This window comes from Gorillibacterium terrae (assembly GCF_051594785.1).
In the GTDB taxonomy this organism is placed as follows: domain Bacteria; phylum Bacillota; class Bacilli; order Paenibacillales; family NBRC-103111; genus Gorillibacterium.
On record NZ_JBPPGI010000001.1, the window covers coordinates 2233207 to 2290246 of the forward strand.

At 60.6% G+C, this 57040-nt stretch carries 52 protein-coding genes (2 of these 52 running past the window's edge); 13 read left to right on the forward strand and 39 right to left on the reverse strand.

All coding sequences use genetic code 11. The annotated features are described in order from the left end of the window. From kdpA to ACSEXS_RS09895, 3 genes are all read right to left on the reverse strand, one after another. Window positions 1–884, reverse strand: partial view of a potassium-transporting ATPase subunit KdpA gene (kdpA, locus tag ACSEXS_RS09885; RefSeq protein ID WP_438432985.1) — the 5' portion only. 793 nt of this gene lie to the left of the window's left edge; only the first 884 of its 1677 coding nucleotides appear in the window; the start codon lies at window positions 882–884; the stop codon falls past the left edge of the window. 67 nt (window positions 885–951) lie between these two features. After that, on the reverse strand, window positions 952–1029 hold the full coding sequence (gene kdpF, locus ACSEXS_RS09890; protein ID WP_076418478.1) for a K(+)-transporting ATPase subunit F: 78 nt from the start codon (window positions 1027–1029) through the stop codon (window positions 952–954). Window positions 1030–1192: 163 nt separating this feature from the next. Beyond that, a complete protein-coding gene (locus ACSEXS_RS09895; protein WP_438432986.1) occupies window positions 1193–1516 on the reverse strand; it encodes a hypothetical protein in 324 nt (107 codons plus the stop codon). A gap of 612 nt (window positions 1517–2128) precedes the next feature. Between ACSEXS_RS09895 and ACSEXS_RS09900 the strand changes: the two genes are divergently transcribed. Then, window positions 2129–2857, forward strand: a complete 729-nt coding sequence (locus ACSEXS_RS09900) for a hypothetical protein (protein WP_438432987.1) — start codon at window positions 2129–2131, stop codon at window positions 2855–2857. Between the two features lie 29 nt (window positions 2858–2886). Here the strand turns inward: ACSEXS_RS09900 and ACSEXS_RS09905 are convergent, their stop codons facing one another. From ACSEXS_RS09905 to ACSEXS_RS09965, 13 genes are all read right to left on the reverse strand, one after another. Further along, window positions 2887–4035, reverse strand: coding sequence for an ABC transporter permease (locus ACSEXS_RS09905; protein WP_438432988.1), 1149 nt, complete (start codon window positions 4033–4035; stop codon window positions 2887–2889). A gap of 2 nt (window positions 4036–4037) precedes the next feature. Further along, a complete protein-coding gene (locus ACSEXS_RS09910; RefSeq protein WP_438432989.1) occupies window positions 4038–5168 on the reverse strand; it encodes an ABC transporter permease in 1131 nt (376 codons plus the stop codon). Between the two features lie 12 nt (window positions 5169–5180). Then, entirely contained in the window at window positions 5181–6116 is a 936-nt protein-coding gene (locus tag ACSEXS_RS09915) for an ABC transporter ATP-binding protein (protein ID WP_438432990.1), read from the reverse strand. Between the two features lie 114 nt (window positions 6117–6230). Continuing rightward, on the reverse strand, window positions 6231–7373 hold the full coding sequence (locus ACSEXS_RS09920) for a sensor histidine kinase (RefSeq protein WP_438432991.1): 1143 nt from the start codon (window positions 7371–7373) through the stop codon (window positions 6231–6233). Window positions 7374–7375: 2 nt separating this feature from the next. Next, complete coding sequence (locus ACSEXS_RS09925; protein WP_438432992.1) at window positions 7376–8116, reverse strand: response regulator transcription factor; 741 nt, start codon at window positions 8114–8116, stop codon at window positions 7376–7378. Window positions 8117–8309: 193 nt separating this feature from the next. Next, the gene (locus ACSEXS_RS09930; protein WP_438432993.1) at window positions 8310–9677 is read right to left on the reverse strand and encodes an ABC transporter permease; all 1368 of its coding nucleotides are present in this window, start codon (window positions 9675–9677) and stop codon (window positions 8310–8312) included. Next, window positions 9670–12090, reverse strand: coding sequence for a COG1361 S-layer family protein (locus ACSEXS_RS09935; RefSeq protein ID WP_438432994.1), 2421 nt, complete (start codon window positions 12088–12090; stop codon window positions 9670–9672). The genes ACSEXS_RS09930 and ACSEXS_RS09935 overlap by 8 nt, the downstream gene beginning before the upstream one ends. 14 nt (window positions 12091–12104) lie before the next feature. Next, window positions 12105–12830 (reverse strand): ABC transporter ATP-binding protein, encoded by a 726-nt coding sequence (locus ACSEXS_RS09940; protein ID WP_438432995.1) that lies wholly within the window; start codon window positions 12828–12830, stop codon window positions 12105–12107. A 125-nt stretch (window positions 12831–12955) separates the two neighbouring features. Continuing rightward, a complete protein-coding gene (locus tag ACSEXS_RS09945; RefSeq protein ID WP_438432996.1) occupies window positions 12956–13822 on the reverse strand; it encodes a VanW family protein in 867 nt (288 codons plus the stop codon). A 162-nt stretch (window positions 13823–13984) separates the two neighbouring features. Continuing rightward, on the reverse strand, window positions 13985–14662 hold the full coding sequence (locus ACSEXS_RS09950; RefSeq protein WP_438432997.1) for an ABC transporter ATP-binding protein: 678 nt from the start codon (window positions 14660–14662) through the stop codon (window positions 13985–13987). After that, the gene (locus ACSEXS_RS09955) at window positions 14659–15783 is read right to left on the reverse strand and encodes an ABC transporter permease (protein ID WP_438432998.1); all 1125 of its coding nucleotides are present in this window, start codon (window positions 15781–15783) and stop codon (window positions 14659–14661) included. The genes ACSEXS_RS09950 and ACSEXS_RS09955 overlap by 4 nt, the downstream gene beginning before the upstream one ends. A 107-nt stretch (window positions 15784–15890) precedes the next feature. Beyond that, the gene (locus ACSEXS_RS09960; protein WP_438432999.1) at window positions 15891–17282 is read right to left on the reverse strand and encodes a sensor histidine kinase; all 1392 of its coding nucleotides are present in this window, start codon (window positions 17280–17282) and stop codon (window positions 15891–15893) included. Next, window positions 17279–17956: a response regulator transcription factor gene (locus ACSEXS_RS09965; protein WP_438433000.1), complete on the reverse strand. Its 678-nt coding sequence runs from the start codon at window positions 17954–17956 to the stop codon at window positions 17279–17281. Before ACSEXS_RS09965 ends, ACSEXS_RS09960 begins: the two co-directional genes overlap by 4 nt. A 168-nt stretch (window positions 17957–18124) precedes the next feature. Here ACSEXS_RS09965 and ACSEXS_RS09970 point away from each other — a divergent pair, with 168 nt between their 5' ends. Next, window positions 18125–18292, forward strand: coding sequence for a hypothetical protein (locus ACSEXS_RS09970; RefSeq protein ID WP_438433001.1), 168 nt, complete (start codon window positions 18125–18127; stop codon window positions 18290–18292). Window positions 18293–18376: 84 nt separating this feature from the next. On the opposite strand, the gene ACSEXS_RS09975 is transcribed toward ACSEXS_RS09970, so the two are convergent. Both ACSEXS_RS09975 and ACSEXS_RS09980 read right to left on the reverse strand, forming a co-directional pair. Then, entirely contained in the window at window positions 18377–18652 is a 276-nt protein-coding gene (locus ACSEXS_RS09975; protein WP_438433002.1) for a DUF6809 family protein, read from the reverse strand. 89 nt (window positions 18653–18741) lie between these two features. Then, window positions 18742–19302 carry a hypothetical protein gene (locus ACSEXS_RS09980; RefSeq protein ID WP_438433003.1) on the reverse strand — a complete coding sequence of 187 codons (561 nt, stop codon included), beginning with the start codon at window positions 19300–19302 and terminating at the stop codon, window positions 18742–18744. Between the two features lie 122 nt (window positions 19303–19424). Here ACSEXS_RS09980 and ACSEXS_RS09985 point away from each other — a divergent pair, with 122 nt between their 5' ends. After that, window positions 19425–20015 carry a TetR/AcrR family transcriptional regulator gene (locus ACSEXS_RS09985; RefSeq protein WP_438433004.1) on the forward strand — a complete coding sequence of 197 codons (591 nt, stop codon included), beginning with the start codon at window positions 19425–19427 and terminating at the stop codon, window positions 20013–20015. A gap of 143 nt (window positions 20016–20158) precedes the next feature. Here the strand turns inward: ACSEXS_RS09985 and ACSEXS_RS09990 are convergent, their stop codons facing one another. Together ACSEXS_RS09990 and ACSEXS_RS09995 are read right to left on the reverse strand one after the other, a co-directional pair. Further along, window positions 20159–21553, reverse strand: a complete 1395-nt coding sequence (locus tag ACSEXS_RS09990; RefSeq protein WP_438433005.1) for a DUF5808 domain-containing protein — start codon at window positions 21551–21553, stop codon at window positions 20159–20161. Between the two features lie 2 nt (window positions 21554–21555). Beyond that, window positions 21556–21966, reverse strand: coding sequence for a GntR family transcriptional regulator (locus ACSEXS_RS09995; RefSeq protein WP_438433006.1), 411 nt, complete (start codon window positions 21964–21966; stop codon window positions 21556–21558). Between the two features lie 149 nt (window positions 21967–22115). Here ACSEXS_RS09995 and ACSEXS_RS10000 point away from each other — a divergent pair, with 149 nt between their 5' ends. Then, the gene (locus ACSEXS_RS10000; RefSeq protein WP_438433007.1) at window positions 22116–23363 is read left to right on the forward strand and encodes an MFS transporter; all 1248 of its coding nucleotides are present in this window, start codon (window positions 22116–22118) and stop codon (window positions 23361–23363) included. 25 nt (window positions 23364–23388) lie between these two features. On the opposite strand, the gene ACSEXS_RS10005 is transcribed toward ACSEXS_RS10000, so the two are convergent. Beyond that, window positions 23389–24378 carry a YeiH family protein gene (locus ACSEXS_RS10005; RefSeq protein ID WP_438433008.1) on the reverse strand — a complete coding sequence of 330 codons (990 nt, stop codon included), beginning with the start codon at window positions 24376–24378 and terminating at the stop codon, window positions 23389–23391. A 107-nt stretch (window positions 24379–24485) separates the two neighbouring features. On the opposite strand from ACSEXS_RS10005, the gene ACSEXS_RS10010 reads away from it, so the two are divergent. Continuing rightward, the gene (locus ACSEXS_RS10010) at window positions 24486–25364 is read left to right on the forward strand and encodes a LysR substrate-binding domain-containing protein (RefSeq protein WP_438433009.1); all 879 of its coding nucleotides are present in this window, start codon (window positions 24486–24488) and stop codon (window positions 25362–25364) included. Window positions 25365–25483: 119 nt separating this feature from the next. Here ACSEXS_RS10010 and ACSEXS_RS10015 read toward each other — a convergent pair whose 3' ends face one another. Together ACSEXS_RS10015 and ACSEXS_RS10020 are read right to left on the reverse strand one after the other, a co-directional pair. After that, window positions 25484–25831 (reverse strand): hypothetical protein, encoded by a 348-nt coding sequence (locus ACSEXS_RS10015; RefSeq protein ID WP_438433010.1) that lies wholly within the window; start codon window positions 25829–25831, stop codon window positions 25484–25486. A gap of 140 nt (window positions 25832–25971) precedes the next feature. Further along, entirely contained in the window at window positions 25972–27438 is a 1467-nt protein-coding gene (locus ACSEXS_RS10020) for an MFS transporter (RefSeq protein ID WP_438433011.1), read from the reverse strand. A gap of 248 nt (window positions 27439–27686) precedes the next feature. Here ACSEXS_RS10020 and ACSEXS_RS10025 point away from each other — a divergent pair, with 248 nt between their 5' ends. Together ACSEXS_RS10025 and ACSEXS_RS10030 are read left to right on the forward strand one after the other, a co-directional pair. After that, a complete protein-coding gene (locus ACSEXS_RS10025) occupies window positions 27687–28121 on the forward strand; it encodes a MarR family winged helix-turn-helix transcriptional regulator (RefSeq protein WP_438433012.1) in 435 nt (144 codons plus the stop codon). A gap of 242 nt (window positions 28122–28363) precedes the next feature. Further along, entirely contained in the window at window positions 28364–29095 is a 732-nt protein-coding gene (locus ACSEXS_RS10030) for a C40 family peptidase (RefSeq protein WP_438433013.1), read from the forward strand. Window positions 29096–29187: 92 nt separating this feature from the next. On the opposite strand, the gene ACSEXS_RS10035 is transcribed toward ACSEXS_RS10030, so the two are convergent. Beyond that, the gene (locus ACSEXS_RS10035; protein WP_438433014.1) at window positions 29188–29799 is read right to left on the reverse strand and encodes a DedA family protein; all 612 of its coding nucleotides are present in this window, start codon (window positions 29797–29799) and stop codon (window positions 29188–29190) included. An 819-nt stretch (window positions 29800–30618) separates the two neighbouring features. Then, window positions 30619–32100, reverse strand: coding sequence for an L-arabinose isomerase (gene araA, locus ACSEXS_RS10040; protein WP_438433015.1), 1482 nt, complete (start codon window positions 32098–32100; stop codon window positions 30619–30621). 255 nt (window positions 32101–32355) lie between these two features. Here araA and ACSEXS_RS10045 point away from each other — a divergent pair, with 255 nt between their 5' ends. After that, window positions 32356–33078 carry a TraR/DksA C4-type zinc finger protein gene (locus ACSEXS_RS10045; protein WP_438433016.1) on the forward strand — a complete coding sequence of 241 codons (723 nt, stop codon included), beginning with the start codon at window positions 32356–32358 and terminating at the stop codon, window positions 33076–33078. A 181-nt stretch (window positions 33079–33259) separates the two neighbouring features. Here the strand turns inward: ACSEXS_RS10045 and glgA are convergent, their stop codons facing one another. From glgA to glgB, 4 genes are all read right to left on the reverse strand, one after another. Continuing rightward, entirely contained in the window at window positions 33260–34696 is a 1437-nt protein-coding gene (gene glgA, locus ACSEXS_RS10050; RefSeq protein WP_438433017.1) for a glycogen synthase GlgA, read from the reverse strand. Between the two features lie 48 nt (window positions 34697–34744). Next, the gene (gene glgD / locus ACSEXS_RS10055; RefSeq protein WP_438433018.1) at window positions 34745–35854 is read right to left on the reverse strand and encodes a glucose-1-phosphate adenylyltransferase subunit GlgD; all 1110 of its coding nucleotides are present in this window, start codon (window positions 35852–35854) and stop codon (window positions 34745–34747) included. A gap of 71 nt (window positions 35855–35925) precedes the next feature. Continuing rightward, window positions 35926–37059 carry a glucose-1-phosphate adenylyltransferase gene (locus ACSEXS_RS10060; RefSeq protein WP_438433019.1) on the reverse strand — a complete coding sequence of 378 codons (1134 nt, stop codon included), beginning with the start codon at window positions 37057–37059 and terminating at the stop codon, window positions 35926–35928. Window positions 37060–37077: 18 nt separating this feature from the next. Then, window positions 37078–39117: a 1,4-alpha-glucan branching protein GlgB gene (gene glgB, locus ACSEXS_RS10065; RefSeq protein ID WP_438433020.1), complete on the reverse strand. Its 2040-nt coding sequence runs from the start codon at window positions 39115–39117 to the stop codon at window positions 37078–37080. A 146-nt stretch (window positions 39118–39263) separates the two neighbouring features. On the opposite strand from glgB, the gene ACSEXS_RS10070 reads away from it, so the two are divergent. Continuing rightward, window positions 39264–40127 carry a class I SAM-dependent methyltransferase gene (locus tag ACSEXS_RS10070; protein WP_438433021.1) on the forward strand — a complete coding sequence of 288 codons (864 nt, stop codon included), beginning with the start codon at window positions 39264–39266 and terminating at the stop codon, window positions 40125–40127. Window positions 40128–40132: 5 nt separating this feature from the next. Next, the gene (locus tag ACSEXS_RS10075) at window positions 40133–40855 is read left to right on the forward strand and encodes an RluA family pseudouridine synthase (protein ID WP_438433022.1); all 723 of its coding nucleotides are present in this window, start codon (window positions 40133–40135) and stop codon (window positions 40853–40855) included. 166 nt (window positions 40856–41021) lie between these two features. Here the strand turns inward: ACSEXS_RS10075 and ACSEXS_RS10080 are convergent, their stop codons facing one another. Beyond that, the gene (locus tag ACSEXS_RS10080; RefSeq protein WP_438433023.1) at window positions 41022–41426 is read right to left on the reverse strand and encodes a MarR family winged helix-turn-helix transcriptional regulator; all 405 of its coding nucleotides are present in this window, start codon (window positions 41424–41426) and stop codon (window positions 41022–41024) included. Between the two features lie 207 nt (window positions 41427–41633). Between ACSEXS_RS10080 and ACSEXS_RS10085 the strand changes: the two genes are divergently transcribed. Further along, window positions 41634–41861 (forward strand): hypothetical protein, encoded by a 228-nt coding sequence (locus ACSEXS_RS10085; RefSeq protein WP_438433024.1) that lies wholly within the window; start codon window positions 41634–41636, stop codon window positions 41859–41861. Here ACSEXS_RS10085 and gyrA read toward each other — a convergent pair. From gyrA to ACSEXS_RS10115, 6 genes are all read right to left on the reverse strand, one after another. Then, window positions 41852–44308 (reverse strand): DNA gyrase subunit A, encoded by a 2457-nt coding sequence (gene gyrA / locus ACSEXS_RS10090; protein WP_438433025.1) that lies wholly within the window; start codon window positions 44306–44308, stop codon window positions 41852–41854. The genes ACSEXS_RS10085 and gyrA overlap by 10 nt on opposite strands. A gap of 15 nt (window positions 44309–44323) precedes the next feature. After that, entirely contained in the window at window positions 44324–46300 is a 1977-nt protein-coding gene (gene parE, locus ACSEXS_RS10095; RefSeq protein ID WP_438433026.1) for a DNA topoisomerase IV subunit B, read from the reverse strand. Between the two features lie 84 nt (window positions 46301–46384). After that, window positions 46385–47374: an ABC transporter permease gene (locus ACSEXS_RS10100; RefSeq protein ID WP_438433027.1), complete on the reverse strand. Its 990-nt coding sequence runs from the start codon at window positions 47372–47374 to the stop codon at window positions 46385–46387. After that, window positions 47367–48308: an ABC transporter ATP-binding protein gene (locus ACSEXS_RS10105; RefSeq protein ID WP_438433028.1), complete on the reverse strand. Its 942-nt coding sequence runs from the start codon at window positions 48306–48308 to the stop codon at window positions 47367–47369. The genes ACSEXS_RS10100 and ACSEXS_RS10105 overlap by 8 nt, the downstream gene beginning before the upstream one ends. Before the next feature lie 118 nt (window positions 48309–48426). Then, window positions 48427–49272 carry a GDSL-type esterase/lipase family protein gene (locus ACSEXS_RS10110; RefSeq protein ID WP_438433029.1) on the reverse strand — a complete coding sequence of 282 codons (846 nt, stop codon included), beginning with the start codon at window positions 49270–49272 and terminating at the stop codon, window positions 48427–48429. Between the two features lie 247 nt (window positions 49273–49519). Further along, window positions 49520–53239 carry a dynamin family protein gene (locus tag ACSEXS_RS10115; RefSeq protein ID WP_438433030.1) on the reverse strand — a complete coding sequence of 1240 codons (3720 nt, stop codon included), beginning with the start codon at window positions 53237–53239 and terminating at the stop codon, window positions 49520–49522. Between the two features lie 231 nt (window positions 53240–53470). Between ACSEXS_RS10115 and ACSEXS_RS10120 the strand changes: the two genes are divergently transcribed. Both ACSEXS_RS10120 and ACSEXS_RS10125 read left to right on the forward strand, forming a co-directional pair. Continuing rightward, window positions 53471–53899, forward strand: a complete 429-nt coding sequence (locus ACSEXS_RS10120; protein ID WP_438433031.1) for a MarR family winged helix-turn-helix transcriptional regulator — start codon at window positions 53471–53473, stop codon at window positions 53897–53899. 26 nt (window positions 53900–53925) lie between these two features. Next, the gene (locus ACSEXS_RS10125) at window positions 53926–55545 is read left to right on the forward strand and encodes an MDR family MFS transporter (RefSeq protein ID WP_438433032.1); all 1620 of its coding nucleotides are present in this window, start codon (window positions 53926–53928) and stop codon (window positions 55543–55545) included. A 156-nt stretch (window positions 55546–55701) separates the two neighbouring features. On the opposite strand, the gene ACSEXS_RS10130 is transcribed toward ACSEXS_RS10125, so the two are convergent. From ACSEXS_RS10130 to ACSEXS_RS10140, 3 genes are all read right to left on the reverse strand, one after another. Next, a complete protein-coding gene (locus ACSEXS_RS10130) occupies window positions 55702–55983 on the reverse strand; it encodes an NAD/NADP transhydrogenase alpha subunit (protein ID WP_438433033.1) in 282 nt (93 codons plus the stop codon). Window positions 55984–56024: 41 nt separating this feature from the next. Further along, a complete protein-coding gene (gene nth, locus ACSEXS_RS10135) occupies window positions 56025–56708 on the reverse strand; it encodes an endonuclease III (RefSeq protein ID WP_438433034.1) in 684 nt (227 codons plus the stop codon). A gap of 196 nt (window positions 56709–56904) precedes the next feature. After that, window positions 56905–57040: the 3' portion of an S-layer homology domain-containing protein gene (locus ACSEXS_RS10140; RefSeq protein WP_438433035.1), read on the reverse strand. Its footprint extends 1688 nt past the window's final position; only the last 136 of its 1824 coding nucleotides appear in the window; its start codon lies beyond the right edge, outside the window — the gene reads right to left on this strand; its stop codon occupies window positions 56905–56907.

A 57040-nucleotide genomic window follows, 5' to 3' on the forward strand; every position in this document is an offset into this window, starting at 1 on the left:
GAGAGCAACAGGAGGAACAGCGTCATCATCGCGCTGAAGATCACCCAGCCCTGCCGCTTGTTCTTGGCGAATAAGCCATACGTATAGGGAAGCGACGCCGGCAATGTCCACATCAGCAGAATTTCAAACACGTTGGACAGCGGGCTCGGATTCTCGAAGGGATGGGCGGAATTGGCGCCCATGAAGCCGCCCCCGTTCGTACCGAGGTGCTTGATGACCTCAAGCGACGCAACCGGACCGATCGCGACCTGCTGCGTCTGTCCCTCCAACGTCGTCATTTCCAGCGTCGGCTTCAGCGTCTGGGGAACATGCAGGGCAACCAGCACCAGCATGCCGACTAAGGCGACCGGAATGAAGATGCGCGTATGCGCCTTGACGAAGTCCTGGAAGAAGTTGCCGACCGACTTCCGGCCGGTAATCCCCCTGACAAAAGCGATGGCCACGGCAAAGCCGCTCGCGGCGGAAGTGAACATCATCATCGTAATGACGGCCATCTGGGAGAAATACGACAAGCCCGTCTCTCCGCTGTAGTGCTGCAGGTTGGTGTTGGTGATGAAGCTGATGACCGTATTGAACGAGAGCGTCGCTTCCATCTGGCCCGTGCCGTTCGGGTTCGCCGGCAACCCGCCCTGCAAGCGGAGCACCAGGTATCCGAAGGCCACCAGCACGATATTCGTGGCCAGGAGACTGACGGCGTATTTTTTCCAGGACATGCCAGTCTTCTCATTCACCCCGCCCAGCTTAAAAATACCGCGTTCGATGCCGCCGAAGACTCGGTCGGTCCGGTTGGGCTCATTGGAAAAGACACAGTACAGGTAAGTGCCCACCGGCTTGACGAGCAAACCCAGAATGAGTATGACGACTACAATTTGTACAATCCCCACAAAGGACCCTCCTTGAGTTAAGCAAATGCCTATCGGTTCGTCTCAATGGACGACTGGCAGATCCGCTCTAGAATTTCTCCGGATGAATCAAGGCGTACACCAAATACAGAAACAGCAGCACGGTTGCCGCGATCACCACCGTCATGACTCTTCCTTCCCCCCCTCGTCGATCACCCGGTCGCACCACTGGGCAAATGCATAGAACAGCCCGAAGATGACAGCTAGCAGCAGTACCATAAGTCCATCCATCGGTTCTCTCTCCTCTCCGCTTCGTGTCTTCCGGCCGGTCCGTCCTCTCTTAAAGCGGATCAGCCGTAGACTTCCTCTCCAATGACTTGATTTACGGCCTTCAAAAAGGCTTGATAGCCTCCGTCGCGATCCGACCGATGGGGCAGCGCCAAAGCCAGCGTCTCCTGAATTCGCATCGGATCGAACTCATAGCTCTTGGCCAGCCTGTCTTCGATGGAACGGACAGGCTCTCCCCGGGCAAACAGCCGGGCCGCTTTGTAAATATGGCAGTCTTCGCAATACCCGACCGTTTCCGTGCGCCGCAGATCCCGATAATCGCTGACTTTTTTGGTCCCGTATAAGACGGTTACGACAATGGAAAACATTCCTAAACCGGCGAGCATGGCTTCCCCCTCCTCTCCATTACGATCCCCCTCGCTGTCGACAACCAGATTACCATTTCCCCCGTTAAGGTAGGGTTAGGGTTTGGCGGCGGGAGGTTAAGATCGTCTAAAGATTGGGGAACGGCAAAAAGACCACGCCCGGATAAGAGGAGGCCACTGAAAAAATCATCGCTTCATTACGGACCGTCCTTCCAATCGCTGTTGCCCCCGGATTTCTTTGTTTAGAACCGCTTTCTGCGGTTGATTCCGTGGGCAAAGGCGACCGCTGCCGCTTCTCCAGGACGATTCCGTACATTACGCTTCCTTTATCAGTTGCCTCGGCCAGAGCAAGGTCTTTTCTATTAAGAATGCATATGAATCCCCGCCGGCCCGGTTAAGATCCCGTTAAGAGCCTTCAAAACGAGAGCGGGAACGAGAAAACCGAAGCAAATGGCCTGCTTCGGCGATGGTTTAAGCTATTTTTCTCCGGAAGGATCGAATATCGGCTTCGGAGAAGCCCCGGTCCTTTTACAAGCGCGAATTCCCTGGGTACTATGCTTCTAATGCTTCCGCGCCCTCTGTCCATCGGAGGGATCGCGGGCCACCATCGAGCCACAGGGAGGATGTTAAGAAATGGACGAACGTAAGCTGTCTCGGGTTGAACTCTTTGCCTTTCCGGCGAAAACGGGCTGTTCGGTGATCTTGAAGCTGAGCTGCGGGCAGGAAGCCGGCTGGGGAGAATGCGTCCTCCCCGGCCGCTTGGGAGGAGTGGACCTGTTCAAGTGGTCCTGCTTTCTCCGGGATATCCCCCGCTGCACCGTGGGGGAAGCCTTCCTGCGAATCGGCTGTCCGGATCAACGCCGGAGCGGCCCGCCCGAGCAGCTGGAGATGACGCGGCTGGCGCTCCTGGATCTCGAAGCCCGGCAGCAGGGCCGGTGCCTGCTGGATCTGGTGGAGAGCCCGCCTCCGCTGAGGTTGGCCGCCGGTGCCGAATCGGCGGACTTCTCCGCTTACCCGGGGACCATCACGGTCGCCTCGTCCGTTAGAACCGGGCGGGCGTCCGCACCTCTCCGCCATCTTCATCCCGGTGCGGACGGCTCTTTGTTTGAATTGATCCATCGTGCCCGCAAGCTGAGGAGCCAGGGCTTCGCGCTCGGGATTCACCGGGACGGCTGGATCGGCCCCGCTTGCTCCACGCTGCGGCTGCTGGCGAACCGCCTGCAGGCCCGGTGGTATGAGAAGGAGGAGGACGCACAGCCCGACGCCCTTTGCCCGTCGGCGACCCTCCGCCGGGGGACAGGGTTCGATCCCGAGACGGCGCTCCTGATCGACAAGTCCGTTGCTTACTGCTCCCTGCTCTAACCCGCGGTTCTTCAGGCCGGAGACGCGGCTTAGAGGAAGCTCCGCGTATCGTTGTTGCGGCTGAACCGGTAGACGGCGATCAACCCGAGTACCAGAGCGAAGGCGGCCAGCACCAGCACGTTCATGCCCAGGCTGGCAACGCCTTTCCCGCTTTGCAGCTTGTCGATGGCATCGAGCGCCCAATGCTGGGGCATGAAGGTGGCGACCCGCTTCACCGCTTCCGGCATGACGCTGATCGGGAAGAAGCAGCCGGCGAGCAGACAGGTCGGCACGATGATCAAGTTCTGCATAGCCCCGAGGCTGCCGCTCGTCTTCGCGAAGGAGACGAGCATCTGCGACAGGGCGATGGCGACGAGACCGAACAGTAGCATCATGCCGATCAGCAGCGGGTACGGCACGCCCGAATTGATGCCGAGCAGCGTCTTCATGATGAACAGCGACAACAGAATCTGCAGGAGCAAGATTGCCAGGCTTACTACCACATTGGACAGGACGAAGGCCCGGGCCGTGAGCGGCGAGGACATGAGCCGCAGGTAAGTGCGCTTCTCCTTCTCTTCCAGGATGAGCTGGGCCAGGTTGCTGGACGAGAACAGCATGAACATGATGAGAAAGCCGACGCCTTGATATGTGATCGCGCTCGCGCTCGCCGTATCCTTCACCGAATCGACCGACAGGGCAAAGCTCTGGGTGCGGAACCCCTGGTATAGCTTGTCGAAGGCGGTTCGGTCGCCTCCGGCGGTCTGGCCGATGGCGGCCAGATTGCCGGTATACTGGGCGAGCATCGCCTTGATGAAGGCGGTGGATTGCGCGCCCTTCATCGAACGAAGCTCCAGCCCCTCCGGATTGCCCCGGTACAGGCTGTCGGAATAACCCGCCTTGAGAATCAGCCCCGCATCGAGATCGCCGGCGGCGATCTGTTTGTTCAGCTCGGCTTCGGTCAACTCCTTGACCTTGATTTGCCTCAGCTGCTTGACGAATTGCACGGTATCCGCCGTCAAGGGCCGGCCGCCGTCCTCATCGACGATCCCAATCCGCAACGGAGAACCGGTTCCTCCCGCATACAGGATCATGGACAGCAGCACTCCGGCGATCGGCAGGAGGAAAAAGCTGATCCAGTTGCCTTTTTGACGGAAGGTATTGCGGAATGTCTTGGCGATTACCCAGCCGATATTCTTCATCGTCAGAGCCCCTCCTTGCGGTTCATGAACCAGGCCGACGCCGCGAGCAGCAGAACGGCAAACCCGAGGTTGAGCGCAATCGGCAGCAGAACCGCGCCGGTGTGCCCGTTGTAAATGACGTCGATCAGCGCCCGGTTCGCCCATTTCAGCGGCGAAATCCAAGTGAGCATCCCCATGGCATCGCTCATGTCGGATATGGGAAAGTACGCGCCTCCGAGAAAGGAAGCGATCTGGGTGAAGATGAACATGGCCGCCTGCCCGCCTTGATTCTTGAAGAGGTAGCTTGCGGCAATGCCCGCGCTGACGGCAAAGAGGACTTCGGTGAGCAGCACGGCCAGGACGGCAAAGGGATGGCTGCCCCACTCGGCGCCGAACGCAAACCGGCTGAACAGGAGGACGAGAAGCACCATGAAGAAATTCACGGCGGTCGACCCCAACACCTTGCCGGCGAATAGCTCGCCCTTGCGAAGCGGCGAGGACATAAGCCGGATATCGGTGTGCCGGCGGCGCTCATTCCGAATGACCTCGCTTCCTGGCAGGCAGGCATAGAACGCGATCATGGTCGACATCACCAGCGCGTAATAATCCATCGACCCGGGCGTTTTATCCGGGGCGAGCGAAGTCTCCTCGATCTTCGCCTCCTGCGTGCCCGCTAGCGCGGCGGCCAGCTTCGCTCCGGCCTCCGGCGACTGCCGGTAGGCAGCGGCCGCCAAGTTGTAGCGGTCGACAAAGGCGGTCAGCATGCCTTGGACGAGGTTGGCTTCGATACTCCCCCCATCCCGGGTCAGCACCCGGACCCCCGAATCTCCCACTTCCAGGTAAGCGGTATAGCGGTCCTTCGAGATTTCTTCGGACGCTTCCGTCCCCGGTTCAAGCTTCGTCCAGACGACGTCCCGCTCCGCCAAACCCTTCTGAAAGCCGTCCCAGCCCGCCTTCAGCTCCGCCGATTGGATCGTGTCGGAGTACAGCAGACGAATCGCCCCGAGCGACGGCTCGTTGGAGAAGGTGTTCGAGAGCGCTAACCCGAGGATCGTCATCAAGGCGATAGGAAACAGCACCATGAACACAAAACTTTGCTTTTGGCGGAGGTAAATTTTGATTTCCTTCACCGCGATCTGCCATATCGATCTCATGATTGCCTCCTCCTAATCCCGCAGATTCCGTCCGGTCAGGGTCAGGAACACCGCTTCCAGGTTGGGCGCTTTTTCGTCCACCGACCGGATTTCCGCTCCCATATGGATCAACTCTTGTATGATCCGGTTGAGGTTGTTGATCTCGGCTTTTGAGATGATCTTCAGCGTCTGGTCCTCCAGTTGGACGGCGGTTACTCCGGGAATACGTCCAAGCGCGGCTAGGTCGATTTTGTCTTCCAGCTTGAGGCCGATCCAGATTTCCTTGGAATCGGTGATCGTCGCCTTCAACTGCTCGGAGGTTCCTTCGGCGATGATCTTGCCATGGTCGACGATGGCGATCCGGGTGCAGAGCTCTTCGGCCTCCTCCATATAATGGGTCGTGTAAATGATCGTACAGCCCATCTCGTTGAGCTTGCGGACCGAGCCGAGGATGTAATTGCGGGATTGAGGGTCGATGCCCACCGTCGGTTCGTCCATAATGATCAGTTGGGGCCGATGGGCGATGGCGCAGGCGATGTTGAGCCGGCGCTTCATCCCGCCGGAGAAGTTCTTCGGCATGCTCTTCATCCGGTCGCCGAGGCCGACGAATTCGAGCGCCTCTTCGGTCCGCTCCTTCAGCAGGCTGCCCCGCAGTCCGTAGAGACCGGCGAAAAAGCTCACGTTCTCGTAAGCGGTCATGTCCTCGTAGATCGCCAAATCCTGCGGTACGATACCGGTGTTCATTTTGGCGTAATGCCGGTCCTTGTCGATGCTCTTGCCGTTCAGCAGGATCTCGCCTCGCGTGGCGCGGAGCAGGGAAGCCACCATGTTGATCGTGGTGCTCTTGCCCGCTCCGTTCGAGCCGAGGAAGCCGAAGATTTCTCCCTGCTTCACGTTCAGGTTCATATTGTCCACCGCGACGAAATCGCCGAATTTCTTGGTCAAGCCGCGCAGCTCCAGGATGTTCATCCGTTGTTCCTCTCCTTGGTCTTCGTCTTGGTCCCATTGTAAAAAAAGGGGATGACCCCCGCCAGTGCAGAAGTTCATCCCTTTATTCCCATGCCGAGCCCGGCACCCATGAAATTATTCATGCCCCGGCGCAGGACGTTGTCCGTCGCGCGGCAGCAGGGTCGTCACCGTAAAGCCGTTCGCGCCGTCGACGGTCACGGTCCCGCCGAGAGCGGCCGCCCGCTCCTCCATGCCGAGGATGCCCATTCCCTTGACGACTTTCTCCGCGCCTCTGCCGTTGTCGCTGACGGCAGCCTTGACGAAGCGGTTCAGCACCCGCACCTCCAGGTGAACCGCGGTGCCGCCGCTGTAGCGCACGGCATTGGTCATCGCCTCCACGGCGTTCTGTTGGATCACCTTCCACTGCAAAGACGTCACTTCGCCCATGTCTCCGGAGAAGGAGAGCGTCGCTTGGATCAAATGTTCGGAAGCGATGCGCTCCACCACCATCCGCAGCCGCTGTACCCCGAGCTCCTCCGATCGGGGCTTCACGTCCTTCAAGGTCAGCCGGATGCGGTCGAGCCCCTCGCGGGAGATGGTGATCGCGTTCGCGAGCAGCTCGTCCGCCCGTTCCCGGTCCTGGCCCATCAGCCGCCGGGACGCCTCCATCTGAATCAACGCGCCGGCCATGGAATGGCCGAGGTCGTCATGAATCTGCTGGGACAGCCGATTGCGTTCCTCCAGCTTGACGGTGTGCGAGGACTGGCGCAGCAGCTCGTGGTTCTCCCGGAGGGAGCGGTTCAGGAAGGACAGCTTATCCTTCATCTGATCCAGATCGGTCTCCTGCTTCATCATCCGGGCGGCGAACCGTTCCACTCCCCCTTGCAGCAGGGCGGTGAGCCCCGCTGCAAGGAGATAAGCGGGCAAGATCGGCTTCGGCACCAGAAACCCGAGGAGAACCGAAGCGATTCCGGCGGTCTTCCACCGATCCCGGCCAGCCGGAACCAGCTCCCAGATGGCCACCGGCAGCAAAAGCACAAAAGCCGGATCGAGGGTTCCCATCGAAATTAGCAGAAACAGGGCCGAGGCGCCCGCTGCCGCGCGGCGGGGCTGCTCCCGGCGGTGAAAGATGGCTGCCGTTACCGCAAGCGCCGCATAGAGCAGCGCCATCAAGATGAAAAAAGCCGGATTCCCGGCATGCGCTTCGTACTGGGCGAGCAAGAGGTAGGCCACGATCGCCGCCTTGTTTCCGAGCGTCCAAAGCTCCGAGTCCGGCATGGTTATTCCTCCGCCAGACCGGTCTCTCCGGTCAGGTAATAGATTGCAATCTGGGTTCGGTGCGACAGTCCGGTCTTGCCGAGAATGGAGGTGATGTGATTGGCGACGGTTCCCTCCGACAGGAACAGCTTGCGGGCGATGCCCTTGTTGGACAGGCCCTTCGCGATCTGTTCCATGATATCCAGCTCCCGCTCGGTGAAGCGCGACCGGTCGATGGCGCTGCCCGCCGCATGCGCGGATGCGGGTGCCGCAGCCGGCTCCGGCTTGGCGGACAGGCCGCCCTGCCCCGGCTCGGCCGATGCGGCGGGAACCGCCGAAGACGCTGCCGCTGCCAAGCTCGCGCGAATCTTCTCCACGACCACGTCCTGAAGGACGCTGTGATCGTGATGAACGGCCTTGATCGCGTCGCGGATGCGCTCGGGATCGTTATTCTTCAGCAGGTAGCCCTTCGCTCCCGCCTGAATGGCTTCCAGGATATAGTCATCGTCGTCGAAGGTGGTCAGCATCAGCGGCTTCGTCCCGGTTTCCGCCGCAATGAAGCGCGCCGCTTCCACTCCGTTCAGATTCGGCATGCGGATATCGAGCAGCGCCACGTCCGCCGGGTGCGCCCGGCAATAGTCCACGGCCGCTTGCCCGTCCTCCACCGCGGCGACCACCTCAAATTCCTCGAAGCTGGTCAGGATGATGCGCATGCCCTCGCGGATAAACGAGTTGTCGTCCGCGATCAGCACCTTGATCTTCATGAGCCGTTCCCCCTTGTGGTCAACGGCTTAATTACACACGAATTTCCCCGCCAGCGCAAGCAAAATATGGGATTCGCGAACCGGTTGGTTAAACGTTCCCGCTTGAACGCCAAAATCCCCGCAGACGCGCTTGCGCGGGTCGGCGGGGATTCGCTGGGAGTACATCTAAGATTGGCTTCGGATTCGCTTGCCTCTATTCCGTCTTGATCGCTTCCAGAGCGGGCAGCTTCATCGCCCGCCGGGCGGGATAGAACCCGGAAATGAGCCCGACCAGCGTGGCGAAGACGATGGAGGCCCCCATCAGCCAGGTGGGGATCACCGAGCTCTTCAGCGGCACGCCGTTCGGATCGGTCATGCCGCCGCCCATGCCCATGGACGAGCCGAACAGGCTGCCGCCGAATTTGTTCAGCAGGTATGAAGCGCCGATGCTGAACAACACGCCCAGCACGCCGCCGAGGAAGCCGATGAATCCGGCTTCCAGCAGGAAGAGCCGGCGGATGTCCTTCAGCTCGCAGCCGAGCACCTTCATGATGCCGATCTCGCGGGTCCGCTCGTAGATCGACATGATCATCGTGTTGGCGATCCCGATGGCCGCCACCAGGAGCGAGATCGCCCCGATGCTGCCGAGCAGCGTCCGCATCATCTTGGACTGCTCCTGCATGCCCTTCAGCACATCGGTCAGCGCGCTGGTGCTGAAGCCCAGCTTCTTGATCTCGTCGCGCACCGGCTCCACGTATTTCATATCCGACACCTGGACGATGGCCCGCTGGTAGCCCTGCTGCGTATTCGCCATGCCCTGGCTCTTCTGCAGCTTGGCGTTCTCGCGGATCAGCTTGTTCAGGTGATCGAGGTTCATGTAGACCATCCAGTCCCGCTCGTTCTGGGATTCGACCAGGATGCCGGCCGTCTTGACCTTGTACAGCTTAGCCGGCTGCTTCTCTCCCTGGCCGGGGTTCTCCGAGTTCCCCTGATTCTCCCCGTAGGCGGTATCGAAGGTCATCTGCAGCTTCTCTGTCATCAGGTCGATCTTCGGAGGCTGCTGATAACTCCGCGACTTCGGGTTGTAAAAGTTGTTCACGATGCCGGAGCCGAACAGCAGGACATCGGTGTCCGCCTCGGTCAGAAGTCGTCCCGCCGAGGTCTGGAAGTTCATCTTCTCCAAGGCCTCCGGCCGAATGCCGACCAGGTTCAGGTAGGAAATGTACTTCCCGGCGATCAGCTTGGCGCCGGTCTGCAGGAGCGGAGTCGCAACCTCGACCCCCTTCAGGGAGCTTATCGTCTGGATGGCTTTGTCATCCAGCTTGGCGGTTCCCGAGCTGCCTCCACCGACTGAGCTTACCATGCCTCCGCCGCCGTTCCCACCGGGGTAGACGTCGATGGAGGTCAGACTGCCCATTCGGCTTACGAGCTGCCTATTGGCTTCGTTCATGCCGATGCCGATCGACAGCATGACCACGATCGAGGCCGTCCCGATCACGACCCCCAGGATAGTCAGGAACGAGCGGATCTTGCTGCGCATGAAATTGGAGAAGGCCAGACGGATCAAGTCAAGACTATTCATCCAGCTCCAGTTCCTTTCTCCGGCGCCGCTTCTTTCGGATAAGGAGACCGGCGGTCAGCGCGCCCAGCACGACAGCGGCGGGAATCCCGATCCACATCGCTTTTTTCCATTTGCTCTTGCCCGCCGCAGGCGGCGGCTCCAGGGGTTGGGCGTTCGGGTCGGGCTGCATCACCGGCTGCTCCATGACCGTGAGGGCGAATTCCTTGCGCACCTCCGTCTGCTTGCCCGCCGCATCCTCGAAGGTGAAGACGATGTTCCCCTTCACTTCGCCGGCTGCGTTCGGCGTGATCGACACGTCGTACGTATCCGTTCGGCCGGAAGCGAAGTTGCCGACGTAATAGCCGCCGCCCGTCAGGGTGAAGTCGCCCTCCGCCTTAATCATCAGGTTATAGAGCGTGGATTTGCCCATGTTGTAGAAGTCCAGCGAGATCGGGACGGGCTGGCTCGGAAACGCCTCGCCGAGCACGTTCACTTCGCCGGCCACCAGCCGGTTGTTCTGCTGAACGGGAACGCTGACGGTTTCCTTGGAGGTGAAGGGATTGCCCAACTCGTCCTCGTACTCGAAATTCAGCGTAATCGGATAGATCTTCGGATCGGCATCCGGTTTGGCGCGGAGCTTCACCTGCCGGTCCACCGAGTTCGTCTGCCCGATGGCTTCGAGGAAAAAGCTGTTGCTGCCGTCCACCGTGAAGGTGCCGTCCTCGGAGGCAATCGTCAGCTTGATGTTGCGCACGCCGGTCACCCGGCTAGTGTTGAGGATCGACATCGTCAGCACCGTATCCTGCCCGGCGAGCACGCTCTGCGGCTCGAAGCCGTAATGGCTGACGATGATGCGGGGCACGGATTTGCCTTCCCCTTCGCCGCCTGCCGCCCCTTTGCCCTCCACGTACACCCCGACGTATTGCGTCAGCGTGCCGCGGGCCGATTCCCCGGTGGCCTTGGGATCGTCGTATTCCACGCCGATGCCGATGGGGTAGCTCTTGGTCGCGGCGTCCGCCGCGACCTCCAGCGCAAAGCTCAGCTTCTTCGATTCGCCCGGAGCGAGCGCCGGAATGGCGATCGTGCTGAGCGACTTCGGAATCAGCTCCTTGTCCGTGGTCAAGGTCGTCTTGATGTTCTGCGTCTTGGCGGAACCGGTGTTCTTCACCGTGAAGGAGACGGTGAACGTCTCTTTGGGCACGAGCGTCCCCTGGGGAGCCTGAATGCCGTCGAGGGTGAGCAGCGCTTGTCCGGAGTTCTTGGACGCCACGGGGATAAAGATCTGGTTCTCCTCCGTCACCAGCGTGCCGGTCTCGTCCTTGTACTGCCACTTGACGCCGAGCGGCTGACTGCCGCCCGCAATCGCGGATGAGACGCTCAGCGCAAAGCTGACCGTCTGCAGGTCGAAGCCCTTAATCTGGCCGAGCTTGCGGATGTCCGTCGAGCTGTCGAGGGCAAAGCCGTCCGGCTTGAGCCCCGTCAGCGATACCCGAACATCGTTCGCCGGCAGGCTGCCCGAGTTGGAGATGGTCAGCTTGAGCGTCAGCTTGCCGCCCGGAACCGCCTGCGACGGGCTCTTGGCTGCCGTCTCCAGCGTCAGCGACGGGCTGGTCGAGTCGTTGACCACCTTGATGTATACCGTCTCGGACGAGGTGAACGGGTCGCCCAATCCGTTGGTGTACTGCAGGTTAGCCTTGAACGCATACACCCCGGCCGCGGCATCCGACTTGACCGGAAGCGTGAAATCGGCGTTCTTGCTCTGATTGCTGCCCACGAAGTCGAGGTAAGCGGTCAGATTGGTCATGCCGATCTGGAACGGAATCTTGGTCTTGTCCTCCGGCTCCAGGGAGACGGACACGTTCTGCGCCGCATAGGAAGCCGTGTTCTTGATCGGCAGGCTGAGCGTCAGCTTCTCGCCCGCCTTGACGGTGGGCACGCCGGTCGAACCGGCGACGGTGAGCTTCGGCACGATCTTGCTCGTGTCGATCTGCGGAATCGTCGGCGCGGGCGTCGGGGTTACCTCCACGGTGGGCTGCGCTTCCTTGATGTTCAGCGTCTGGCTGAACGTGCCCTTGGCTCCGCCGTCCTTCAGCGTGTAATGGAAGACCACCGTCAGCTTGTTGCCCGTGCCCGTATAAATCAACGGCAGCGTGACGCTGCCGGAGGCGTCGCCGAATTTCTCGACGGGAAAACTGTTGGTGCCCGATCCGTAGAACGAGCTTGCATCGTCGACCTCTACATACAGGTCGCTTAAGTCCGCCCCAGACGGATTGCTGAATTTCAGCACGACGCTCGCCTGGTTCTTCTCGCGAATCGGCGTCGAGGTTCCCGCCGCCAATTGATAACTTGCCAGAAATTCCGGTCCCGCCGCCGCGTGCGCCGGCTGCGCCGGAAGGAACCCCGTAAGAAGAATAACAAGTGCCAATACTGCCATTGACCAATTGCGCTTCACTTGACCACCCCGACCGATTCATTCATGGTTTTGTCCTTCACTTCAATGCCTTCGATGACACCGTCCCGAATCCGTATGATCCGGTCCGCATAGGCCGCGATCTCCAGGTCGTGGGTGACGATGACGAGCGTCTGGTTCTTCGCCCGCGCCATCGCCGTCATCAGCTCCATGACCTCGATCGTCGTCTTGGTATCCAGGTTCCCGGTCGGCTCATCCGCAAAGACGATCTCCGGGTTGGCGGCAAACGCCCGGGCAATGCCGACCCGCTGCTGCTGGCCGCCGCTCATCTGCGAGGGCTTGTGCTTCAGCCGCGTGCCGAGGCCGACCGCCTCCAGCAGCTTCGCCGCCCGCTTCTCCCGGGCCCGCTTGGAAATGCCCTTGAAGGCGAGCGGCAGACCGACGTTCTCCATCGCCGTCAGCGACGGCAGGAGGTTGTAAGACTGGAAGATGAACCCGAGGTGATCCTGCCGGAACCGGGCCAGCTTCTTCTCGCTCATGGCGCTCACCAGCTCGCCGCGGATCTTCACCGTGCCCTTGGTCGGTTTCTCCAAGCCCGCCATCATGTTCAGCAGCGTCGATTTGCCCGAACCGGAAGTGCCGAGCAGGCAGCAGCACTCCCCTTTTTCGATGGTGAGCTGGATGGAATTCAGCGCGACGACCTTTTCGCTGCCGATCCGATATACCTTGCGCAAGCCCGCAATCTCAATAATGGGCGTCCCCACGCGATGCGATTCCCCCTATCCGCCCTATTTCGTATGTATGGCCCCGTTTTCGATCCATTCGGCGCCTATCGATAAGACGTTCCGAAGTCGGTCAATGTTTCATGATTCTGCCAATTTTTCTCCTCTTAAGAGCCGCTTCCCGGGAGCTTCGCCGACACTTCGCGGACCTCTACCGATTCGACCTCTTCCGGTACAATCCCTTCCGGAAGCTCATACCTTACTTCGGCGTAATTGCCGATGATCCGCTCTTCCCCGACAACCCGCCCGGTCCCGCGGTCGACCCGCTTGCGCCAGATCTCGTTCTGCCGATAATTCCGCCCGTTCTGCCGCAGGAAACGGTGGTTCCGCTCCTCGATGTGATAGCAGAGCGGCCATTCCCGGTCGCAGGAGACGGTCCCCTTCAGATGGCGGTCCGTCAGCCACAGCCTGAACTGGAAGGTGCGGTCCGTCGGATTGTGGAAGCGCAGGTCGATGTAGTTATAGAAGACGCTTGCCCCGCTGCCGAAGGGAAGCGTGCGGCGGTCGTCCGGGAACGGATCGAAGCTGTGGTGATGCCGCTCCGTCACTGTCAGCGGGGTATGCAGGGCCATCCAGTACAGGAGATTGGCCAACTGGCAGAGTCCGCCGCCCACTCCGGTCTTGACCTCGCCCTGCGACAGCAGCAAGCCCTCGATGTATCCCTTCCCCGCCGTCGGACGGCCGATCAGCCGCCAAAAGGAAAACGTCTCCCCCGGCCGGATGCAGATTCCGTCCACCCGGGCCGCCGCCAGCCGGAGGTTGGTCACCTTGTTCTCCTGCAGCCGGGGATCGGACGAGCCGAGCCGCCTCCTCAGCAGAGATTGATGCCGCTTCAGTACAAACGGCGCATCCATAGCCCGCTGCTCGGCAAAGTCGGTGCCCGGCAGCAGATCGCGGCACCGTCGCATGACCCGGAGCTGAGCTACCCTTGCGCGGTATAAGACAGGAAATCGCTTCAGCAAAATTCGTTTCAACCTTTCGCCCCCTCGTCAGTCGCACGGACCGTATAAATCGACGGAAGCAAGTGGAAGAAAGTTGCTTCCTCTTCACGCAAAAAAGAGCCTCTCCCCCATCCGCCCGGACATGGGAAAAGGCTCTGCTCGATTCAATTCACCAAGGTAGCACTGCTGTGTTCATCAAGAGGCGCGAAGCGCCCCGTTCTCCAGATGCAGGACGCGGTCGCAATAATGCAAGACCCGGTCATCGTGGGTGACCATGATCGCCGAGTTGCCCTCGCGTTTCACCTGGTCGGCGATAAGCGCGACTACCTCGCTGCCGCGCGCGGCGTCGAGGCTCGCCGTCGGCTCGTCGGCGAAGAGCACGTCCGGCTTGTTCATCAGCGCCCGGGCGATGGCCGTCCGCTGGCGCTCGCCGCCGGACAGCTTCTCCGGGTAAGCCTTGTTGCGGTTCGTCAGCCCCAGACGGGCCAGCAACTCGGCGGACCGCGCTTCCGCTTCGGAGCGCGGCATGCCTGCCAGCTTGCCGATGAGGTGCAGTTGCTCCTCGACCTTCAGATACGACACCAGGTGGGCGCTCTGGAAGATGAAGCCGAATTTCCTTAAGCGCAGATCCGCCAGTTCCTTGGCCGACTTGTTCGAAAGCGGTTCGCCGTCCACCAGCACTTCTCCGGAAGTGGGGCGGAGCAAGGCGGCGGCGATGGAGAGAAAGGTGCTTTTTCCCGAGCCGGAAGGCCCCATCACGGCGACAAATTCCCCTTGCTCCACGTCGAGCGCGAGGTTCTGCAGAATCTCCACCTGTCCGGTTCCATCCTGATACGAATGGCCGATTCCTTTCAATTGAAGCTTCGTCTTCATCCGGCAACCCTCCCTATCGCGTCCAGCGCGTCCGTGCGCGCCACCTTGACCACCGACAAGAGCGAACCGGCCAAGGCGACCAGAATAAAGGCGCCCGCCGTGAAGCCCATGACTCCCGGGCTGAGCCGGAAAGGCATCGTTTCCGGCAACGCCTGCATCATCAGCCGGACGAGCGCGAGGCTCACGGCCGTGCTGCCGACGGACAGCAGGAGTACCTGGGCGACGAGCCCCGAAGCCAGGTAGCCGGTACGCGACCCAATCGCTTTGAGAATGCCGAATTGACTGGTCTTCTGCAGGGTCATCACATAGAAGAATACCGCCAGTACGAACGCCGCGATCACGTAGAGGAACGCGATCATCATGTTGAGCGATTGCTGCTCCTCCTTGTAGCCCGGAATGGCTTTGATCGCCGCCTGCTTCGTGATGACCTCCGTGCCGGAGATTTTCTCCGCGAGGGCTTTGGCCTGATCCGCCGAGGCTTGGATAGCGATCACGTTATACGCCGCCTCCGGGCCTGCGGAGCCCGCCGCCTTCGCCCCATAAGCGGCCGACAGCTTCGCCCCGTCCGCTTCGTTCAGGAAGACGACCGGCGCGTGGCTGTAGGACGCTTGATCGACGAAGCCCGCGACGGTCCAGGCGAGTCCCGTCGCTTGATCCTTCAGGACGCTCCCAAGTTCTACGCCGGAAGCTTTCATCTTCTTGTCGACCAGCACGCGGCCGTCCGCTTCGCTTCCCAGGGCTTGTCCTTCCAGCGGCTTCGGCGCCAGCCGGCCCGCCGGGTCGACCGCAAACAGCGTGACGTCCTTCTTGGTTTCCGTCCCTTTCAAGCTGACCGTGCCCATACGCACGGCAAGCGGTGTCGCCTGCTCGGCGCCGACGACCTGCCGGGCCGCGTCCAATTCTTTCGCGCTCAGCACGGATCGGGCAAACCGGCTGTCCGAGCCTTTTTCCAATACGAAATGATCGGCCTTCATCGTCTCCAGGGCCGACGTCGTATCGTAGGCCAACCCCCGCGCGAGCCCGGTCACGAAGAGGACCAAGAATGATACCAGCAGCATGATCGTCACAATCAGCGCAAAGCGCAGCTTGGCATGCCGCATTTCCCGTAAAGCCAAATACATGAGGCTCCCTCCTTCTCTGATCTGTCATCAGTATAGGAGAGTAGTGTGAACGCCGCATGAACAGCTAATTACAATGTGAATCGTGAAGCGACCGCCGCGGCCGGCCGTTACCGGATCCCGCCGACCGGCAACCGGACGATGAATTCCGTCCCAATGCCCACAGCGCTCGCCGCTTCCAGCGTGCCTCCGTGAAGCTGCACGATCTTCTGGGCAATGCTCAGGCCGAGGCCGGTGCTGCCGGACCCGCGTTCCCGCGCTTCGTCCACCCGATAGAACCGGTCGAACAAGTGCGGCAGGTGCTCCGGGGCGATTCCTTCGCCGGTGTCGGCGATCCGAACCTCGCAGTCGCCGCCCTGGCGGCCGGCCTTCACCCGGATCGAGCGGCCGGCCGGGATATGCTGAACGGCGTTGCCGAGCAGGTTCATCCAGACCTGCATGAGCAGGACATCGTCGCCCTTTAGCTCGATGGTATCGGGTACCGAGAGAGAGACGGCCAGCTCTTTTTGCTCCAACTGCCATTCCAGCACCTGCAAGGCTTCCCGAAGCTGGGTTTTCAGGTTGAACGTCTTGACATGCAGCCCTTCCTTGCCCTGCTCGACCGCCGACAGCGTCAACAGCTCTTTGCCGAGCCTGGACAAGCGGCGGCTCTCCTGTGCGATCACTTCGGCATAGTGCTTCCGCTCCTCCGGCGGCAACTCGTCGGATTCGGCCAGCACCTGGGCGAAGCCTTGAATTGAGGTGAGCGGCGACTGAATTTCGTGCGAGACGTTGGCGACGAACTGCTGGCGGGCCGTCTCTGCCCGTTCCAGCTCGCGGCTCATCCTAGCGAAGTGGGCGGCAAGCTGGCCGATCTCGTCCTTGCGCCCATCCGGAAGCTGGTGGCGGAATTCCCCGGCCGCCATCCGCTTGGTCGCTTCCGTCAGGCGCGTCACCGGCTGAACGATATAGCGCGTGCTGAAGAGGAAGAAGATCAGGCTGCAGGCGATGGTCAGGATGGCGATCATGGCGAAGAACATCCTTAGCTCGCCGAACTGCAGCAGCACATCGGGCCGCAGGAAGAGTGCATACGTCTTGTCGCCGGCCTGAATCGGCACGCCGATGGTGTTGGTGATCCGGTTGTCGAAGAAGCCGGTGATGAACGGCTTGTTCGGGAACTGGGCAACCCCGTGGTACACCTGCCCGCCGATTACGGACTGCACGGTCGCGGCAGGAAGCGCTCCGCCCCGGAAGGGACTGCCGAAGAAGCGGCCGCCGCCCGAAGCCTCGGTCAGGTACAGCTCGTAACCGAGCGCCGCCACGTTGTGGAGATAGTCGGTAAGGTCCTCCGGATGCCCGCCCGCGTACGATTGAACGGTCTCGGCGATTGAGGTCAGCTTTTGATCGTTGAAGGGCTTCAGCTTGATATGGTAGTAGATGTTGGAGATGAGAAAAGCGAACAGGCTGCTGAACAGAACCGTACAGATCGTAATCAGCAGCACCCGCGTGTACAACGATTTCACCGGCCCGTCACCTCGATCTTATAGCCGAGGCCGCGAACGGTCTCGATGGTGAAATCCGCCTCGTATCCGGCAAAACGCTGCCGCAGCCGCTTGATGTGGACGTCGACCGTCCGGTCGTCCCCCTCGTAGTCGGCCCCCCAGATCAGTCGGATCAGCTCCTCGCGGGAGAAGACTCGCCCCGGAAACTGTGCAAGCTGGGAAAGCAGCTCCAGCTCCTTCAGCGGCAGCAGGAAGACCGTCTCGCCGTCCGTCACTTCGGCGGTTTTGCGGTCGATGACGATCCGGTTCATCTTGATCCGGTCGTTCGCCGTCCGCAGGTACCGGCGGAACAGGGCCTTGATGCGGAACAGCAGCTCCTCGGGCTCGAACGGCTTGGTGACGTAATCGTCGGTTCCATGCAGGTAGCCCTGCTCCTTGTCGGACAACTGGTCGCGGGCGGTCAGGAGAATGATCGGCAGGTCCTCCTGCTCCCGAAGCCGTTCGCACAGGGCAAAGCCGTCCATCCCCGGCATCATCACGTCCAGAATCGCCAGGTCGAACGATTCGGTCCGGCTGAGCTCCTCCGCCTTCACCCCGTCCTCCGCCTCGGTAACGCGGTAACCCTCCCGCAGCAGCACATGCCGCAGCAGGGCGCGGATATGGGGATCATCGTCGGCTATCAAAATATGCTTCATCGTCGTCACTCCTATCCCCACCAGAATAGCATACCGCAAGGCCCGGACAAACCCTGCACATTCGATCCATTCCGAATCGATGGGCAACCGGATGAATGATACCTGAGGGTAATGGGTAAGAATAGCAAGTACACGCATTTCCAACCTGCATCCAAAGGAGGAATTCCCATGGCAGACGAAGAAAAAGTCCGCAACCAACTCAACGAAGAAGGCGATTCCCTCGCGGAAAAAAAGAAGATCGAAAACGGCGTAGACATCGAGCCGGAGGCCGATGAATGGGTGGCCAAGCCCGCCGCCACCGTCGAACCCGACGAGCTGGTGGAAGACGAACCGTAAGCCGGATATAGCCGAAAAAATCCCCTTTTGCCTCGCTCTCCTGGGAGTCGGGCAAAGGGGATTTTTGCGGTATTAATTGTACGTTTAGGTTCTTGGTCCCACTAGCGCCTCTGCCACGATTCCCGCTCCTAAGCGAAACCCCTGAATGAACGATGCGGCTTGCTCGATTCCATGGCGCTCCGCCAATCGCTCCAGCAGATCCTCCAACATCATAATTTCCTCTTCGACACGTCCCTCCTTCCATTTCTCCAATGCTGCTTCAATTTGACGGCGAACACGGCGATGTTCCATATTTTCGGGCAACAGCTCTTCGTCAGGGCGCAATTCCCCGTAATAAAGTTGCTCCAAGAGTTTAGTCATGTTGCCACCTGCTTCCAGAGGATTTAGGCTCTAACTATCTTGCAGTTCCATTATCGCCGGCATATCATCCGGAAGCCACGGAGTATACTCTACAAAACAGATGTTTTTTGGCTTTTTGTCGGCTTCCTCGGCCAAATCCAGTAACTCGTCGTGATCAGCAAATCGATGCCGAGAACCAGGCCCCATGTCCGCAGGACCGCAGACAGCGCGGAGGTACGGTCTGGGTCATCAACCAGAGCGACGATTCCGAGCAGCAGAGCGGAGCCGAGCAGAAAGGCTCCCGCATGCTTCAGAAAGCCCTTGAGTTCATGGTGGGCGTGCTCCCTGCCGAAGCGCTTGACAGGGCGTGCCCCGCTGCGGATCACATAGTACCGGAAGCGGTCGTCGGCCCAACGGATCAGGTCGCGGCCGAAGACGACCGAGACGGCGATATAGATCGCGGCGATGCCGTGAGCCGCTGTCGCCACCGCTCCGCGGTACAGGTCCACGCCCGTCAAGACCAGCAGGAGCAAATCGATCAACGGCGTCAGGGCGAGCAGCAGCAGCCCCAGCTTTTCCCGCTTAAGCCCATAACGGACCGCAAGGCCTAATCCGATGACCACCCAAAAAGCAAACTCACAGGCGACAATCGCCCAAGCCATCCCGTTCATTCCTTGCCTCCAATCGATACAATTGTATTATTTCATGGTCGATTAAGCTTACCATGTACCCTTATTTAATACAAATGTATGATATCGTTGTCCTCGTCCGGCTGCTCTGCTACAATGGAGACATGGTAAAAATCGTAGATCACGACAAACGAAAAATTGAGATCGCCGAAGCGACATGGCGAGTCATTCTGCGCGACGGCCTGCCCGGCGCAACCGTCCGCAGCATCGCCGCCGAAGCGGGAATTTCCCTCGGCGCGCTGCGTCATTATTTCTCGGCTCAAGAGGAGCTGTTGTCCTTCGCCATGAATCTGGTGAAGGAGCGCGCCGAGGCCCGAATCCGGAACGGCATGGAGGTAACGCTGCCTCCGAAGGAGAAGGCGCTTCGTCTGCTCCTGGAGCTGCTGCCGGTCGATGCCGAGAAAATGGCGGAGATGGAGGTCTGGTTTGCCTTTACCTTCCATCGGACCCATGCACAAAGACCGTCCGGGACAGACCCGGACGGCATTCTTCGTTTGGTGCGATGGGTGCTGGATACGATGGATTTACAGGAAAATCTGCTGCGTCCGGGAATAAACAAGGAGCTGGAGGCGGAACGGCTGTACGCCTTGATTGACGGTCTCGCCCTGCACGCGCTGCTGGAGCCCGACCGACTTCGGCCGGAGCGGATGATCGAAGTTCTGTCCGCCCATTTGGACGGGCTGTGCCGCCCGTGAGGATGCGTTATCACCCTACTACGGAGGTTATTACATCCAACCCGTCTCTTTCCTGAGCTTCCTGACCGAAGCCAAGCGCAGCACTTATGCAGCCCGAGGAGACGTTTCCTCGGTATCCCCTATGCTCCGGCTTCCCTTCTGCTTTAGTTCCCCTTCTCCCATGCCGCCCGCAGACTCGCGTACAGTTCGCGAGTGTCTTGCGGGTTCTTCTTGTTGTAGACCACGTGCATGCCGTCCAGTTCCACCACCAGATAGGGCGGGTTGTTGCGGAAAATATACACCTTGGAGCGTCCCCAGTCGGCAAAGCGGAAATTCCCGCGGGCGGTCCGGTCCGTCTCCAGTCCGTTCGTCCGCCGACCGTGTGGCAGACGGTCGACCAATGTTACGGATTTCACTTGCTCCAACGGGAATCCATACGAGTACAGCGGATAATCAATCTGAACTCTCCCGTTCTCCCGAAGCTCCCAGCGGGGCGTGGCGCTGTCCATAACGCCGATCAGAATGCCGATGCCGAGCACCAGGACGGCCGACGCCCCCAAGCTGCCCCAGAGAACCGCCCGGCCCCTCTTGGTACCCAAATTCACCGTCGTGCCGAACCCGCTCCGATCTTCGACGAAGACGGCCGGATTATCGGGATTGCGGTAATAGAGACCGTCCACCCAATCATCGTCCTCGTCCCGGACGATCGTGCCCTCTCCTCCCTCTTCGGGAAGAAGCCGATTCTTAATACTCTCCCAGTAGCGGAGGAACAAAATGAGCAGTAGCACCGGAACCGCTACGGTCAGAACGGCCCATACCGGCAGTATGCCCGAGCTTTCCCGCTCGCCGTTTAACGACAAGGCAAAGAGGAACGCGAACAGGGCTTCAAACCCGGCCAGCAGCAGCCACAGGAGCGATTGCGCCCGGAGCTTTCTCCGTTGAAGCTCCAGATTCAGCAAGCTGTCCCGGTGGTACACCCGGGCCTTCAACCGGGCCGACAACAGCGCCATGGCGAGAAAGAGCAGTGTATTCAGAATCGCGATGGCGCTGGTGACCGCCACCGGCGTCTGCCCGGCCTGCACGCTCCGAATGAGCAGCACCGCCGACGGAACCAGCGGCAGCAGAAACCAGACGACCGGCAGAGCGCCCTTGTCCTTGTCCCGGGAGAGCCGAAGGTCAGCCTGAACCGTTCGCGAAGCGCCGGCGCTCCAGCCCCGTTCGCGCTTGATCCGCTTCAAGGCGCGGTTGGCGAGAACAAAGGGGCGGCTGGATACGAAGTAAGCCAGAATCAGCCAGATGAAGAAATACGCATAATTGACGGCGAAATACCCGCGCGAAAAGAAAAACGGGACGAGGGCCGCGAGCAGAAACAGCGCGGCTCTTCGCGAGCTCCTTCGATACTCAGCCCGCACGCCTTGTACCCCGGCGTCCTCCGCAGCGCCGACGGGAAGGGTAACGCCGAGCAGGCGTCCCCGGCGCAGCTTCGCCTGATAACTCCAGACTCCGGTGAAGATCGCTCCGATCCCGAGTGCGGCGGCAAGCAGATAGTAGCTGATCATTCCTAGTCCTCCTCTATGCTCCCGGCCGGAGTGGGCATGACGGCAAGAATCGCCGAACACAGCTTCAGGAACTCCGGCTTGCGGATTCCCCGCAGCAGGGCCTCGCTGATCACCAGCTTGAGCTCTTTCTCCAGTTTGCCGTGATACACTTCGGCGGCCGCTCCGTTCAGAGCTTCCGCTCCCCTTACCGTCGCCCCCCGCCTCCGGTCAATCTCGATGAAGCCTTCCCTTTTCAGCTCGGCATAAGCCTTGTTAACGGTCATGGGATTGATCTCGAGGTCTTCCGCCAACTGGCGCACGGTGGGAAGCCGTTCCCCGGCCGCCAGCTCCCCGGAACCGATGCCGAGCACGATCTGATTGCGCAGTTGGAGGTAGAGCGGCAAGTCGCCGCCGAAGTCCAGGGTTACGATCAACAGAATCGCCTCCCTCACTTGTCATTGTTACATTTGTATCATAACAAGTAATACTTAAATTGGCGAGCCGATTCCCTCTGGAACCCTGCCCGTTCTTTCGGTATCATAGGGAAGATGTCCATACCTCTTAGATCCGATTGGAGAACCTCATGAAGAAACCCGGCTCCGCAGTCCGTCCGTCATCCCGCACCTATGTATTCCAGCTTCTCACCGTGTTTGTCGGCTTTTTGGTGTTCGGCTTCTCGGAGAACATCAAGGGCCCGGCGATCCCCCGGATTCAGTTCGATTTCCGCCTGAACGAGCAGCAGCTCGGCTCTCTGCTGTCGCTGAACGCGCTCGGCTACCTCCTCGCTTGCTCGTTTACCGGCTTCCTGGTTAGGCGGCTCGGCATCAAGGCGGTCAGCCTGCTCGCCTTCGGCAGCATGGCGTTGTCCGGCGTTCTGATCGCCGTCTCCCGGACCTATCCCGCCTTCTCGGCCTCCTACTTTCTTATGTACATCGGCAACGGCATGCTGGAGATCGCCCTCGCCATCCTGGCCGCCCGAATCTTCGTGAAGAACACCGGGACGATGATGAACCTGTCCCACTTTTTCTACGGCCTCAGCTCGACCGTCGCGCCGCTCCTCGCATCGGGCCTCATGTCCATGAGCCTGGGCGGCTTCACCCTGGATTGGCGTGGCATGTACCTCATCATGCTGTCGCTCTCGGTTCTTCCCATGCTGCCGGCCCTGTTCAGCCGGTTTCCGGGCGACACTCCCGAAGAAAAAGAGCAGCGTCCGCCGATCTCCTCGCTGCTGCGAGACCGGACTCTGCTGCTCATTACGCTCGTGCTGACCTTCGGGGTCATCTCCGAGCTGTCCATCGGCGGCTGGCTGGTCAACTTCCTGGAGAAGGCCTACTCCTGGAACGTGACCGAGGCCTCCGGCCTGCTGTCCTTGTTCTTCCTCTGCTTCACCCTGGCGCGGCTCTTCGCCGGGCCGATCACCGACCGCATCGGCTTCACGCTCTCGCTCGCGCTGTTCGCCGGAGCGTCTGCACTCTGCACCTTCGCCGCAATCGTCTTCGGCGAACCGGCGGCCTTCCTGTTCGCCGCGGCGGGCATCGGCATCGCGCCGATCTACCCCACGGTCATGGCGCTGATCGCGAAGCGCTACCCGCGGGGAAGCGATATCGCCATCACGGTATCCGTCACCCTGATGGGCGTCGGCAGCGTCATCGGCAATTACTTGATCGGCTTCCTCATTGAGGCCTGCAAGCGGCTCGCGGGCGGCGGTTCGCTCGGCCTGCTTCGCGGCTTACAGGCCGGTTATGCCTTCATCGGCCTGTGCGCTCTGGCAAGCTCTCTGCTCTCCGTCGCCTTGTTCCGCTCGCTGAAACGCCGAGGCGAGCTGCTGTAGCTCCTAAGCCCGCCGAGAGGCGGGCTTAGTTCATCAGTGTATACTGGACGAGAAGCGACGTCGCAGACAGCGCGACGGATGAGCCCAGCCCGAGCAGGATCGGACGCCAGCCGCCGCGGACCAGGCTTCCCAGGCGCGTGTTCAGGCCGATCGCCGCCATGGCCATGACGATGGCGAATTTGCCCGCCTGGGCGAGCGCGGGTCCCACTCCCTCCGGCAGCGGCAGGAACGTGTTGATCATCGATGCGGCAAGCACGCCGATCACGAACCAGGGAAAGATACGGACGAGCGAGTACCGCTCCCCGGCCGCTTTCGATCGCTTTCGCGAAGTGTGAAGCGCCAGGATCAGGGTGACCGGAATAATCGCCAGCGTCCGGGTCAGCTTGACGATCACCGCCAGCTTTCCGGCGGCGGCACTGTAGGCATAACCCGCGGCGACCACGGAAGAAGTGTCGTTGACCGCCGTACCGGCCCATAAGCCGAAGCTGCGGTCGTTCATGTTCAGAAGATGCCCCAGCGCCGGAAAAGCGAACGCGGAGATTACATTGAACAGGAAGATGGTCGAGATCGCCCGCGCCACCTCCTCTTCCTTCGCCCCGATCACCGGCGCAGCCGCGGCGATGGCCGATCCGCCGCAGATGGCGGTGCCGACGCCGATCAGGATGTTCGTGTCGGTCTCCAGCTTCAGGAGCCTGCCGAGCCCATAGGCTGACGCGAAGGTTGCCGTCAGGGTAAACGCCATCAGCAGGAGCGTCTCGCTCCCTGTCCGGATGACGGTGCTCAGGTTCATCGCGAAGCCCTGCAGGACGATAGCATACTGCAGCAGCTTCTTGGACGCGAAGGCCGTCCCGCTCTCGAAGGCGGGCGGACGCTTCCAGTAAGCCAGCAGCAGGCCGAGCAGCAGGCCGATCACCGGGCTTCCCGCAACGGGATACCGGCTCCCGATGATCCAGGCCGGAACGGCGATGAGGGCCGCCAGGGCCAGTCCGGGAATTTTGCCGATCGTGTTGTTCATGATTTCCCTCCTCATGCTGCAGTATAGAGCTTGAGGAACGATAAGAAAAACGATATTATTTTATGATAACGATTAGGATATCCTAATGATTGAGACAGGTGATAGCGATGACACTCCGGCATCTGCGGGTGTTTGCCGCCGTGTGCGACACCCTGAACATGACGAGGGCGGCTCAGGAGCTCTATATGACCCAGTCCGCCGTCAGCCAAGCCATCTCCGAATTGGAGACCTCCTACGGCGTGAAGCTGTTCGAGCGGCTGTCGAAGAAGCTCTATCTCACCCAGGCGGGGGAAAAGCTGATCGGCTACGCCCGGCATATGATCCGGCTGGAGGAGGATGCGGAAAACGAGATGCGGAACCTCCGGGAGAAGAGCCGGATTCGCGTCGGCGCCAGCGTCACCGTCGGCTCCTCCGTCCTGCCGGGCCTCGCCGCCGCGCTGAAGCACGAGCTTCCCCGGCTGGGCCTGGAGGTGACCGAGGACAACACAGCCCCGATTGAACGGCTTCTGCTGCTGGACAAGCTGGATATCGGGTTGGTCGAGGGGACCGTTCGCTCGCCGGAGCTCCTCGTCTTCCCGTTTGCCCAGGACAGGCTGACGCTCGTCTGCGGCCGGGCCCATCCCTTCTATTCCCGCTCCCTGGTGGAACCGAAGGAGCTGGAACGGGAGGATTGGATTCTGCGCGAGGCCGGCAGCGGCACGCGCCGCACTTTCGAGGAGGCCATGGAACGGCATGGGCTGAAGTGGTCTTCTTCCTGGACCTGCAGCAATGCGGACACGATCAAAGCCGCCGTCGCCGAAGGCCTCGGCGTGTCGATGATCTCCGAGCGGACCGTGCGCCAAGACATCGAGACCGGCCTTCTCCGCTCCGTGCCGGTGAACGGCCTCTCCCCGGTGCGGGAGTTTCAGCTCGTCTACCACAAGAGCAAATACTTGACTCCCGCCCTGGAAACGTTCCTGTCCTTCTGCCGAAGCCGGGTTCGGTGACCCCCAAATAGCAACCGCAGCCAAGGGGACCAGCCGCTTCCCGCTCCATAGCGGCAGGCAAAACAGAAGAGTCCCGCCTCCGGTTCTCCCGGAGGCGGGACTCTTCGCGCGTGCGCCGTTTACTGCCGCTCCACCGTAACCAAGGTGATCTCCTTGGTCGTGTACGTTCCGGCAATGAGGCGTTCTTTGAGCACGCCGAGCTTGAGAAGGCTGGCGATCTTGCCGGGGTCCGCCTTTGAAGCCAAGCGCCATACGTCGGGGTCCGGCAAGCTCTCGTACAGCCGGTGGTCGTCGTATTCCTTGCGCTCTTGGGCGATCAGCTTCAAGCGGTAGCCGCCGGCCGTCAGCTCGGTCGTCTCCCGCCTCCGGCATTCCCCGATCAGGGTCTCGCGGAGGGCGGCTACCTCCTTTTCCGCTTCGCGGATCTGCTCCTTCAACTCATAATAGCGGGCCAGCGTCTCTTCCATCGGCCGTTCCCCCCTTGCATGGTTTCCCTACATTCCTATGCCAAGCCGGGCAGGAATAAGCCAATTCGGTGTCAACGCAAGAAACCCGCCCCGGATGATCCGGCAGCGGATTTCTTGCGTTAGAGCTTATACAACCGCGTTTAAGCGCGGGCTCGTTCCTCGTATCCCCGCTTGCGGGCCTCCAGCATCCGCCAGCCGGTGATGATAGCGGCCACGAGGCAGATGGACGACGAGACGATGAACACCACATGCATGCCGGAGAGGAAGATATCGGGGCGTTCCGGGATCAGCTCGGTTACCCGATAGCCGGCGCGGTTGCTCATGACGTGGAACAGCGTCGTGGTCGCGACGGTGATGCCGACGACCATGCCGATGTTGCGCACGAGCGAGTTGACGCTTCCGGCCAGACCGAGCTGGGTCCGGTCGATCCGCGACATGACGAGCGAGTTGTTCGGCGATTGAAACAGGCCGCTGCCGATCCCGAGCATGGCGATCCACAGGCCGACGAGCGGGACCGGGCTGCCGCCGTGCAGCGAGGCCAGCCCGAACTGGGCGATGACCATCACCAGAAGCCCGGCGAAGGTGAGCAGCTCGGAGCCGATCTTGTCGGAGAGCGCGCCGCTTACGGGAGCGACGATTACCATCATAATCGGGAAGAGCATGAGGAGCAGCCCCGCCTGCGAGGGCGACATGCCCAGAATGCCCTGGGCATAGAACGGCGCGATGATGTTGAAGCAGAAGTTCGCCACGAACACCAGGAAGCCGCACAGGATGCTGATCGAGAACAGCGGATTCTTGAACAGCGGCAGGTGCAGGAGCGGCTCGCTCTTGGTCCATTCCACTCGGAGGAAGATTCCGAAAGCGACGACGGCGAGCGCGAGGGATGCGAGGATCCAGGGATCGCCGTAGCCCCGCTGCTGACCGAGCAGAATGCCGGCGAAGAACGCCAGAATGAAGAAGCTGAACAGCAGGCTGCCGGACACATCGATCCGGGCCTTGGTCTTCACATAATCGGGCGGCAGGAACTTCCAGCCGAACGCGAGGGCGATCAGGCCGATCGGCACGTTCACCCAGAAGATCGACTCCCAGCCGAGGGACGAGACGAGCACGCCGCCGAGGCTGGGTCCTGCGATGCTGCCGAGGGAGACGAAGGTGCCGACGAGGCCGAGCGCCTTGCCCCGTTCGCTCGAAGGAAAGATGTCGGTGACGATGCCCTGGCTGTTGGCCATGGTCATCGAGGCTCCGACGGCCTGGAATACGCGCGAGGCGACAAGCAGGGAGAGGCTTCCGCTGAGCCCGCAGAACAGAGAGCCGACGATAAAGAGGATGGTTCCCAATTTGAATATGCGAATTTTGCCGACGATGTCCCCGAGCTTGCCGAAGAACAGGATCAAGGCGCAAATGGCCATCAGGTAGCTGGTGGTAACCCATTCGACCTGGGCGATCGAGATGCCCAGCGACTTGGCCAAGTTGGGCAAGGCGATGTTGACGATGCTGCCGTCGAGCGTGGACATGAACGTAAACAAATTCATGACCACCAGGATGATCCACCGTCGCTTTTGAATCTCCGGGTTCTCCTGATACGTGCTGTACGATGATGCCGACATGAATATAGACCCTCCAAATCCCTTTTGCAGATGAGCGCTTTTCTTTCCCGAGGGAGGAACGGCTTTCTCTGATGTTTAGTGTGCCACAGCCGAGCGGATTCGTTCCGGCGCGGCCCGGTCATTTAGTTGCAGACGCAACGTTTTATTTTCTCAGTATAGGATAAACTAGTTGCATACGCAACCGTAAGTACGTTACAGTTTAGGTAGTTTTTAAAGAGTTTTTCTTAAGCCGTAAAGGTGGTTGAATCATGAATAATCGCGCCCCCAAGGAGCCGATCACCCGTCTCTTGTCCATCCTGCACCGCAAGAACCTGAAGAATGTGGCCAAGCTGCTGCAGCCTTACGGGATCGGCGGAGGCCATCACTACATTTACCTGCTTAATATCCTGAGAGCTCCGGGCATCAACCAGGACAAGCTGACCGACAATCTGCGGCTGGACAAAGCCACGACTGCCCGGTCCGTCAAACAACTGGAGGAAGCCGGTTACATCGAGAAGCGGACCGATCCCGACGACCGGCGGGCCTATCAGCTCCATCCGACGGAGAAGGCGCTGGCCTTCGAGCCCACGCTGCGGGATATTCTCGCGCAAGCGAATCGCCGCCTGACCCGCAGTCTCACGGAGGAAGAAGAGGATCAGCTCATTCTTCTGCTGCAGAAGCTGCACCGCGATACCTGCGAGTGAACAAACAAAAAAAAACCTTCGGCCTCTCCCCGTCCATCCGGGCTGGGAATCCGAAGGTTTTTTATTACAGCGCTTTCAATTTCTGTCGGGACACGCCGATTTTCCAAGATTTACAGCTAGTTTTCGAGGAAACGGTGTTGTTACAATACGGGTGGAAGCAAGAGTTTCCAACAAAACCAAGAGTTTGGCCGTTGTCCTGACTTTGGGATAATTGGCGCTCCCACCACCTGGAGGTATCATCTTTGAAAAAACAGCTCTTATCCGCCGGCATCGCCTTCTCCGTTCTTGCGGGCAGCTTCGCCGTCCCCGTGTCTCCCGTCGCTCATGCCGCTACCGCATCCGCCGCTACGACCGGAACGATTAAGGGCACGCCTTACTTCCATAAGACTCCGAAAAGCGGAGAAGCGACGATGGGCTTCGTCAAGAACGGCTCCGTCGTCGAGGTCCTCGAAATTACCAACGCCTATTGGGTCAAGATTGTTTATCAAGGCAAGACCGGTTGGGTCTCCTCCCCTTACATAACCACAAAAGCAAAACCTGAAACATCCCCGTCCCCGACTCCGACACAAAGTTGGGAGCAATCGGCGGACAAGCTGCTCGCTTACGCCAAGAGTCTGGTCGGCAAGGTCCAATACAAGAATTCGGTTCGCGACACTTCCAATCCGAATAAGCTCATCCTGGACTGCTCGTCTTACACTCAATATGTGTTCAAGCAAGCGCTCGGCCTCTCGATGAAATGGGGAGCGAACCTGCAGCACGACGCCTTCCCGCATGTCGCCAAGAGCAATCTCCGCAAGGGCGACCTGGTCTTCTTCTCGGTGAGCACGCCCGGCAAAATCGGACATGTCGGCATCTACATGGGCGGCGGCAAGTTCATCCATAACGTCAATCCGGCTTCCGACGTCGTCATCAGCGATCTGACGACCGGATACTGGAAGAACCATTATATCGACGGCGCACGCGTGATCAAGTGATCGGCTCCTTCCACAGAAAACCTCCCTCCATCTTCGATGGCCGGGAGGTTTTTAGGTTATTACGGGCAATCCGTGCGGGGACTCGTCCATCCTCAAGCGCTGCTTCGAGCCTTACGAAGCTTCAGCGTGCGCAGCAGGGTGAAGCCAATCCCGGCAAGGACAATCAGGATGACGAACTTCCAGGCATGCTGCTCCATTATCCGGAAGGCAGCCTCCCAGCGGGAGCCGAAGATATAGCCGAGAGCCGCAAAGCACGTCACCCAGAACAGAGCCCCCGACAGGGTATACAGGAAGAACGTCCGAAAAGGAACGCCCATGATACCGGCAAAGTAGCCCGTGAAATGCCGCACCCCGGGAATAAAATAGCCGATGAACAGCAGCTTCGGTCCATACCGATGGAACCAGATACGGGTCTTCTGCAGCTTGGCCGGCGTGAGGAATACCCATTTGCCGTACTTGTCCAGGAAAGGCATGCCGGCAGCCCGCCCGATTCCATAGGTCAGCGTCATCCCGAGAGCGGTCCCGAGAAACCCGATGCCGATGACCGGAGCCAGATGCAGGATTCCTTTGTAGGACAAGTAACCGGAATACGTCAAGGTCGTTTCGCCGGGAAAAGGCAGAGCAATGAACTCGAGAAACAAACCGGCGAACAGCACCACATATCCATACAGCTCAAACAGCTTTTCCACATAGGCGAAGCTCATGGCGACCCTCTTCTTCCCTCGGTTAATCCACTCCACCTGGGAGTTTAAGCCTGACTTTCCTTTAGTGTACCCTAAACCCGCTTGGGTTGCATCTCAAAACGACAGCGCCCCGCTCTTTTCCGAAGCGATTTCGGAAAAAAAACAAGGCGCTGTGCTTAAGGCATTCGATCACCGCGGGCCGGGCCCCCCGGGGCCGCCGGGTCCCCAATGTCCGGGTCCGCCGGGGCCTCCAGGGCCTCCCGGTCCGCCGGGTCCCCAGTGTCCGGGTCCGCCGGGACCCCCAGGGCCTCCCGGTCCGCCGGGACCCCAGTGTCCAGGACCGCCAGGGCCCCCAGGACCGCCGGGAAACCAGGGGCCGGGCGGACGCGGAGGGATGCCGGGCGTCCAGGGGTTCCACGGATTCCAAGGGTTCCACGGATTCCAGGGGTTCCATTGGTTCCACCACGGATTCCAAGGCCCCCAACCCGGAGTTCCGAAGCCGGCTGTGCCGGCGGCGGGAGGTACGGTTACGGTCCGGGAGATTCCTTCCTCGGGCAGATGTTCCGGATATTCCGGATATTCATAAGCCATGCCATTCACCTTTCTTTCGGTCGTTTTGTGAAGGAAGAGTCAGCATGAGCAGAGGCGCGCCGTCGATGCGAAGCGGTGATCCGGTCGCTTTCCCTGCTTCTCTTCTGCCAGCATATGCATCTTGGGCCATTGGGTTCGTGCCCGGCACGGCTCCGGGCGAATTTGGGCTACCCCGGATTCTCCCCATCAAAAAAAGGCCGCTCGGCGGCAGGCATTTCCTGCACCGGACGGCCTCTTGCGAGGACGGTCTTATTTCAGTTTCCAGTAAAGCTCGTTCCAACGGAGCTCGTTCTTGAAGGCGTACGGCTTCGTGTCCTTGTCGATGACGACGCATTCGATGCCCGTGAGCTCGGCGTAGTCCAGCAGATCCTCCGTCTTCACCTCGTAGGAGAATACGGTGTGATGCGCCCCGCCGGCGAGAAGCCAAGCTTCCGCCGATTCCGTAAGCGACGGCTCCGGCTTCCAGAGGACCCGGGCGACCGGCAGCTTCGGCATGTCGCGCTCGGCGGCCACGGCTTCCACTTGGTTGACGATGAGGCGGAACCGGTTGCCGAGGTCGATCAGGGAGGCGCAGACGGCCCGGCCCGGACGGCTGTCGAAGATCATCCGCGCCGGGTCTTCCTTGCCGCCGATTCCCAGCGGATGCACTTCAAGCCGCGGTTTGTCCGCCGCGATCGTCGGGCAAACCTCCAGCATATGGGCGCCGAGGATCATTCGGTTGCCTTCTTCGAAGTGGTAGGTATAGTCCTCCATGAAGGAAGTGCCCACATTGCCCGCCATCTGCTTCATCACGCGGGTCAGCGCCGCCGTCTTCCAGTCGCCCTCGCCGCCGAAGCCGTAGCCCTGCTCCATCAGCCGCTGAACGGCCAGGCCGGGAAGCTGCTTGAGCCCGTGCAGGTCTTCGAATGTCGTGGTGAACGCCCCGAAGCCTCCTTCGGTCAGGAAGCCTTTCAGCGCCAGCTCCAGCCGCGCCTGATAGGCAATCGACTCCCAGCCGTTCTTGCGGACTTCTTCCGTGATGCGATACTGCTCGGTGTATTCCTCCAGCAGCCGCTTCACTTCCGCTTCGGGAACGGCGTTCACCCGTTCGACGAGATCTCCGACTCCGTAGCCGTTGATCGACCAGCCGAATTTAATCTGCGCCTCAACCTTATCTCCCTCGGTGACGGCGACTTCCCGCATGTTGTCGCCAAAGCGGGCGACCTTGAGGCTCTTGCCCGCGGTGAATGCGGCTGCCGTGCGCATCCACTTGCCGATCCGCGTCCGAACGTCCGTGTCCTCCCAATAGCCGGCTACGATCTTGCGGGCAATGCCGAGCCGTGCCCCGATGAAGCCGTATTCGCGGTCGCCGTGCGCGGACTGGTTCAGGTTCATGAAATCCATGTCGATGCTGTCCCACGGAATGTCCCGGTTGAATTGGGTATGCAGGTGCAGCAAAGGCTTGCGAAGCGCAGTCAATCCGCCGATCCACATCTTGGCCGGGGAGAAGGTATGCATCCAGGTCAGGATGCCGGAGCAGCTCTCGTCGCCGTTCGCCTCTATACACAGGCGGGTAATGGCGTCCGGCGTCGTCAGCACCGGCTTGAACACCAGCTCGTAGGGAAGCGCCGGGTCGTCGTTCAAAGCGCTTGCAATGATGCGGGAATGCTCGGCGACCTGATCCAGGGTTTCCGGGCCGTAGAGGTGCTGGCTGCCGGTGACAAACCAGAAGACGGGCTTTTGCACAGTCATGGGATAAGTTCCTCCTTTAAATGGACAAGCACCGCAACTTGTACTGACATGCTCAACGATAATCGCTTACAGGACGGGAATTGGCCGTCCGTCCAATCGAATTGTACGTACAAGTTGATTCTTCCTTATTCTACTTCCTCCATGGGGCAATTTCAATAGAGCGTTTGCCTTTCCCGGTTGGAACCTCGCGTCAGCGGGTAATTACTCTGTACGGAGCACCAAGATTCTTTTGTTCACCAGAGGAGGTCTACCGCTATGTCCAACCTGAAAACCGATCAGATCGCTCATTTGAAGAAGCTGCTGCAGCAGGAAAAAGAGGAGCTGCAAGCTTCGCTTGACTCCCGGGAACCGGAATCCCTGAAGGATTCGCTCGGCGAGCTCTCGACCAGCGACAACCATCCCGCCGATTCCGGCACCGAGCTGTTCGAGCGCAGCCGCGATCTGGCGCTCGACGACACCGAGTCCGAACGCCTTGCCGAGATCGAAGCCGCGCTTGCGCGTATAGAAGAAGGCACCTACGGCATCTGCGAAGCGAGCGGCGAGCCCATTCCCTATGAACGGCTGGAGGCCCTGCCTTGGACCCGTTTCACGGTCGAGCATTCGGACCAGCAAGAAGTGCCGGACAGCCGTCCCGTCGAAGAGGAAGTCATGGTGCCGGGCCGCGGAGTCGTGAGCCCCAACAGCCTGACCGAGGATAATCAGCGCGACGACGACGACGCTTGGCGCACCGTCGAGGAATACGGAAATTCGGACTCTCCCGCGATGGCCGACAACCCCGACCGGTTCCGCTATACGGACAAGTCGGGCCGGGAAGCGGACGGCGACGGGTATGTCGAACCGCTGGAAACCTTCACCGTGACGGATATCGACGGCGGCAACCGCCGCGCCCTGCGCGGCCCGGGCATGCGGGACTACGTCCGGAAAGGCGAAGGCGACGAGTCGCTTCAAGAGCCTCCGTCCAAGGAACCGCCGCGTTGACGGCGGTTTTTTTCATGGTAAGGTCGCCCTCTATTATGCAGTCAGAGACGCCCCTTCCCTTCGCTGCGCCCTTCCGGGCGGTACCTGCCAAAAACGCACCGGCTTCCCCTTCGGAAGCCGGTGCGTTTTATTGGAAAGCTGATCCGGTGAAACGACTAGGTCAATCGGCCTTATCCGCCTGTTAGCCTTTCGCCGGTACAAGCCGGGCGTAGAGCTGCTTGTACTGCTTGGCCGCCTGCCCCCAGCCGAAGTCGGTCCTGGCGATATTGGCGACGAGCTTCGCCCATTTATCCGGCTCGGCGTATACGGACAGCGCCCGCTTCAGCGTGAACAACAGCTCGTGGGCATTGTAATTGGCGAAGCTGAAGCCCGTGCCCTCTCCCGTAAATTCGTTGTACGGGATGACCGTATCCTTGAGTCCGCCCGTCTCGCGCACCACCGGCACCGTCCGGTAGCGGAAGGCGATCAATTGGCCGAGCCCGCACGGCTCGAACTGCGAGGGCATCAGGAACATATCGGAAGCCGCATAGATCTTATGCGCCAGCGATTCCTGAAACCGGATATGGGCCGACACCTTGTCGGGGAACCGGGCAGCCGCATCCTTGAACAGCTGCTCGTATTTCCACTCCCCGGTGCCAAGCAGGATGAATTGAACGTCCTCCTGGAGGAACTCGTGGAGAATGCGCTCGACCAGGTCCAGCCCCTTCTGCTCGACCAAGCGGGACACCAAGCCGACGACCGGCACCTCGGCCCGCACGGGCAGGCCGAACTCCTGCTGGAAGGCGAGCTTGTTGAGCCGTTTCTTCGCCAGGGAGTTGCGGTAGTTCACGGCGATGTCCGGGTCCTTCATCGGATCGTAGAAGTCGTTGTCGAGTCCGTTCAGAATGCCGACGAGATCGCCGTCCCGCTTGCGCAGCATGCCGTCCAGACCTTCGCCGAAGTACGGCGTCTTTATCTCTTCCGCATACGTCTCGCTGACCGTGGTAATCAGGTCGGAGTAGACCAGCGCGCCCTTCATGCAGCTGCCGTCCCCGTAGAACTCCAGGCTCTCCTTGTGGAAGTAGTTGTCGCCGACGCCGAGCAGGTCCTGCAGCAGTTCCCGCGAGAAGCGTCCCTGGTACTTCAGGTTGTGGATCGTGAAGACGGTGCGGATGTTCCGGTACTCCTCGATGTGATGATAATGGGCCTGCAGAATAAACGGAACGAGCCCGGTCTGCCAGTCGTGGCAGTGGATCACATCGGGAGCGAACCCCATATGCTGGACGGCTTCGCAGACGGCCCGCGAGAAGAAGACGAACCGCTCGGCGTCGTCTCCGTAGCCGTAAATCCCTTTCCGCTTAAAGTAGAACTCGTTGTCGATGAAATAGTAATGGATGCCTTCCCATTCCAGCTCCTGCAGCCCGCAGTACTGGTGACGCCAGCCGACATAGACGCTGAACTCCTTGACCGTCTTCATCTGCGCGCGGACAGACTCGTCGATCTCCTCGTACTTGGGCAGGATGATCCGGACCTCCACTCCCGCGGCCTGCAGAGCCTGCGGCAGGGAACCGATGACATCGGCGAGCCCTCCGGACTTGACAAACGGAACCGCCTCGGACGCGGCGAACAGCACTTTCATACGGGAACCCTCCACTCAAAGTTGAATCTCTCTGTTTCTTGCAAGGCTTCAGATGATCTTGGACTTCTCGGCGATGTAAGGCGCCTTCGGGTCTCCGATCAGCGTCGTATCGTTGGTAATGCGGACATCCTTGTCGAGAATGACATTCTGCAGCACGGCACGCTCCATGATCTGTCCGTTCTGCAGAACAATGCAGTTCTTCAGCTGCGCGCCGGCACTGACCTTGACGCCGCGGAACAGGATGCAGTTCTCCACGCTCCCGTCGATGACGCAGCCGTTCGCGATCAGGCTGTTCTTCACTCGGGCGCGGTTGGTGTAATGGGTCGGCGGCTCGTCCTTGACCTTGGTCAGGATCGGAGCGGGCTGGAAGAACAGCTGCTGGTAGACCTCGGGATCGAGCAGGTTCATGCTGTGGCGGAAGTAGGCCGGAATCGAGTTGACCACGGCGAGATAGCCCTTGAACGGATAGCCGCGCACGTTCAGCCGGTCGAGGTTGCGCATCAGCGCGTTGCGGACGAAGTGGTCGTAGCCTTGCGCAAGCGACGTTTCCACCAGATCGAGCAGCAGGTCCTTTTTCAGCACATAGATCTCCATGGAGACCTTGTCGCTGTCGGACCGGCCGAAGTGATCCTGCAGCACGGTGACCCGCCCTTCGGCATTGGTCTGCACCCGGCGGCAGCGCGCCGTATCCTGCGTCTTGTCTTCCTTGTAGACGAGGGTGATATCCGCCTTCGATTCTTTGTGGAAGGCGACGACCTCGGACAGGTCGATGTTGCAGACCATATGGCTGCGGGCCAAGACGACGTAGTCGCAGGAGCTGCGGAGGAAATAGTCCTTGTTCTTGTGAAAATGAAACAGGTCGCCCTTGAGCGATTCCTGGACCTCCTCGATGGAGGGCGGCAGGAAGAACAGGCCGTTGCGCTTGCGGGCCAGGTCCCAGCTCTTGCCGGAGCCGACATGGTCCATCAGCGACCGGTACTTGGCGTGGGTAAACAGCGCCACATTGCGGATTCCGGAATGCACCATGCTCGAGAGCATGAAATCGACCAGGCGGTACCTTCCGCCGAATGGAACGGAAGCGACGGCGCGGTGATAGGTCAGCTCCTCCAGATCATCCGGCTCATTGATCAGATTAATGACACCCATTACGTCCTTCATATGGTCTCCCACCTATACGGGTTTATTGGCTCTTGCAGACGGCCGGAAGGCGGCCGCTTTCGGTTCCATGCCTACATCAAAGCTTCGTAGCTGCCGATCAGCTCGATGTCTTCCGAATCCGGGCTTCCTACGGTCTGCCCGTCCTCGATGACGCAGCCTTCGCCGACGATCGCCCGATAGATGGTGACGTTGTCGCCTATCTTCGCTCCCGGCATCAGCACCGAATCCTTGATCTTGCTTCCCCGTCCGATCCGGACGCCGTACGAAACGACGGAATGCTCGACCTCGCCGAGCAGGATGCAGCCTTCGTTGACAATCGAGCATTTCACCTTCGCTTCCGGCGAGATGAAGTGCGGCGGCTGCGACGGATTGACCGAATAGATCCGCCAGCTCCGGTCGTTCAGGTTCATTTCCGGCTCGGGTTCGAGCAGATCCATGCTCGCTTCCCAAAGGCTCTTGATCGTTCCGACGTCCTTCCAATAGTCCTTGAACGGATAAGCCTGAAGCCGGAGCCCGTCGTTCAGCATGGCCGGAATGACATCCTTGCCGAAATCGTGCGAGGAGCCGGCCTTGTCCGCGTCCTCCCGCAGGTAGCGGTTCAGCGTGCTGCGGTTGAAGATATAGACGCCCATCGAAGCGAGGTTGCTCTTCGCCTCCTTCGGCTTCTCGTCGAATTCCTCGATGCGGTAGTCCTCGTCGGTGTTCATGATGCCGAAGCGGTGCGTTTCCTCCCAGGGAACCGGAATGACGGCGATTGTCGCGTCGGCCTGCTTGCTTTTGTGGTAGGAGAGCAGCTTATCGTAATCCATCTTGTAGATGTGGTCCCCGGAGAGAACCAGCACGTATTCGGGATCGTATTGGTCGATGAAGGACAAATTCTGGTAGATCGCGTTCGCCGTTCCCGAATACCACGACCCGCCTTCCGGCCCCATATAAGGGGGTAGGACCATAACTCCGCCTTCCTGCCGGTCCAGGTCCCAGGGGGTGCCGATTCCCAAATACCCGTGAAGCACCATGTGCTGGTACTGGGTGAGAACGCCGACGGTGTCGATGCCGGAATTCGCGCAATTGCTGAGCGGAAAATCGATGATCCGGTACTTGCCGCCGAAGTGGACGGCGGGCTTCGCCAGATTGCTGGTCAAGGCCCCGAGCCGGGTTCCTTGGCCGCCGGCGAGCAGCATGGCCACGCATTCTTTTCTGCGCATGACGGATTCTTCCCTTCGTTACTGGATTGGGTCAGGCAGGCCGATCGACTTACGGGTGGACACTCGCTTGCCCGCCAAAGGCGATTTGCGGGTACGGGAAGCGGTCCCGGTAGGGGGCTCCGCCGTCGGCTTCGCCTCTTCTGCGTCGGTGCGTTTTCGCTTAAGCGGAGCCAGCCGCTTCAGAATGACGGCGCCGAGCGGCGGAATCGTCAGCTCCATGCTGTGCTTGCGTCCGTGGAAGGGCTTCGCCTCCGTCCGCACCGGCAAGCCGTTGACTTGGCCGGAGCCGCCGAAGGAGGTGTCGTCGGTGTTGAGCAGCTCGGCATAGTCTCCCTTCGCCGGCACGCCGACCCGGTAGCCGTGGTAGGTGGCCGGGGTGAAGTTGAGGATCACCACCAGGTCGTCCTTGCGCTTCTTGCCGCGGCGGACGAAGGAGATGAGGCTCTGTTCGGCGTTGTCGGCGTCGATCCATTCGAAGCCCTCGTAGCCGTGATCCTGCTCCCACAGAGCGGGCTCCTCCAGATACAGTGCGTTGAGCCGCTTGGCGAAGCCGTGGAACTGGCGGTGCATCTCGTAGTCGAACAGCAGCCAATCGAGCTGGTCGCGGTCCTTCCATTCGATGAATTGGGCGAATTCGCCTCCCATGAACAGCAGCTTCTTGCCCGGATGGGCGATCAGATAGGCGAGCAGCGCCCGGTAATTGGCGAACTTCTGCCAATAGTCCCCCGGCATCTTGTTGAGCAGCGAGCGCTTGCCGTGAACGACCTCGTCATGGGAGAACGGCAGGATGAAATTCTCGTTGAACGCATACATGAGCGAGAAGGTGATCAGGTTGTGATGGTGCCTCCGGTCGGACGGTTCCTTCTGCATATACCGCAGAATATCGTTCATCCAGCCCATGTTCCATTTGTAATTGAACCCGAGTCCGCCGCTGTAGGTCGGCGCGGTGACGCCGGGTCGGTCGGAGGAATCCTCGGCGATCATCAGCGCTTCCGGGAAGAAGGCGAAGACGGCCTCGTTCAGCGTCTGCAGGAAGGAGATCGCTTCCCGGTTCTCCGAGCCGCCGTCGGCGTTGTAGGTCCACATCGAGCGCGGTTTGTCGAAGTTGTAATTCATCATGCTCGCCACGGCGTCGACGCGGATGCCGTCCACGTGGTATTCGTCGAACCAGAAGAGGGCGTTCGAGATCAGGAAGGACCGCACCTCCGGCCGCCCAAAGTCGAAGGACAGCGTTCCCCAAAGGGGTTTCTCCGCCTTGTTCGGATCGGCATATTCGTAGCAGGGATCGCCGTCGAACAGCCGCAGCCCGTGCGCATCCTTGCAGAAATGCCCCGGCACCCAGTCGAGGATCACGCCGATTCCCTTCTCGTGGCAGCGGTTGACCAGGATTTTGAATTGCTCCGGCGTGCCGTAACGGCGGGTGACCGAGTAATAGCCGGTGATCTGGTATCCCCAAGACCCGTCGAAGGGATGCTCCGCCACCGGCAGCAGTTCGATATGGGTGTAGCCCATCTCGGCGACATAATCGACCAATTGGTCGGCCAACTCTTCGTATGTATAGAAATCTTCCGGTCCGTGGAACTTCCATGAGCCGAGGTGCACCTCGTAGATGTTCATCGGCCTGCCGTAGATCGGCCGCCGCTTCTTCGCCTGCAGCCATTTGCGGTCGGTCCAGCGGAAGGTCTCGCCGCTCGGTATCACCGAAGCCGTCCGGGGCCGGAGCTCGGAGGCGAAGGCGTACGGATCGGCTTTTAAAAACGTATGTCCGTGGCGGGAGGTTATTTCATACTTGTATATGGCTCCCGGTTCAAGTTCCGGAATGAAGCCCGACCACAGCCCGTTCGCGCTGATCCGGACAAGCGGGTGACCGGAAGCGTCCCAGCCGTTGAAATCGCCGCTTACCTTCACCGCCGCGGCGTTCGGCGCCCATACCGTGAAGCGCACTCCCGGGCGTCCTTCCTCCTGCCGCAGATGAGCCCCCAACTGGCGATAGCTTTGAAACAATTTTCCTTGGTGAAACAGGTATTGATCGTGTTCGGATATCAGGGTCGCTGTCAAAGGCAAGCCTCTCCTTCAGTCATGTATCTCCTATGATATTAAACTTCGGAGCCGAATTCAAAACACGGGCGAGGGCCCCAAACGGCGGTGGATATTCCGCGGCTTGGTGTTGTAGAATAGGGAAGATATCGGAAAGGAAGGGAATCATGCAGGTAGCGGAAAATTGGAAGGATTATGAAGTGTTGGATACCGGCAGCGGCGAGAAGCTGGAGCGTTGGGGCGGCTTCGTGCTGCGGCGTCCAGACCCGCAGATCATCTGGCCTCTCAAAAAAGAGACGGAGCTGTGGCGCAAGGTCAGCGCGCGGTACCACCGCAGCTCAAGCGGCGGCGGTCAGTGGGAAGAGCTGGTCAAGCTTCCCGAGCATTGGACGATTGCATACAAGGAGCTGCGGTTTCGCATCAAGCCGACGAGCTTCAAGCATACGGGACTGTTTCCCGAACAGGCGGCCAACTGGGACTGGATGATGGACAAGATCCGCAAGGCGGGCCGCCCCATCCGCGTGCTGAATCTCTTTGCCTATACGGGAGGCGCCACCATGGCGGCATCCGCGGCAGGAGCGGAGGTCGTCCACGTCGACGCCGCCAAGGGCATGATTCAATGGGCCAAGGAAAATGCGGCGCTCTCGGGCCTCGCCGAACGTCCGATCCGGTATATCACCGACGACGTGTTCAAGTTCGTCGCCCGCGAGGAGCGCCGGGGCAGCCGGTACGACGCAATCATCATGGACCCGCCCTCCTACGGGCGCGGCCCGAACGGAGAGATGTGGAAGCTGGAGAACGACCTGTACCGGTTCGTGGACAGCTGTACGCGGATTCTGAGCGATTCTCCGCTCTTCTTCCTGATCAATTCGTATACGACCGGCTTGTCCGCCACCGTGCTGACCAACATCCTCTCGCTCGCGCTGCGCGACCGGTTCGGCGGAACGATGACCAGCGACGAAATCGGCCTGCCGATCACCGAGAGCGGGCTGAATCTGCCCTGCGGCATTCTCGGCCGCTGGGAGGCTTGATTCGCATGGCGGACGCCTCCCGCAGAGGAGAGATTCCCGTTCTCTACGAGGACAACCACGTCCTCGTCATCGTCAAGCCGGTGAACATGCCCACCCAGGAGGACGAGTCCGGCGATCTCGACCTGTTGACGGCGCTGAAGGAAAACCTTAAGGTGCGCCATCAGAAGCCGGGCAACGTCTTCCTGGGGCTGGTTCACCGGCTCGACCGGCCGGTCGGCGGCGCGATGGTCTTCGCCAAGACGAGCAAAGCGGCCTCCCGGCTGGCCGAGGAAGTTCGCAGCCGCCGCTTCGGCAAGAGCTACCTCGCGGCGGTCCACGGACGACCTAAGCAGCCGTCGGGGCGGCTCGTTCATGAGCTCCTGAAGGACGGACGCACCAATACGGTATCGGTCGTCCCTGAGGGAACCCCCGGGGCCAAGGAAGCGATCCTCGATTACGAGGTGCTGGGCGAAGCCGACGGAATGTCGCTCGTCCGGGTCAAGCTACTGACGGGACGCTCGCACCAGATTCGCGTGCAGTTCGCCGCCGTCGGCTGTCCGCTGTACGGCGATCAACGCTACGGCAAGGAGCGGGCTAAGCCCGGACAGCAGATCGCGCTATGGTCGGCGGAGGTCGCCTTCGCGCATCCTACCCGCTCCGAGCCCTTGCGATTCACCTCCGCCCCGCCGGCCTCCCATCCCTGGATCCTCTGGCCGGATGCCATTGAAGCCTCGCTCAGCCGCCCTTAGCCGGCCGGCTGAATCCCCTTCCCCCGCCGTTCGGACAACGGCGGGGGTTTTTCACGTGTCCGTGCGCCCTCGTTCCTGGGCTCGGATGCCTCCGAGTCGAGCCGGCGCCCGGAATCTGGCTTGCGCCCGGTTGCGGCGGAAGGCCAGCCCGGAATCCGGCTGGCCTTCAGTTGGCGATCTTGCCCAGCAGGTAGACGAACAGCTGCTGGTTATGGCTGGAGATCTTACCGAGATGGGACTCGACGTAGCGCTTGCGGACGTCGATGCCGCGCTCGCACTCGTCCTTTCCCTTCTCGGTGACCGTGATCCAGACGAGCCGGCGGTCCCGCTCGTCGCGCTCCCGGATCACCAGCCCGCCCTTCTCCATGCGATCGAGGAGGGTGGTAACGGCGGCGGGCGTCGTCTCCAGAATTTCCACGAGGTCGGACGGCTTCATCCGCTTCTCCCCGCTGAGCAGCTCGAGCACCTGAAGCTGGCCCTCGGTCAGCGTCGGGGCGAGCTCCTCCTCCAGATGCTGCTTCATCTCCTTGGACAGCTTGTGCCACAGACGGATAAAATCGGCAGAATACAAGGCAAACCTCTCCTCCAAACAAACATTCAAATCCGGAACCGTTTCGTCAGGATTATTATAGCATCCGGTTTCCGCGGCGAAAAGGTTAATCCTGTTAATATTTTAATTCATTAATCGATAAGTTTCGTCATGGGACATTCGTCACCAATCCCGAGGATTCGCATATCCTATAGGCATGCGCACCCTCATCCCGAAGGAGGTAGAACGATGGGACAACATGTCGGTTCGGTCGATTCGTTCCGTTCCGTTGACTCAGTCGATTCAGGTGGTTCGGCCAGAATGGAGCTGCTTCGCTTGGCCATCCGGGAAGGCTTGGTGGAAAAAGACCCAAGCTGGAAAGACGCTCTGGAAGAGCCGCTTCCCGCTTGGGTCGTGTTGGACATTGCCCTGAAGCTGCTGGAGCGGGTCGACCCGCCGTCGGAGACTTACGATTGAGGCAGGTGGAGCGCCAGGGACGGGAAGATGTCCTGAACCGTCTCTCCCTTGCCAAGCGCAACCAGCAGCCGGCCCGTTGACCGGCGTTCCTCGATCGGAACCTTCTCCGTGTTCATCTCTTGCTTGGCCCCTGTGTCGGTGACGGCGGTAAGGTTAAAGGGCTCTCTGACGGCAAACGCTCCGGCCAGCGCGCTGCCGTTGGGCTTCACCCGCTTGCCTTCCTTGAATTCAAAGGTGGCGATGCCTTTGCCGCCTCTTCCCTGGGCCGGGTAATCGCAGAGCAGCGACCGCTTGGCATACCCCAGGTCGGTGACCACCAAGAGCTCGCCTTCGTCGCCGGCGACCCGTTCCGCCGCGATCAGCTCGTCGCCTTCTTTGAGCGTCATGCCTTTCACGCCTCCGGCCGCACGCCCCATGAGGCTGACTTCGTCTTCCTTAAAGCGGATGCTGGCTCCGAGCTTGGTCACGAGCAGAAGGTCCGCCCCGCCTGGCGTCTCCATGACGCGCAGCACCTCGTCTCCGTCGCCGACCTTGCAAGCGGCGATGGCGCCCGAGCGGCTCGTGCGGTATTCCTTCAGCTCGGTCCGCTTCACCTGCCCCCGGCGGGTGACGAACAGGAGCGAACGCTCCGGCTGCTCGAAATCCTTCACCGGAATCGCGGCAACGATCCGGTCCTCCTTGGCGAGCGGAATGACATTGACGATGGCCGTTCCGTTCTCCTTCCATTTGTACTCGGGAATCTGGTGGACGGGCAGCAGGAAGTACTGCCCCCGCTGAGTGAAAACGAGCAGATTCTCGATCGTGTTGATTTCGAAGAGGTACCGGGAATAGTCCCCTTCCTTCGTTCCCGAAGCCGCCAGCTCACCGCCCGAGCGGGTAAAGGACAAGCGGCTGGTCCGCTTGATATAGCCTTGATGGCTGATCGTCACCAGCACATCTTCGGCGGGCACCAGCACCTCCAGGTTGACTTTCAGTTCCTCGACCTCGCCTTGAATCTCCGAGCGCCGGTCAACTCCGTATTTATCGCGAATTTCCGACATTTCGTCCTTGATGACCTTGAGCAGCTTGGCGTCGCTCGCCAGGATGGCCTCCAGGTAGCTGATCGTCCGCCGGGTTTCCTTCAATTCCTTTTCCAGCGTCGTGATTTCCAGGTTGGTCAGCCGGTACAGCTGCAGAGTCAGGATGGCGTCGGCCTGCCGTTCCGAGAAGCCGAACCGGTCGCACAGGTTATGCTGGGCGTCCTGGCGGTTCTTGGACGCCTTGATCTCGGCGATGACCTCGTCGAGGATGTTCAGCGCCTTGACCAGCCCTTCCAGCACGTGAGCGCGGTCACGTGCTTTCTCCAGCTCGAATTCGGTGCGGTGCGTCACGACTTCCTTCTGGTGAGCGATATAGGCGGAGAGCATCTCGCGCAAGCCCAACTGCTGTGGAGCGCGCTCGACAATCGACACCATGTTGTAGCTGTACGCCACCTGCAGGTCCGTCTTCTTCAGCAGATAAGCGAGAATGCCGGAGGCGTCCGCTTCCTTCTTCAGCTCGACGACGATCCGCAGCCCGTCGCGTCCGCTCTCGTCGCGGACCTCGGCAATGCCGTCGACCTTCTTCTCCAGGCGGATGTTCTCCATCGCCGTAACGAGCCGGCTCTTGACGACGCCGTAGGGAATCTCGGTGATGACGATCTGCTGCTTGCCGCCGCGCATGTCCTCGATGGCCGTGCGCGAACGGATGTAGATCTTTCCCTTGCCGGTGCGGAAGGCATCGCGGATGCCTTCTTCGCCCATGATGATGCCCCCGGTCGGAAAATCGGGCCCGGCGACCGTCTTCATCAGCTCCTCCAGCGGCAGGCTGGGATCGTCCATCAGCCGAATGCAGGCGTCGACGATCTCCTTGAGGTTATGCGGCGGAATTTCCGTAGCGAAGCCCGAGGAGATGCCGCTCACGCCGTTCACCAGCAGATTGGGATAACGCGAAGGCAGCACGACCGGCTCCTTCACGGTGTTGTCAAAGTTGTCCTTGAACAGCACGGTCCGCTTCTCGATGTCGCGGAGCAGCTCCATGGCGATCGGCGACAGCCGGGCTTCGGTGTACCGCATGGCCGCCGCGGGATCGTCGTCCATCGAGCCCCAGTTGCCGTGCCCGTCGATGAGCACATGGCCCATCTTCCACGGCTGAGCCATCCGCACCATGCCCTCGTAGATCGACGAGTCGCCATGGGGATGATAATTGGCCATGACGTCTCCGACGGTCTTGGCGGATTTGCGGTACGCCTTGTCCGGCGTATTGCCCGCTTCGTACATGGAATAGAGAATCCGCCGCTGAACGGGCTTTAGCCCGTCACGGACATCGGGTATCGCCCGGTCTTGGATAATGTATTTGGAATAACGGCCGAAGCGGTCGCTGACCACTTCCTCCAAAAAGGCCGGCAAAAATTGTTCAAGAGTCCCCATTCGCTCGCGTTCTCCTTATTCTTCGTACTCCGTAAAGTCCACATTTTCGATGATCCAGCGCTTGCGCGGATCGACCTTGTCGCCCATAAGGGTGGTGACCCGGCGTTCGGCCTTGGCGGCATCCTCGATCTGCACCTGGAACAGCTTGCGCTCTTGCGGGTCCATGGTCGTCGCCCAGAGCTGCTCCGGGTTCATTTCCCCCAGGCCCTTGTAGCGCTGAAGCTCGACATTGCGCCCCAGCTCCTTCATGACGCTCTGCAGCTCTTCGTCGGAATAGACATACCGCGCGACGGCCGTGCGCGAGCCCTTCTTCGTTACCTTGTAGAGGGGCGGCTGGGCGATGAACACCTTGCCCGCGTCGATCAGCGGCTTCATGTAGCGGTAGAAGAACGTCAGCAGCAGCACTTGGATATGCGCGCCGTCGGTGTCGGCATCGGTCATGATGATGATCTTGCCGTAATTGCTCTCCGCCTGCTCGAATTCCGGCCCGATTCCGGCCCCGATGGCCGAGATGATCGCCCGGTATTCGTCGTTCTTGAGGATATCGCCGAGCCGGGCCTTCTCCGGGTTCATCGGCTTGCCCTTGAGCGGCAGGATCGCCTGGTGCTTGGAATCGCGGCCCTGCTTGGCCGAACCGCCGGCCGAGTCGCCTTCGACGATGAACAGCTCGTTCATCGCGTAATCCTTCGACTGCGCCGGGCTCAGCTTGCCGTTCAGGTTCGAGCTCTCGCTCTTGCCTTTCTTGCCGCTGCGGACCTCGTCGCGCGCCTTGCGAGCGGCTTCGCGCGCCTTGGCGGACTGCACCGCCTTCTTCAGCAGGCTCTGGCCGACCGCCGGATTCTCCTCCAGGAATACCGTCATCTTCTCGGAGACGACGGCATCCACCGCGCTGCGGGCCGAGGCGCTGCCGAGCTGGTCCTTCGTCTGGCCTACGAATTCGACCTCGGCCATCTTGATGTTGATGACCGCCATGAGACCCTCGCGGAGATCGGTACCCTCCAGGTTCTTTTCCTTCTCCTTCAAAATGCCCGCTTTGCGGGCATATTCATTCATCACCCGGGTAAACGCCGTCTTGAAGCCGGTCTCGTGTGTGCCGCCGCCGCGGGTCGGAATCGAGTTGACGAAGGACGCGAGCGTCTCCGTGTACCCGTCGTTGTACTGCAGGGCGATTTCGACCTCGATGTCTTCCTTCTCCGCGACGAAATGAATCACGTCGCTCAGGACGTTCTTCTCCTCGTTGAGGAACTGGACGAACTGGCTGGCTCCGCCCTCGTACAGGTAGATGTCTTCCTTGCCCGTCCGCTCGTCCTTGATCGTCATCTTGAGGCCGGAGTTCAGGAACGCGATTTCCTGCAGCCGTTCGGCCAAAGTATCGTAGTTGACCGCGATGCCGCTGTGGAAGACGCGCTTGTCCGGCTTGAAGGTGACCTTGGTGCCCGTCTTGCGGGTCGTGCCGATGACGTCGAGACCGGTGACCGGCTCGCCGACATGCTCCGTCCCGTCCGCATCGGCCCAGTAGGCGAACTTCATCCGGTGAATCTTGCCGTCCTGGAAGATATCGACCTCCAACCATTCCGACAGGGCGTTCGTAACCGACGCGCCGACGCCGTGCAGGCCCCCGGATTTCTTGTATCCCCCGCCGCCGAATTTGCCGCCGGCGTGCAGCTTGGTGAACACGACCTGCGGCGTCGGAATGCCGGTCTTGTGCATGCCGGTGGGAATGCCGTGGCCATTGTCCAACACCGTGATCGAGTGATCGGGGTGCAGCGTAACCAGAATCTCCGAGCAGCGTCCGGCCAGATGCTCGTCGACGGCGTTGTCGACGATTTCCCAGACCAGGTGGTGCAGCCCCGAGGAGCTCGTGCTCCCGATGTACATCCCGGGGCGCTTGCGCACCGCGACCAAGCCCTCCAGGACTTGTATATCATCCGCGCCGTAGTCGCTTTCGCGCGGCATTTTATCGTCCACAAACAGATCCAGTTGGTCCTTCAAGGCAAATCCTCCGCTAGTTCAAAATCAAATGCAAACACGTGATGCAAAAAACAGGAACAGACGTTCCTGCCGACTCTTTCTATTTTAACCCATAATATCCCGCCGCGTAAAGACGCCAAAGGACACAACCAGACTGGCAAGGGCCCAAACCGCAAGCACCGTCAGCGAAAAATCGAGGCTGAGCCCGGGAACCGGCGGCAGCGAGCCGGCGAGAAACGAGATGGTATCGAGGTTGATCATGAATAAATATTTGGCGCTTTCCCAAGAGGATACCATGTTCGTCAGGATCATGCCCGCGATCAGAACGGCCAGCATGATGCCCATGCCGGCGGCCGTGCTGCGCACGAGCACGGAGATCATCAGCGACAGACAGGCGACGGTCAGGCAGGAAAACCAGGCCAGCCCGAGCTCCATCAAGAGAAACCGCCACTGCTCGACGATATGCGCGTGCGAGGTGTCCAGCTGGTCGCCGCTGACCTGAAATCCGGTCAGCACCGGCGCGTTCCAGCCGCCGTAGCCGAAGGCCAGTCCCGACAGAAGATACGTGAGCAGCGCAGTGCAGATCACGATCAGGGAGACGAACAGCAGGAGCGCGATCCACTTGCTCATGAGGATCTTCCAACGCCGGACGGGGCGGGTCAGCAAGAGCTTGATCGTGCCCGTCGATTGCTCGGAGGAGACGATGTCCGAGGCCGCTACGGCCACGAGCAGCGGAAGGAACAAGCCGATGGAATTGCGGATGAACGTGCTGGTGAAGGTGACCGAGCTCGGCGATTCGGGGTCGACGTTCCGTTCGAGCGAATACTGCAGCCGCTGAATCTCGACCTTGCGGTACACCTTCCAGTCGTCCGGAATGCTGCTGTTCAGGCTGTTGCTCATGTCGGAGATCCGCTTCTCGGCGCGGATACGCCAATCGGCGTCGCCGAGCTGCTTGTGGCTGCTCTCGGTGATTTTCATCTGGGCATACACGAAAATCGGGATGAGGGCCGCCACGATCAGCAGGATCACCTGGAACCGGCGTTTGCGGAGCATTTTGATCGTCTCGTTCTTCACCAGGGGGTACAGGCTAACCAATCGTTTCACCCTCCGTCAGCTGCAGGAACAGCTCCTCTAAAGTCGGGGTCTTGACTGTGATGGAAAAGACCTCCACGCCCGCCTGCACCAGCCGGCGGTTCAATTCCGGTATGTATTCCGGCGGCATCCGGACCGCAAGGGTCGGCCGGGCCAAAGCCGGATCGTCGGAGGGAGTCGCCTCGCTCGCCTCGGGAAAGGCGGCAAACAAGGGCAGCGCCGCCTCGAGCGGCGACACGTCCCAGACGATCCGGTTGCCGGACTCGCGCAGCAGCTCCTCCACATCGCCCACGGCGATCACCTGCCCGTGCGAGATGATCGCCACCCGGTCGCACATGAGCTGGATTTCGCTCAGCAGGTGGCTGGATACGAGGACGCTCAGGCCGCTCTCCGCCAGCTCGCGGATGAATTCGCGCATCTCCTTGATGCCCTGCGGGTCGAGCCCGTTCGTCGGCTCGTCGAGGATCAACAGCTTCGGCCGCCCGAGCAGCGCCTGCGCGATGCCGAGCCGCTGCCGCATTCCGAGCGAATAGGTCTTCACCTTGTCGCCGATCCGCGCCTCCAGCCCGACGATCGCCACCACCTCGCGGATGCGTTCCTGGCCGACGTTGGGAAACATCCGGGCAAAATGCTCCAGGTTCTCTTGCCCGCTCATGTATCCGTACATTTCCGGATTTTCGACGATGCAGCCGATCTGGCGGAGGGCTTGCTCCGGCTCCTTCTGAATGGAGTGACCGCAGATCGTTATCGTTCCCTCGGAAGGCCGGATCAGATTCACCAGCATGCGGATGGTCGTCGTTTTGCCGGCTCCGTTCGGCCCGAGAAAGCCGAAGACTTCGCCCTCCCGGACATCGAAGGACACGCCCTTGATGATTTCTTTGCCGCGTATGGACTTCTTCAATCCCTGAACGGTCAGCACCGCCGGACGGTCGGCCATCGCGCCCTCCTCCTCTCGCTTTTGCGATTGTATCGCCGCTGCGTATATCCCGCCACCTTCGCGCGAGAGTTGCAGGCGGGATAGGCGCTAGGGGCGGGATATAGGCGAGCGTCTCCGGTCAGTTCAGCGTTTGCAGCACCCGGTCGGCCATCCGCGCATACCCGTCCGCGTTCGGATGGAAATGGTCGGTGTACAGGTACTTCTGCGGCGATTGATCGAACAGGTCGTAGGTCGGCACCACCGTCACATTGCCGAGCCGGTTCGCGATCTCGAAGGCCTTCGCGTACCACTGCTGCACGAGCAGTGCGCCCACTCGCTCCTTGTCGTAATCCAGAAAAGGATGATAGAACATCAGATAGACGATTTTGGCCGTGGGATTCAGCTCGGACAACCGGGTCAGACAGGCATCCAGGCGCTTGTACGCCTCCGGCAAGCTCTTCTGAATCGAATCGTAATCCAGGGTCAGCTTGTCCGCCTGCGCCGCGGCTTCCGGGTCGCCGATGCCGATGTCGAACAGGTCGTTGCCGCCGATGGTCAGCAGGATCACGTTGGCTTTCTTCGCCGCGTCGGCGACCGCTCCGTTCTTCTCGTCGAGCTGCTCCAGCAGATCGCCGGTCTTCGCGCCCGAGACGGCTAAATTCCAGACAAAGGTATCCTTGCCGAGCCGGCTCTTCAACCCTTCCTTCACGCGCTCGACGTAACCGCCCTTGCCCGACGTATCGCCGATCCCCCGGGTCAGCGAATCGCCGACGGCGAGGATGTTGATGCGGGAGACGGCGGTCAGATCGCCGGATGCCGGGGTGGCGGACCCGGACGAGGGAGCCGGCGTGGCGGCGGCGCCCGGCCCGGTCTTCCCGGGGAAGACCACCGTCCGCACGGCATAGCCGAAGCCCGCGATCAGCAGGAGCGTGGCCAGCAGTGCGGCGGTGCCGGATATCCGCCAGAGCGCCTTCGTCGATTTCAATGCGTTCTCCTCCGTTTCGGCTCCAAATGGCTCTTCTAAGAGTAAAACTTTGATTGCCGTTTTGCAACAAGGCCTATCGGGCTTAAGCTTCATGCAGGCAGAAGCGGAAGTTTCGGCGGAGCGGCCGGTGTCCCGATTGGAGCGCCCCGCCGGGCCGCTTGGGAGCGGTTCAGGCGGGCTTGGTCGGTCTATGCCGCTTGGGAGCGGTTCAGGTAAGCTAGGTCGGTCTAAGCCGCTTGAGTGTGGTTCAGTGAGCTAGGTCGATCTTCGCCGGGTCGGCTGGATTCAGGGCTTTCTCCTCCGTGTCCAGCTCCGCCTGCAGGCTTCGCAGCCGATCGGCCGCCCGCCGCCATTCGGCTGCGGCCTCGCGGCCGGACGGAAGGCTCTCCCGCTCCTCCAGGTAGCGCCGGAAGCGTTCCTGCAGCCGCTCCGAAGCGTCGGCGAGCCCGGCCTGCAGGAGCGCTCCGTAATAGTCCGCCATGGCGTCCCGATGGCGTTCCAGGTAGCGGGCGATCTCCGCGCGCGTCGCCTCCGCCAAAGCCTCGCGCAGCGCCTCGCTGCCGCCGCCTTCGAAGAAGTGCTTGCTGCTCTTAAAATGCCCGTGCAGCAAACGGACCGGCAAGTCCGCGAACGGAATGCTCTCCTCCACCGGCGGCGTGGGATCGTGAGGCTCTTCTTCGGGCAGCTCGGCAAAGTCGGCAAACGAGGCGGTCAGCGTGCCGAGGACCGGCCGCCAAACGTCAGCGCGAAGCAATCGGACGGCCCGCTCCAGCCGCAGCGTGGCTGCAAGGGCTTCTTGCGACAAGCTTCGGGAGACCAGCGCAGTCCATTCCAGCCAAGCGGACCGCAGTGCGGAGCGAATGTCCTCCGAGCCGTCCGGACGCAGGGAGGCCGGGTTGAAGCAGGCCTGATACAGCTCGCCGAACCGGTACTCGAACCGCTGGCGGATGTAGTAGAACTGCTCCTGCACTTCCTTGCGGAGTGCCTCGGCGGCTTGATCCGCCCGCGGGTCTCGGACGAGCTCCGCCATGGTGCGCAGCAGGTCGGCCCCTTCCCGCTTCAGCCGTTCCTCCTCGCGGGCCCGTTCCTCCTCGCTTGCTTCGGCCTGCCGGATCCGCTGCTCGAGCGCGGTTCGAACCCGCTCCAGATCCCGAGCGGCGGCCTTGCGGGTCTGGCCGGCAAGCTCCTGCTCCAGGTAAGAGGTAAAATCGCGCTCAAACCGCGCGAAGCCGCTGCCTGAGAGAGCCGTCTCGTCCCGGCGGAGCTTCGCATCCAAGGCTTCCCGGCTGGAGACGGGATAGAGGCGCGGCCGGCGGATGCCCAGCTTGCCCAGGTTGGCCTCCACATGGGCCAGAACCTGGCGCTCCTCTTCGGCGGAGCCGGCCAAATCGACCGCATTGACCAGGAAGAACATATGGTCGAGCTCAAGCGAATCCTTGACCCGGCCGAGCTGCATCAGAAATTCGCGATCAGCTTGGGAAAAGGCGTGATTGTAATACGTCACGAACAGAATCGCGTCCGCGTTCTTCATATAATCAAAGGCAACGCCGGTATGGCGGCCGTTGACGGAATCGGCTCCGGGGGTGTCGACCAGGACAGCTCCCCGCTCCGTGAACGGGTTGCCGTGGGCGAGCTCCAGCCATTCGATGTAGCAGGCGAGCCGCTCCTCGGCCACAAAGGCCGGAAATTCCTCGAAGGGAATCCGATACTCGGTGCCGAGCCGCTCCGCCATGAGCGGGTAGCCGTCACGGACCGCCCGCAGGAAGGCGGCATGGCTCTTCGCCGTATGCCCGCGGAAGCGCTCCTCGCTGGCCGCAATGGTGCGCAGGCAGGCTTCCCAATCGCCGCCGGGCAGGTCGAGCCGGGCGAGCGAGCCGTTGACCTCCTCCAGCAGGTAAGCGGAGGGCTTGACGCGCACCGTCACGGTGCCGTGCGGGTGCTCCGCATCCGGCGGAGCAATGCGGTTGATCGCCGCCGTCGTCGGATTCGGCGAGACCGGCAGCAGCCGCTCGCCGATGAGCGCACCGGCGAGCGACGATTTGCCGGCGCTGAACGCCCCGAACAGCGCCACCGTGGCCCGGCTCGCGGCAAGCCGGTCGGCCTTGGCGCGGAGCTGCTCGGCGCTCGCGGCCAGGCCGGGTACGCCGGAAGCGAGCCGCGCCGCTTCGGCGAGCGCAGCCGCCGCCGCTGCGTGGCGCCCGCGCGGCGCGAAGCCGCCGGCGGCTTGCGCCGGTCCGGGCGGCGACGCCGCAGGCCGCTCGGCGGCGGGCGAACGCTCCGGCTCCGGCGCGCCGCTCGCGGCGGCGGACGCCGGGGCGGCTGCCGCAAGCGCGCTCTGCCGGGCCGCAGGCGGCGGCGCCGGGCGCTCGGCCCCGCCGCCCGCCGCGTGTGCGGCTGCGGCGAGCTGCGCCGCATCGGCGCGGCGCGCCTCGATGCGCGCCGCGAGCTGCCGGGCGGAGGAGAGGCGCGGAGCGATGCCCGCGAGTTCCCGGGCATCGCCCGCACCCGCTTGCGTGGCCGCCCGGGCGAGCCTGTCGTGCGCGCGGCGGCGAAACTCTGCCCGGGCCGCGTCGGCCGCCTGGCGGGCGTAGACCAGCGCGTATTCCGGCGAGTAGACCGCGCCGGGCTGCACGCGCTCGGCCAGCCAGTCCGCCGTCAGCGCGTCCCCTGCGGCCGCCAGCTCGGCCGTGATCGCCCGCGCCTCTTCGTCCGGCAGGCCGGCTTCCTCGGCCGCCTGGCGCAGCAGCTTGTCCAGGTGTCCCTGCAGCTGCACCTGGACATTCTCGCGGAACGCTTTGCGCCACGCTTCCCTCCGGGCTTCGCGTTCTTTTTCCGTGGCGGCGGAGCCGCGGAACAAGCCACGGCGAAAGCCCGGCTCGCGGCTCTCCAGATAGAGCCTGGCCAGCTCGCGGGTCTCCGCCGGAACCAGGTTGGCGTTGGCCATCAGCGAATCGGCCGCCTGCTTCCACTCGCGCAGCCGTTCGTCCGGCCGGCTGCGGATTCGCCGTTCCTCGGCCTGAAGCGTCTCGATCCGTTCGGAGAGGCTCTCCCTCTTCGGCAGCCAGCCCGCCGCTTCGGCAAGCTCGCCGTCTTCCGCTTCCTCGGCGGCTTCCCGGTTGCGGACATGCCCGGCGATCAGCGAATCGGCCGATTGCCGGGCGCTCCAAGCGGACCAGGCTTCCCGGTTCTCCGCAAGCTGGCCGATCAGCTCGAACAGCCGCTCTCCTTCATGAAGCGGATGGTCCTCCCGCTTCAGCGACAGGAAGAGCAGGCCCTCCGGACGGCTTCCGGCGTCCTTGAGCGACCGCTCCACCTTTTCCCGGAAGGCGGCAAAGGCGATTTCCTCCTCGCGGTGCTTGTCCACCTGATTGATCAGAAAATAAAACGGCTTGCCTTCGTCCGTCAGCCGCTTGGTAAACTGAATGTTCCATTCCGAAAGCACGTGGTTGTAATCCGTCACATAGAACACCACATCGGCGAGGTGAAGAGCCGCCACCGTCGCTTCTCGATGCGCTTCGTCCGTGGAGTCGATACCCGGCGTATCCAGGAATGCAACCGCATCTCCCCAGCGAGGCATTGGGAAGGTCAGCTCCACCCGATCTACTCCCCCGTCGATGCAATAGTCGCCCACCCGATCGAACGGCACTTCTATAGGAAGCGTTCCCATTTCATTTCGTTCGGAGTCGCTCTTTTGCCCCGAGGCTTGGCGGTATAAGAGCGCCCGCTTGGCGCCGTTTCGCATGAGGACGGTATTGGCGCTGACCGGTATAGGGCCGGTCGGCAAGGCTTGCTCTCCGCTCAATCGGTTCAGCAGCGTTGATTTCCCGGCCGAGAAGTGACCGCAAAACGCGAGGTAGAGCGTAGTCGAACCTGCTTTCGTCCCCGTTTCCTCCAACCGAGCGGCCAGCGTCTCGTCGCCGGCTTGTCTGGCAAGCTCTCCTAAAGCATGCCACGCTATCTGATTCATCGCTCTCCCTCCGCATCTGGGCTGTCCATTTTATGCTGGAAACATGCCCCTATCGTACCACGATGAATTTTTTCAGAAAAGAGCGCTTGCAAATTGTGTCCAAAGCTTGACGAAAATTTAGATCAGTGATATATTATTTCAGTGCTAAATGATTAAGAAGTTAATCATTAAAAAGTTAACGATTTGGACAGCGGCCAACTGTCCGTCCATACGCGGAAAGGAGGTGTCGGATTGACCGTAAGTGAAAACCTGCTGGAGCTGTCTTCCATGTTCCGAACATTTTTGAAGGGAATCAGCCAAGAATGGAACAAACATGGTTTTCCATTGAACCAAACGCAATTTAAAGTGCTTTTTACCCTGTTTAAGAACGGCCCGCTTAACGTTTCCCAGCTCGCTTGTTCGCTGACCTTGTCATCGGCAGCCATCACCGGGGTCACGGACCACCTCCTGGCCGACGGCTATGTGGAAAAAGAGCGCGATGGAAGCGACCGCCGTATGGTTACCATCACGTTGTCGGAGAAGGGGAGGAAAACCGTTCAAGAGATTCTGGAAACGCAGCGCGAGGCGATCGAATCCCGCTTTGAGGTTCTTCCCGAGGAGGATATCGAGCATTTGCGCCGCATTTTCAATGTCCTGAACGCCGAATTAGAGAAAAAATAAAGATAGAATGGATGGAGATACAACCTATGGAACACCTGTCTTCCAAGCGTAAATTAACGATTATGATCGCCATCATGGCCGCCATGCTCTTCGCTGCGGTCAACCAGACGATCGTCAGCACGGCAATGCCCCGAATCATCTCGATTCTGGACGGCATGGATTACTACACCTGGACCATCAACATTTACATGCTGACGTCCACCATCGCCACGGTTCTCGTCGGCAAGCTCTCCGATATGTTCGGCCGTAAGCCGTTCCTGCTCGTCGGGATACTCACCTTCATGGTCGGCGCGTTCCTGACCGGGACTTCCGATAATGTCTTCCAGTTCATCACCTACCGCGGGATTCAAGGCATAGGTGCCGGTATTATTCAATCGACGGCCTTCACCGCCGTCGGCGACCTCTTCCCTCCCCGCGAACGCGGCAAATGGATGGGCCTGCTGACCGCCGTGTTCGGCTTCTCCAGCGTGCTCGGCCCGACGCTCGGCGGCTACCTCGTCGACCATCTCGACTGGCACTGGCTGTTCTGGATCTTCCTGCCGCTCGGCGTACTCGCTTTCGTCCTGATCGTCGCTCTGTTCCCCAAGGTCAAACGCGGCGAATCGATCAGCATCGACTATGCCGGCTCGCTCTTCCTGACGACGACCATCGTTCCGTTGCTGCTGGCCTTCTCTTGGGCGGGCACGGATTACGCCTGGGGCTCTTGGCAGATTCTCAGCCTGCTCGGCGGCGCGCTCGTTTCGGCGCTGGTTTTCATCCTGGTGGAAAGGTACGCGAGGAACCCGATTCTTCCGCTGTCCCTGTTTAAGAACCGGGTCGTCACCGTTTCCAACCTGATCGGGTTCATTATGAACTTCGGCATGATGGGCGCCTTGATCTACCTGTCCTTCTTCGTGCAGGGCGTACTCGGCATCTCGGCCACTTACGCCGGTTATGTCACGATGCCGATGTCGATTGTCATGGTCGTCGCGAGCGCCGTGACCGGTCAAATGATCTCCCGCAAGGGCAAGTACAAACGGTTTGCTCTGATCGGGATTCCGATTATGATCGCCGGTATGGGCATCATGGTCGTCATGAACAACACCTCTACGGCCGTACTCAGCATGATCGTCTTCGGCTTGGGCCTCGGGATCGGCATGCCGGTCTTCTCGATCGCCTCGCAGAACGCCGTCTCGCATAAAGAACTCGGCGTCGTCACCGCTTCGCTGCAGCTCTTCCGCAACCTGGGCGGCACGATCGGGATCGCGGTCATGGGAACGGTTATGTCCAACAACCTGGCCCAGCACCTCAAAGAAGCGCTGACGGCCAAGGCGGGCGTGCTGGCGAAGCTCGATCCGGCTGTGGCCAAGAGCTTCCTGCCCTTTGCCAACCCGAAGACGCTGATGAACAAACCAGAACTCGATAAATTCGAAAATTCACTGTCCGCCGATATTAAGCCTATTTTCTTAGATGTCGTGAAAAGCATCCGCCAAGCACTCGGCGATACGCTGTCCAGCGTATTCCTGACCGGTACGCTGGTTCTGGTCGTCGCCTTCGTTCTCGTCTTCTTCCTGAAGGAGCTGCCGCTTCGCACCACGAACCAGACGGCCGCGAAGACGGAGGAAACCGAAGATACCGCCGCTAAGCCGAGCGTCGCTCTGGATTAATCGGCAACGTACCAAACGGATCACCACGCAACGAAAAAAGGGAGATTCCCATTCAGCGTTAGAGCTGAATGAAGGAAATCTCCCTTTTTTAATCAATCAAGCCGAGTTCCCGGTCCGGAACTCGGCTTATGTAGATGCCCTGGGGCAGAACGTCCTTTACTGCAAAACGGCGTGTTCGACTTCTTCCTCCGGAAGGAGGATTTCGAATACATCTCCATGCTGGAGAATGGTAATCGGCTGGCCCTTCACCTTCATGACAACCACTTCCGGCTTGGCCTTCATCCGGCTCAAGTAGTTTTCGGGAACCTGACCGGATTCGCTGATCGTAATGCCTTCGATTTCTTTTTCCTCATTATCGGCAAGCGGGGTGTTCAGCACTTGCTCGTAAATGTCCGAGAATTGTTCAAAGTTTTTGGTGTAAACGGCGATGCATTTCATCCACGATCCCATCCTTTTATCAATATCTGCTTTGTTTGGTCTTAGCCCTCATTCTTCCTGTTTGCTCCGGCTTTCATACGTGCCGGCGCCTTCATCCTCCGCTTGCCCTCCGGGCAGAGATCCAGCAGCGGGCAGCTTCCGCACTGAGGGCTTTGCGCCTTGCAGTGGTACCGGCCGAAGAAGATGAAGCGGTGATGCGACAGCGTCCACTCTTCTCTTGGTACGATCCGGTTGAGCTTTCGTTCCACTTCCAGCACAGAATCTTCCGGCTTGGCCAACCCTAGCCGCTTGCTAACCCGTTCCACGTGGGTGTCCACGGCAAACGCCGGTACGCCGAAGGCGTTCGACACCACCACATTGGCGGTCTTGCGGCCGACGCCGGGTAGGGTCACCAGCGCCTCATGGGCTTCGGGAACCTGCCCCTCCCATTCGTCGATCAGGATTCGGCACATGCTCTGCAAATTCTTGGCTTTGTTGCGGAATAAGCCGATCGTTCGAAGGTCCTGCTCCAATTCGGACAACGGAACTTCCAGGTAGTCTTGCGGGCTTGTGTATTTCTCGAACAGGTGGCGGGTCAGCCGGTTTACGGATTCGTCGGTAGCCTGCGCCGAGAGCATCACCGCCACCAGAAGCTCAAAGGGCGTGCTGTGGTTCAGCTCGCAATGCGCTTCGGGAAACATCTCCCCCATGGTGTCGAGGATGCGGCGAATTTTCCTCTCATTCAACGATTTCCGTACCTCCTTTGCCGACCGGTAAATCTTCAATAGACTCCAGTCTATCGAATCGGGAGTCAATAATCAATGGCCCCCGCCAAGAAAATCCGAATATTTTTCGAACCATCGACCAAGGTTTCCCAACTTATTCTTCCATGAAAAAAGACCGGCGAAAGGAGCGGCCGGTCTTCGGAATGAAGGCATTTTGTCAATTGACCAACTGAATTTGGGAAACCTGATCGTTGCTTTGTTCATAGGTCAAGGTAACCTTGCGGCCTACGGTAACTTGATCGAAGTTGACCGCTTTCGACGCCGGGTCCAGCACCTTCACGCCGACCTTCCAG

Bases quoted from the DNA above. Each gene is read 5' to 3' on its own strand.
- ACSEXS_RS09950 (WP_438432997.1), bottom strand. From the start codon at position 14,662: ATGAAGACGAAGCTTCAATTGAAAGGAATCGGCCATTCGTATCAGGAT.
- araA (WP_438433015.1), bottom strand. From the start codon at position 32,100: ATGACTGTGCAAAAGCCCGTCTTCTGGTTTGTCACCGGCAGCCAGCAC.
- ACSEXS_RS10060 (WP_438433019.1), bottom strand. From the start codon at position 37,059: ATGCGCAGAAAAGAATGCGTGGCCATGCTGCTCGCCGGCGGCCAAGGA.
- ACSEXS_RS10075 (WP_438433022.1), top strand. From the start codon at position 40,133: ATGGCGGACGCCTCCCGCAGAGGAGAGATTCCCGTTCTCTACGAGGAC.
- ACSEXS_RS10035 (WP_438433014.1), bottom strand. From the start codon at position 29,799: ATGAGCTTCGCCTATGTGGAAAAGCTGTTTGAGCTGTATGGATATGTG.
- ACSEXS_RS09930 (WP_438432993.1), bottom strand. From the start codon at position 9,677: ATGAATAGTCTTGACTTGATCCGTCTGGCCTTCTCCAATTTCATGCGC.
- ACSEXS_RS09915 (WP_438432990.1), bottom strand. From the start codon at position 6,116: ATGAACATCCTGGAGCTGCGCGGCTTGACCAAGAAATTCGGCGATTTC.
- ACSEXS_RS09965 (WP_438433000.1), bottom strand. From the start codon at position 17,956: ATGAAGCATATTTTGATAGCCGACGATGATCCCCATATCCGCGCCCTG.
- glgA (WP_438433017.1), bottom strand. From the start codon at position 34,696: ATGAAAGTGCTGTTCGCCGCGTCCGAGGCGGTTCCGTTTGTCAAGTCC.
- ACSEXS_RS09920 (WP_438432991.1), bottom strand. From the start codon at position 7,373: ATGCCGGACTCGGAGCTTTGGACGCTCGGAAACAAGGCGGCGATCGTG.
- ACSEXS_RS09975 (WP_438433002.1), bottom strand. From the start codon at position 18,652: ATGACTAAACTCTTGGAGCAACTTTATTACGGGGAATTGCGCCCTGAC.
- ACSEXS_RS09895 (WP_438432986.1), bottom strand. From the start codon at position 1,516: ATGCTCGCCGGTTTAGGAATGTTTTCCATTGTCGTAACCGTCTTATAC.
- ACSEXS_RS10105 (WP_438433028.1), bottom strand. From the start codon at position 48,308: ATGGCCGACCGTCCGGCGGTGCTGACCGTTCAGGGATTGAAGAAGTCC.
- ACSEXS_RS09980 (WP_438433003.1), bottom strand. From the start codon at position 19,302: ATGAACGGGATGGCTTGGGCGATTGTCGCCTGTGAGTTTGCTTTTTGG.
- ACSEXS_RS09925 (WP_438432992.1), bottom strand. From the start codon at position 8,116: ATGAAGATCAAGGTGCTGATCGCGGACGACAACTCGTTTATCCGCGAG.
- ACSEXS_RS09910 (WP_438432989.1), bottom strand. From the start codon at position 5,168: ATGAGATCGATATGGCAGATCGCGGTGAAGGAAATCAAAATTTACCTC.
- ACSEXS_RS09935 (WP_438432994.1), bottom strand. From the start codon at position 12,090: ATGGCAGTATTGGCACTTGTTATTCTTCTTACGGGGTTCCTTCCGGCG.
- ACSEXS_RS10025 (WP_438433012.1), top strand. From the start codon at position 27,687: ATGAATAATCGCGCCCCCAAGGAGCCGATCACCCGTCTCTTGTCCATC.
- ACSEXS_RS09900 (WP_438432987.1), top strand. From the start codon at position 2,129: ATGGACGAACGTAAGCTGTCTCGGGTTGAACTCTTTGCCTTTCCGGCG.
- ACSEXS_RS10005 (WP_438433008.1), bottom strand. From the start codon at position 24,378: ATGAACAACACGATCGGCAAAATTCCCGGACTGGCCCTGGCGGCCCTC.
- ACSEXS_RS10125 (WP_438433032.1), top strand. From the start codon at position 53,926: ATGGAACACCTGTCTTCCAAGCGTAAATTAACGATTATGATCGCCATC.
- gyrA (WP_438433025.1), bottom strand. From the start codon at position 44,308: ATGGGGACTCTTGAACAATTTTTGCCGGCCTTTTTGGAGGAAGTGGTC.
- ACSEXS_RS10010 (WP_438433009.1), top strand. From the start codon at position 24,486: ATGACACTCCGGCATCTGCGGGTGTTTGCCGCCGTGTGCGACACCCTG.
- ACSEXS_RS10070 (WP_438433021.1), top strand. From the start codon at position 39,264: ATGCAGGTAGCGGAAAATTGGAAGGATTATGAAGTGTTGGATACCGGC.
- ACSEXS_RS09990 (WP_438433005.1), bottom strand. From the start codon at position 21,553: ATGATCAGCTACTATCTGCTTGCCGCCGCACTCGGGATCGGAGCGATC.
- ACSEXS_RS09955 (WP_438432998.1), bottom strand. From the start codon at position 15,783: ATGTATTTGGCTTTACGGGAAATGCGGCATGCCAAGCTGCGCTTTGCG.
- ACSEXS_RS10115 (WP_438433030.1), bottom strand. From the start codon at position 53,239: ATGAATCAGATAGCGTGGCATGCTTTAGGAGAGCTTGCCAGACAAGCC.
- ACSEXS_RS10000 (WP_438433007.1), top strand. From the start codon at position 22,116: ATGAAGAAACCCGGCTCCGCAGTCCGTCCGTCATCCCGCACCTATGTA.
- ACSEXS_RS10015 (WP_438433010.1), bottom strand. From the start codon at position 25,831: ATGGAAGAGACGCTGGCCCGCTATTATGAGTTGAAGGAGCAGATCCGC.
- ACSEXS_RS09970 (WP_438433001.1), top strand. From the start codon at position 18,125: ATGGCAGACGAAGAAAAAGTCCGCAACCAACTCAACGAAGAAGGCGAT.
- ACSEXS_RS09905 (WP_438432988.1), bottom strand. From the start codon at position 4,035: ATGAAGAATATCGGCTGGGTAATCGCCAAGACATTCCGCAATACCTTC.
- ACSEXS_RS10085 (WP_438433024.1), top strand. From the start codon at position 41,634: ATGGGACAACATGTCGGTTCGGTCGATTCGTTCCGTTCCGTTGACTCA.
- ACSEXS_RS09985 (WP_438433004.1), top strand. From the start codon at position 19,425: ATGGTAAAAATCGTAGATCACGACAAACGAAAAATTGAGATCGCCGAA.
- ACSEXS_RS10130 (WP_438433033.1), bottom strand. From the start codon at position 55,983: ATGAAATGCATCGCCGTTTACACCAAAAACTTTGAACAATTCTCGGAC.
- ACSEXS_RS10045 (WP_438433016.1), top strand. From the start codon at position 32,356: ATGTCCAACCTGAAAACCGATCAGATCGCTCATTTGAAGAAGCTGCTG.
- ACSEXS_RS10020 (WP_438433011.1), bottom strand. From the start codon at position 27,438: ATGTCGGCATCATCGTACAGCACGTATCAGGAGAACCCGGAGATTCAA.
- kdpF (WP_076418478.1), bottom strand. From the start codon at position 1,029: ATGACGGTGGTGATCGCGGCAACCGTGCTGCTGTTTCTGTATTTGGTG.
- glgD (WP_438433018.1), bottom strand. From the start codon at position 35,854: ATGAAGGACGTAATGGGTGTCATTAATCTGATCAATGAGCCGGATGAT.